This window comes from Halomonas sp. AOP27-A1-41, assembly GCF_052378605.1.
GTDB classification, from domain to species: domain Bacteria; phylum Pseudomonadota; class Gammaproteobacteria; order Pseudomonadales; family Halomonadaceae; genus Vreelandella; species Vreelandella citrativorans.
The window spans coordinates 1-56,649 of the sequence record NZ_JBQSXT010000008.1 but is presented as its reverse complement, the minus strand read 5'-3'; the positions used below and the strand labels follow the sequence as shown (position 1 = coordinate 56,649).

Sequence of the window (56,649 nt, the reverse complement as noted above, 5' to 3'; positions counted from 1 at the left end):
GTACCGCGACCCACATCCTGACCAGTAATCCGGATCGGGTGCCCTTGGTCAAGTAACGTGGCGTAGGCCAGCGTTTCAGCAAAGCCCCAGTTCATGGCCATGCCACCGGCCTGCATCTTGCGGCGGTCTTCGTAAATCTTGGCTACCTGGCGCTGCACCTCGACCCCATCCGGAATCTCGCACATTTTCGCAGCCAGTTGCTGAAGACGCTTCATGTCAAAAGACGTATCCGCATCGCCCGTCCACTCATGCCCCAGGTACGGCGCCCAGTCCACAAACAGGGATTGATTGGGCTCCTGAACCAGTGCATTGGCAACGTGGTTACCCGCGACCAGATCATCGCGATACGTTTCCATCATCGCTTTGGCATCATCTTCAGATAGAACGCCCTGGTCAACCAAACGCTTAGCGTAAACCGTACGCGTCGACGCATGATCCTTGATTTTGGCGTACATCAAAGGCTGCGTACCGGACGGCTCATCGGCTTCGTTATGCCCACGGCGACGGTAGCAGACCAGATCAATAACGACGTCTTTTTTGAACTGTTGACGGTAATCCAGCGCCACTTGGGTCGCATGGATAACGGCGTCAGGATCATCACCATTCACATGGAAGATGGGCGCCTGGACCATCTTGGCAATGTCGGTACAGTACTCGGTCGAACGAGCATCCATGGGGTTGGACGTCGTAAAGCCCACCTGGTTATTGATGACGATGTGAATCGTGCCGCCGGTCTTATAGGCCCGGGTCTGAGACATCTGGAATGTCTCCATGACGACGCCTTGACCCGCGAAGGCAGCATCACCATGAATATTGATGGGTAACACCTTGTCGCCGGCAGGATCCTTGCGGCGGTCTTGGCGCGCGCGTACGGAACCTTCAACAACCGGTGCGACAATTTCCAGGTGCGAGGGGTTGAACGACATGGCCAGGTGGACTTCGCCGCCCGGTGACATGACGTTGGAGCTAAAGCCCTGGTGATACTTCACATCACCAGAACCACGCTCAATCACCTTCTTACCATCAAACTCATCAATCAAGTCAGCCGGGTTTTTGCCCAGAATATTGACCAACAGGTTGAGGCGACCACGGTGCGCCATACCGATAACGACTTCCTTCGTACCATAACCGCCAGCACGCTGGATAAGCTCGTCCATCATGGGTACAAAGACTTCACCACCTTCAAGACCAAAGCGTTTGGTACCTGGATATTTGGATGCCAGGTAAGTTTCCAAACCTTCAGCAGCCGTCAGACGCTCGAGCACATGCTTGCGAACATCGTCACTAAACTTGGGAGCACTGCGCACTGATTCGAAGCGCCGTTGTAGCCAGCGTTTCTCTTCTGTGTCCACGATATGCATGAACTCACAGCCGATGGAGCGACAGTACGTCTTCTCCAACGCGTCCACGATCTCACGCAGTGGTGCCTTATCAATACCCAGGAAGAACGAACCGGTCTGGAACTCGGTATCAAGATCAGCCTTGGTCAACTGATGGAATGATAAATCGAGGTCAGGGACGGGGGTAGGATTACGCAGTCCAAGCGGATCGATATCAGCCTTTTGATGACCACGGAAGCGATACGCATTGATCAACTGCAGGACTTTCACCTGCTTTTTGTTCTCACCGCTATCGGCAGCGGCAACTACCCGGCCCGGGCGGCTTTCACGACCTAGCTGGTAGAATTGATCACGAGTCGGGCTTAGTGGAACATCGTGGGAGGCACTGCCCTCAGAACTCGGTAGCTGGTCAAAATAGCTACGCCATTCGTCAGAAACAGCATCTGGATCGGCGAGGTACTGCTCGTAAAGCGCTTCCACGTAGTGGACATTGCCACCACTAACGTGAGAGGAACGCCACATTAACTCCATTATGCCTTGTTGCATCTCTCGGTCACCCTACACTGATGGGGTGGTATCGGCATCGCTGCAAAAAACAACGACATCGCTATTGCCCTGCCGGCGGGGCGGAACATGTACCGGCGGCACCGACCAACGGTCGGAAGCCCTACATAATTGCTATTTCTTAATTACTATTTCTTAACTGCTATTCTTGCTCAGCTCATGCTCAAAAGCCGGTACTCGCAGCACCGGCTTTTAAACTTGACTGCTCATAAAGTGCGGCGACGCGCCGCACTTTATGACAAGCCCTATGATAACAAGCGAAGCGCCACGATTTAAGTAGTAAAACGAGACTTGTTGCGTGGCAATCGCTTTTTATTGACTCACAAGGCGTTTATGTTGCATCTGCGAGCAGCATTTCGCGAATTTTACCGATCGCGCGCGTCGGATTTAAGCCTTTCGGGCAAACCGCTACGCAGTTCATGATGCCGCGGCAGCGGAACACCGAGAACGGATCTTCCAGGCTGGTCAAACGCTCGCGGGTTGCGGTATCGCGCGAATCCGCCAGGAAGCGGTAAGACTGCAGCAAGCCAGCAGGTCCTACGAACTTGTCCGGGTTCCACCAGAACGACGGGCAAGACGTAGAGCAGCAAGCACACAAGATGCACTCGTACAGGCCATCCAACTTTTCACGGTCTTCGGGCGACTGCAGGCGTTCAATGGCGGGCGCTGGCGTTTCATTTTGCAGGTACGGCTGAATACGCTCGTACTGCTTATAGAAAATCCCCATATCCACAACCATATCGCGGATAACCGGCAGACCAGGCAGCGGGCGCAGGATCAGCTTGTTGTTTTTCACAACATCTGACAGCGGTGTAATACACGCCAGGCCGTTTTTGCCGTTCATGTTCATACCATCAGAGCCACAAACGCCTTCGCGGCAGCTACGACGGAATGCCAGACCGCTGTCCTGTTCTTTCATCATATGAAGAACATCCAGCACCATGACATCGCGCCCTTTGGTATCAACCTGGAACTCCTGCATATAGGGCGCGGAGTCGGTTTCCGGATTGTAACGGTATACGGATACCTGAAGATTGGACATTATAACTCCCTCTCGTCAATGCGGAGTTTAGTAGGTACGAACCTTGGGTTCGAACGTATCAACAGTTTTCGGCTTGAAGTTGACGTCGCGCTGCTTCAGCTCTTTGGTGAGCGGGAAGTAGAGCGAGTGTTTCAGCCAGTTGACGTCATCACGGTCTGGGTAATCGTAACGTGAATGGGCACCGCGGCTCTCTTTACGCTCAAGGGCGGCAATTGCCGTCGCTTCGGCCACTTCCATCAGGTTATCAAGTTCCAGCGCTTCTACACGGGCCGTGTTGAAAGCATTGGACTTATCAGGCAGGTGAGCATTGGCAATACGGCTGCGCAGGTTGGCAAGCTTCTCAACGCCTTCCAGCATGTTTTTCTCTTCACGGAATACACCGAAAGAGTTCTGCATGATGTCCTGAAGCTCTGCTTTCAGCGCAGGAATGCTCTCACCGCCTTCCGACTCGTTCCAACGAGTAATGCGCTTCATCGCTGATTCAATATCAGACTCGGAGGCATCCAGGTACTCAATACCTTCGTTCAGCGCGCCTTCAATAAACATACCGGCGGCACGGCCAAACACCACCAGATCCAGCAAGGAGTTTCCGCCCAGACGGTTAGCACCGTGAACAGATACGCACGCTGCTTCACCACAGGCGAACAGACCGTTGATGATCTGGTCGTTGCCGCTTTCGTCCTGCAGAATCGCCTGACCATGAATGTTGGTCGGAATACCGCCCATCATATAGTGGCAGGTCGGCACGACCGGGATCGGGTCTTTCGCTGGATCGACATGAGCAAAGGTCTTTGAAAGCTCAACGATACCTGGCAGACGCTTGCTCAGCACCTCTTCACCCAAGTGATCAAGCTTCAGGAAGACGTGATCCCCCTTCTCGCCACAACCGCGGCCTTCCAGAATTTCCATGACCATGGAACGCGCAACAACGTCACGACCCGCCAGGTCTTTCGCGTTGGGCGCGTAACGCTCCATAAAGCGCTCGCCGTCTTTATTGATCAGGTAGCCACCTTCCCCGCGGCACCCTTCGGTTACCAGCGTGCCCGCACCGTAAATACCGGTCGGGTGGAACTGCCACATTTCCATATCCTGCATCGGGAAGCCCGCACGCAACGCCATACCGATACCGTCACCCGTATTGATCAGGGCATTGGTGGTAGATGCGTAAATTCGGCCAGCACCGCCAGTCGCCAATACAGTGGCCTTGGATTTAACGTGAACAACTTCGCCAGTTTCAATGCACATGGCGATACAACCCACCACGTCACCGTTGCCATTCTTCACCAGATCAACCGCATACCACTCATTCAAGAACGTTGTATTGTTCTTAAGGTTGTTCTGGTAAAGCGTGTGCAGCAGTGCGTGACCGGTACGGTCTGCCGCCGCGCAAGTACGCGCCGCTTGGCCGCCTTCACCGAAATTCTTGGACTGGCCACCGAACGGACGCTGATAGATGCGGCCGTTATCAAAGCGCGAAAACGGCAGGCCCATGTGCTCAAGTTCAAATACAGCTTTCGGGCCTTCAGAGCACATATACTCCGACGCGTCTTGGTCAGCGATATAGTCGCCGCCTTTAACAGTGTCGTACATGTGCCAGCGCCAATCGTCATTGGGATCAGAAGACGCGATAGCGCAGGTAATACCGCCCTGGGCAGAGACAGTGTGAGAGCGTGTCGGGAAAACTTTGGAAAGGACGGCTGTTTGTTTACCGGACTTCGCCAGTTCTAAAGCAGCGCGCAGGCCAGCGCCACCGCCACCGATAATAATGGCGTCAAACGTCAGGCTACGAAGGTTAGACATTTATCAAGCTCCCCACAGAATTTGAATGCCCCAAACCAGGTACACGAAGATAGCCAGAATAATCAGCGTCTGGACACCTACGCGCAGGCCAGTGGACTTAAGGTAATCAGTGGTTACGGTCCACAAGCCAATCCAGGCATGTGCTGCAATGGATATAAAAGCCAGCAATGAGAAGATCCGCATCCACGTTTGGTTAAACAGGCCGCTCCAGGTGTAGTAGTCAAGGTCTGGATTAAACAGCAGATAGGCCACCATAAAGACCGTGTAAACGGCCAGCACCACCGCAGACACGCGCTGCATCAGCCAATCAGACAGTCCGCTTCGGCCAAAACTTGTGACGTTGGTTACCATACCCAAACTCCTGCCAGAATAATTAGAACGGCACTCACCACAACGGTGATCTGTGCTTTTTGCACACCACCTTCTAGTGTCACACCAATATCGGCATCCATTAACAGGTGTTTAATCCCTGCTACAAAATGGAACGCCAGCGCAGAAAGCAGCCCCCAAGCAATGAACTTGGCCAATAGATTATTGGCAAGTGCGCTGCTAACGGCATCAAAGCCTGCTGGAGATGAAAGTGACTTACCCAACGCCCAAAAAGCGAACACCAGGCCAACGAACAGAATAACCCCCGTAATACGGTGGGCAATCGACGTCAGTGCCGGAAGTGGGAAGTGTATCGTTGTTAGATCTAAATTTACGGGTCGTTTGCTATTCACGGCTTATACACACTCTCTTGGCCCGCTCTGCGACAGGTCGGGCATAGCCCGAGCGGGCAGTGGTTGCTGGAAGGGGCTCGGCCGTTTGCCAAGTCGGGCACGACCACCTACCTGCCGGTCGCGCGCCGTGGATTATAAGAACCTTCGCCCCTGCTGACAAACCGAACTCGGACCTAACTCAATTATGTTGCAAAAAAAGCAGCCCGCCCGAGTCGATTTTGCAATGCAGCATCGATATAGTGACAGAGTCACGATAATTTGATAAGCCTGTTAAGGATTCGTCAAATCTCTGGCACCTGGTTACTATAGCTATCATTTGCCATATACAAAAATTGTCTAAGATAATAATTTTGCATAACCATACACGCACCACCCATGCCTAGCGCTTTGCATAATTGACAAAATGTCGCGCGCTCTTATAGTGGGCAAACCTTTTCGCCGGCGCGGCATGCGAAACAATGACTTTACGTCCCAACCCGAATCCGAAAGGAGGCCAACATGGCTGACAGGAAAGCAACATTGACGGTAGACGGTCTTGATAAAACGATCGAACTACCCATGTACTCCGGCACCCTTGGCCCAGACGTTATTGATGTCCGCGGCTTAGGTGCGGAAGGCCTGTTCACCTACGACCCTGGCTTTATGGCCACCTCTTCTTGCCAATCTGCCATCACCTATATTGACGGCGGCAAAGGCGTACTGCTGCATCGCGGCTACCCTATTGACCAACTGGCTAAAGAGTCCAACTTTGTTGAACTGAGCTATACCCTGCTTTTTGGTGAACTGCCCAACGACGAGCAGTACACGGACTTCGCTGCACGCATTCGCAATCACACGATGGTGCACGACCAAATCAACAACTTCTTTAAAGGGTTTCGCCGCGACGCGCACCCCATGTCAATTATGTGCGGCGTCGTAGGCGGCCTTGCGGCGTTCTACCATGACCACATGGATATCACTAAAGAAGAAGACCGCACTATTAGTGCTATTCGCCTGATCGCCAAAATGCCGACTCTGGCGGCCATGTCGCACAAGTATAATGTTGGCCAGCCGTTTAATTACCCGCGCAACGACCTGAGCTATGCAGAGAATTTCCTCTACATGATGTTCAGCAACCCGTGCGAAGAGTACAAGATCAACCCGGTTTACGCGAAAGCGATGGACCGCATTTTCATGCTGCATGCCGACCATGAGCAGAATGCCTCCACCTCTACCGTACGCTTGGCAGGCTCGACCGGCGCCAACCCCTTTGCCTGCATTAGCGCTGGCATTGCGGCACTATGGGGCCCGGCACACGGCGGCGCGAACGAAGCCGTACTGGCGATGCTTGATGAGATTGGCGACGACTCTGAAGAGAATATCCAACGCTTCATTGACAAGGCAAAAGACAAGGAAGACCCGTTCAAGCTGATGGGCTTTGGTCACCGCGTGTATCGCAACTTTGACCCCCGCGCCAAGGTAATGAAAGAGACCTGCGACGAAGTACTCGCCGAGCTGGGCATGGCGAACGACCCGCAGCTTAAAATTGCCAAACGCCTAGAGCAAATTGCACTGGAAGACGAATACTTCATCGAGCGCAAGCTTTACCCGAACGTCGACTTCTACTCTGGCATCATTTTGAAAGCGATGGGCATCCCCACCAATATGTTCACGGTAATCTTTGCCGTATCACGCACGATTGGCTGGATCTCCCACTGGAACGAAATGTTGAGCGAAAGCTATAAAATTGGTCGTCCGCGTCAGCTTTACACTGGCCATGACCAACGCGATTACCCGTCGAAATAATTTTCGACGGTTGAATCTTCAAGAAGGCCACCCTCGGGTGGCCTTCCTTGTTTAAGCGTCTCTGCTTGTATATGACCACCCTCCAAGCCTAACAACTCCCGCAAGCCACTCCCTTCTAAACACGTTCGAATACGTGCGCTAGACGCGTACTCTGACCTCATTAGCACGACATCCAACAACGCCTCTCCAAACGCGCACGCTTCACCTCATTCAATAGACGAAAACGCCAGCCAAAAAGCGAGCAAAAGGCCGTAATAGCGCTTGACTTTTTTAAGAGCCAGGTTGGAAAAATGTTTTCCACACTATCTGTGGATAACCTTGTTCATAACCTCTCACAAATGCCCCTGAATCGCCATGAACAGTGACCTCCCCTTAAATTGGTCATTTTTTGACCGCATGTAAGTCATTGTTTTTAAACAAGATAAGTTAATTCGGATATTTTTCGCGGGTGCAGCACAGGGCTGCGCACAACCTTTAGCAAAGACCACCAAAAGTGGACAAGTCAAGCGAAAATACCACAAATAAAGTGAGGATTTAGCGGCTCAGCTAGATAACAGGCAGGAAAAAACGCAGCAAATGAAAGAGTTCATTACTACATCAATATGGGGATAGAAGAGTATAAAAGAGATGGCGTCCCATAGGGGGTTCGAACCCCTGTTACCGCCGTGAAAGGGCGGTGTCCTGGACCACTAGACGAATGGGACGTTACGACAAACAAACTAAATGGTGGAGCCTAGCGGGATCGAACCGCTGACCTCAACACTGCCAGTGTTGCGCTCTCCCAGCTGAGCTAAGGCCCCACATGTCCTGAAGACGGAGCGTATAATACTGATTACGCTCGTCTTCGTCAAGGCTATTAATACCCCAGAAAAACGCCAGACGCCTAACGTCAATGGAGAATGGCGTTTCCTGCAGCCATTAGCTGAACGACTTACAGATCGCGGTACTCTTTTTCAAAACGTTTCGCTTGTTTCTTGGAAACGCCACCCAGCACATCAATAGCGTTGCGCAGACGCGCACGAGTGATATCGGAACCCAGAATCGCCATGGCATCCATAACAGACGTGCTTGAGCTACTGCCTGTAATCGCAATAAAAATCGGCGCCAGAAATGCTTTCATTTTAAGCTCGAAATACGCTGACAAGCTCTTTACTTCGGCCAGCAGCGCTTCTTTATCCCAGGCAGGTAGCACCTCGAAGCGCCAGACCAGGAACTGCAGCAATTTCACTAACTCGTCTTTCTCCAGCTTAATACTGGCGAAGTCATCTTCTGTAAGCGTAGGCAAGCCTGAGAAGAAGTGCCCGGCTAGCGGCATGATTTGTGAAAGTGTTTCTACGCGTGGACGTACCTGGGGCAAAATTTGCCTTACATAGGCATCATTAAACGCCCATTCGCGCAGCGCAGTAAGCAGCGCATCATCATCCAGGTCCTCGCGGATATAAACACCGTTGAGCCAGGTAAGCTTCTCAAGATCAAACACCGGGCCGCCCAGCGATACACGCTGAATATCAAACTCGGCCATCATATCGGGTAAACTAAATTTCTCGCGCTCATCCGGCATGGACCAGCCCATACGGCCGAGGTAATTGGTAACCGCTTGAGGCAAAAAGCCCATCCGGCGATAGAAATTAATCGACGTGGGATTTTTACGTTTGGAAAGCTTGGATTTGTCGGGGTTACGCAAAAGCGGCATATGGCATAGCTCAGGCATTTCCCAACCAAAGTATTCATATAACAGCTGGTGTTTGGGTGCAGAGTTAATCCATTCTTCGCCACGCAGCACATGCGTGATTTCCATTAAATGGTCATCTACCACATTCGCCAAATGGTAAGTAGGCATGCCGTCCGACTTGAGCAGTATCTGCGCGTCAACTTGTGCCCACTCCACTTCAATCGTACCGCGCAGCATATCGTTTACTACACAGACACCTTCGCTGGGCACGTTCATACGCACGACATAAGGCCAGCCTTCCTGCTGCCGGCGTGCAGCTTCTGCGTCATCCAAAGCCAGGTCACCCGGCTTGAGCGCCAGATGCAAGCCTGCTGCCTTACGCGACTCACGCAGCTCATCCAGCTCTTCTGCAGTGCGGTAGCATTTAAACGCATGGCCAGCGTCCAGCAACTGTTGAGCATGCTGCGCATAAATATCGCCACGTTCGCTTTGGCGGTACGGACCGTGTGGGCCGCCAACGTCAGGCCCCTCATCCCACTCCAACCCAAGCCAGCGCAAGGAGTCCAGAATCATCTGCTCTGACTCAGGCGTTGAGCGTACGCGGTCCGTATCTTCAATGCGCAAAATAAACTGCCCGCCATGCTGACGCGCAAAGCATAAATTGAACAGCGCAATATACGCCGTGCCAACGTGGGGATCCCCCGTCGGGGAAGGTGCAATGCGAGTACGAACGGTCATCAAGACATCCTTATAGCGAGAAAGCGTAGCGATATTATACCTACCCTACGCATAACCAACAGCGCTGTAGATGGAACGACTTTCATATTAAAGCGTCTTACAAAAAGTAATACGGTTATAAGATTACAAGATGCGCGACACTGAACAATCGCTTAGTATGGCGCGGCGTCGATGATCGGCGATCATGCTTATAAAAAGTGCTTAAACGCACTAAGCGTGCTCACATCGCTGCAACTGTGGTTGAAGTAAACTTAACGAGCTTACACAGCTCAATTATAGGAAATCGAAATGGAATCGCTAGGCTCACGTATTAAGCAATTGCGTCTTAGGGCCAAGCTCAACAAAGCTGCCCTAGCACGTAACGTTGGCGTGTCGGATGTTACTATTTCCTACTGGGAATCAGGTGCAATTAAACAAATTGGTCACGAGCGTTTGGTCGCTCTAGCCGAGGCGTTGGATTGTTCACTTGCTACCTTGCTGGAAGGCGACACCGCCCCTCAACTGTTGACGTTGAAACACACTGGCCCCCTCCCCTGGGAACAGGTGCAAGCAACGACAATTACCGTTCCACACCATTTAGCGTTAAATATCGACTGGAAAGCACCCTGTGTTATGGCAACGCCAGATTCAGGCACTGACTTTTCACCCGTCGCAGCCAATGATTTACTGCTGCTGGGCCCGACGCACGTATTTCATAAAGCCGGGCATTATCTTGTCAGTCGCGATGAGCGTTTTGTACTTGAGCACTTTGCAAAAGCGCCTTCTGACGTAGAAATACATGCGGTACTGTTAGCCCATTGGCGTTCTGTCTAAAGCATCTACATCCCCGTAAATGTTAATGCACTTCCACCTGGTCACGTGTTCGTCTTGGTTCCTCCCCCACCAAGAAACGGCGTGAGTAGGTGGCCACTTGACCCAACCCATGGCGGGATTGGCTAACCAGCTCTCCCGCCAAATTCTCCCCGCGATTACCGATCACGGCTTGTACGGTTTGAGGCTGCACACTGGCTTCGGAAAGCTGCACCTGTACGATATAGCCACCATCCGGCAAACCGCTCCCTGAACCAAATGGACCGGCAATAAAGCCTCCGTCACTAACCCGCGCACGCGCCCTCCAGCGCACACGACTCACTTCGCGCTCGACAATAACCTGCACCTGCGCCTGATCAGGTAGATTGGTTTCTCCCTCCACCATCAGGCGCCGATCAGGACGCAAGGCAACCGATGTCGAAATAGCGACTTCCAAGGGTACGATGGTCGCAGGCTCTTCCGCTACAGAAGCGTCAGCCGGTTGCGTGCTGGTAGCTGTCTGTTCAGATACATTACTCGGGGGTTCATCTTCGGAACCGCTGCATCCTGCAGCCGACATCGTCACCACCATTAATAGGCCAAAGCCCGTTTGTCGCGTATACCCTGTTCGTAACTTACACATAGTGCTTCCTCAAAAACGGCGGCTTCCAGATTATCACTGCCACCTGCTGGTAGCAGTGAATTTGATCACTCATGAAGCATCAGGAAGAGGAGCGATGGCAGTCATAAGCAAGGTGCCGTTTGGGCTACTTCATTTCAAAGCCACGCTGAATCAAGAAGTCGCGCATATGGGGTCGTAGTTTGTTATCAAACAGCGGCTTCAGGTTTTGTGACCAATCGGTGTCTTTATTGCCACTGCTACGCGACTGATAATACGCCTGCATGGTGTCATCAAACGCTTGCACCTGCGCACTGTCGTCGCTGTAGTAGTCTTCTTTTAAGATCGCTTCAACCGGCAGGCGGGGCTTTACCTCCGGCTCATGAGACGGATAGCCAAGGCACATACCAAATACAGGGTAAACATGCTCAGGCAGCTTTAACAGATCGCTAACCGCTTGGGGGTTATTGCGAATACCGCCAATATAACAGATGCCCAGCCCTTCTGATTCAGCAGCTGTCGCAACATTCTGCGCCATTAAAGCAGTGTCTACCGTGGCTACCAACAGCTGTTCTGTCATCCCTCGAACAACGTTGGAACCCGCCCGCTCAGATGCCTCGGTTGGGCGCTTCATATCAGCACAGAAGACCAGAAAGTCCGCACAGCTGGCAATATAAGGCTGGCCACCCGCTAACTCAGCAATCTGCTCGCGATTAGCCGGATTTGTAACATGAATAACCGTATAGGCTTGAACATGACTGGACGTTGCCGCGCCTTGACCCGCCTGGATAAGTTCGATCAGAAGCTCTCGTGCAATCGGCTGATCCTTGAATTTTCGAACTGAACGGTGGGATTTCAAGAGTTTAATAACGTCGTTCATGGTACCTCGCCTTTATAAATCAGTATCGCTTATCAACACTAGAGTCGCACAGCCGCACGCTAATAGCCTACTGCTAAACGCTTTTATCCAATAAGCGCAAACATGGGCTTGCTTAGCGAAGCTGGCTGTCTTTACTACCTCGGCGATTATAGCTGCTAGCATTCGACTGTTTTTTGTCGTGCTCGTTCTGGCAAACAACGCATAGCCGAACCCCGGGGACTGCAAGGCGACGCGCTTCAGGAATCACCTCATCGCACTCCTCACAATACTTACGGCTTTTACCCTGCGGCAACCGACTGCGGGCAAGCTCGACAGCATCATCCAGTGTTCTTTCGATTTGCTCTTGTTCGGCACCCTCTTTTGCCCATCCGCCTGCCATTATTGAACTCCCTACTCGCTATTCTATCTATCAAGGTAGCAGCTATCGGCAGGTCACGAATATGCCACTAATGGAATCGCTTAGCGTTAAGAAATTTTCTTTACATACAAGGATGTTGTAGCGCTTCAGGCTATACTCTTTGATAATCCCCTGATGAAACATAACGATGCTAGGAAGCTGCCATGAATAACATTAAATCTGATGCCTATGGTCAAGAGTGGAATGCTGGACAATATGCGGAAAATGCCCATTTTGTTCCCAAATTAGGCAGTGACGTCGTAAAGCTGCTCTCGCCACAGCCAGGCCAGCGCATTTTGGATCTGGGCTGCGGCGACGGCGCATTAACCGAACGCTTAATGCATCTTGGTGCTGATGTATTAGGCATTGACTCATCAGAGGAAATGGTGACAGCCGCACGTCAACGCGGCGTTACTGCTCGCGTTGTTGATGCCCATGAGCTTCCGTTTGACCACGAATTTGATGCCGTTTTCAGTAACGCCTCACTGCATTGGATGCTGGACCCTCAGGCTGTTCTTTCTGGCGTTAAGCGTGCTTTAAAACCAGGCGGGCGGTTCGTGGCTGAGTTTGGCGGGCACGGTAATGTCGCGGCTATTTGTACCGCGCTCATTGCTTCGCTTCAGTTTCGGGGTATTAGCGCTCGCGGTCGGCACCCTTGGTATTTTCCGACCACGGAAGAGTACGCGCACCTGCTGCAAACGGTTGGTTTTCAGGTAGATTCAATTGAGCTGCTTCCGCGCCCTACCGCGTTACCGGCGGGGATGACAGGCTGGCTTGAAACCTTCGCCAATCCGTTTTTACATGGATTAGAAGATGATCTTCGAGACTCAATTATGGATAACACCATGATTCTTCTTGGCCACAGCTTAAAAGATGGCCAAGGAAACTGGACAGCAGATTATGTCCGCTTACGCGTCTCGGCCCACGTATAACCTGTTACAGGCCGCCTGCCAGAGCAACATGCTTTGTAGCCCTGGCAGGCTCCAACCCCCATTCTTAAAACAGCTAGAGTAGTTAAAACAGTTAAAACGCGTCCCACTCCTCAGCTGCGCTCTCTTTTATGACGGCTGTTTTCGCAGGCAGTTGGTTTGATGAGGTGGCAGGTGCTTGCTCATCTAGCCGAAACGTCGCTATCAACGTGGCTAACTGCTGCGCCTGGTCTTCAAGCGCGCTGGCTGCACTACTGGTTTGTTGCACCAGGGCAGCATTTTGCTGCGTGACCGAGTCCATTTCAGTGAGTGCGGCATTAATCTGTTCAATGCCCCCATCCTGCTCACGACTTGCCGTGGATATCTCGCTCATCAACGTGGTCACCTGCCCAATCGCCTGCACCGTTTGTTGAATCGTATGTCCACTGCGTTCAGCCTGTTCCGCGCCGCCGTTAATTTGTGATGTTGTTTGCCCAATCAAGTCACGAATTTCTTTGGCGGAGGCGGCACTGCGCGTAGCCAACGAGCGCACCTCACTGGCAACAACCGCAAACCCACGCCCCTGCTCCCCGGCTCTAGCAGCTTCAACCGATGCATTAAGTGCCAGGATATTGGTTTGAAAAGCAATCGAGTCAATAACCCCGATAATGTCGTTAACGCGGCTTGCGCTGGCTGCAATGTCACGCATCAACTGTACCGTGCGCTGCACTTCTTCGCCGCTAGCTTCCGCTGATTGAGAGGCAGCAATCGACAGCTGGTCTGCAGTGTGAGCGGTTTCTGCGTTTTTGCTCACGGTCGCTGACATTTGCTCCATGCTGGAAGCTGTTTGCTGCAGCGCAGATGCCTGCTGCTCAGTGCGCGAAGAGAGGTCCTGACTGCCCGATGAGATATCGCCCGCGCCATTAAAAACGCTCTCGCTACTACTGCGTAGAGAGTGCACCAGTGCTTTCAGCTTGGCCTGCATGTCCGCCAGGGCGCTGAACAATTGGCCCACCTCGTTACGCCCTCGCGCTTCAATGCGGTCGGTCAAGTCTCCTTCGGCAATGGTGGCAAAATGCGCTATTGCCTGGTTAAGTGGGCGCACGACGCTGTGCATCATGGCCATACGGATAATAGTGGCGGCCACTAACGACAGGATGAGCAGCGCTAACGCAATCACGCCGACCGTTTGGGTCAAACTCCCCACCTGCTCGATCACGCGCTGCCCCCGCGCTTCGGTGTAAGCGATAAAACCGTTCATGGCCTCATCCAGCCGTACACCACTCTCGCCTAATTCCTCCTGGTGACGCTGCACCTGGAACGGCGGAGCCTCCAATAGGGGCACAATGCCGTCGGTAACAAATGCCTCGTAGCTTAAAACAACAGCCTCACGGTAGCTGGCAAGCTCACTCTCTTCTGGCACCGACAGCGCACTGAATTCATCAAAATTCGCTTGGGCCATTGCTACGGCCTCAATCGCCAGTTGGAGGCTTTCCAGGCCTTTATCAGGACTGCCTTGCGTACTGAAGCTTGCAAAACGGTCCAGGAATGTTTGTGCTCTGAGTGCATTGACTTGGGTACGGTTGGCAAGATTGGTTAACCGAACATTGACATCGGCTAACTCCTCAAGCGCTCGGCCGCTGGTGTGATTGGCATAAAACCCCAATCCACTTATCAGTCCTATCATCAATACCATCAGCGCGAGCGCTGCGGTCAAAGTCCACTTAATAGAGAGATGTCTCATCCAATTGATTCCCTTGCCGTTTATGGTTGTTTATTACTATCGGCAAGAGTAAACCAAGCTGAAGTACTTTATGTGCCACTATCAACCTATGTATAACTAAAAGGCATAAAAAAACCCACCATGGCTTAGGCCACGATGGGTAAGTACCGATGCTTTTTTAAGCAGCAGTATTTTTAAGGGTTGCCATATCAATCACGAAACGATAACGCACATCGCCTTTCGCCATGCGCTCAAACCCTTCGTTGATATTATTGATATCCAACATTTCGATATCACACGTGATGTTTTGCTCGGCACACAGTGTTAAAAGTTCTTGTGTTTCAGCAATGCCACCAATTAAAGAACCTGCCACGACACGACGCTTGAATACCAGATTGAAGGCTTCAACAGGAGGCTCGATAGGCTCCAGCAAACCAACAAGAATATGCGTACCGTCGTATTTAAGCGCCTTTAGGTAAGGGTTTAGGTCGTGCTGAACAGGTACGGTATCCATCATGAAGTCAAAGCTCTCAGCCACGGCTTCCATCTGTGCTGGGTCGCTTGAAACCACCACATGGTCGGCGCCATTACGCCTGGCTTCTTCTACTTTGGCATCGGAACGGGTAAAGACGGTCACTTCTACGCCAAGTGCTTTGGCCAGTTTCACAGCCATATGGCCCAAACCGCCCATACCGATAACGCCCAGCTTATGTCCTTTGCCGATACCAAAGTGCTTAAGCGGCGAATAAGTAGTGATACCTGCGCATAGAATAGGGGCTGCAGAGGCAAGGTCGATGCCATCAGGCATGCTCAACACGAAATGTTCGCTCACCACGATGCTATCGGAATAACCACCCTGGGTAATCGTGTCGTCCTGGCGATCTTCGCTACCGTAGGTCATGGTGGACCCTTCCAGGCAGTACTGTTCAACGCCATCGTTACAGGCACTACAGGTGCGGCAAGAATCAACCATGCAGCCAACGCCCACTAAATCGCCTGCTTTAAAACGGCTCACCTGACTGCCTACCGAGGTGACTCGGCCTACAATTTCATGCCCCGGCACGACCGGGTATTGGCTCATGCCCCAATCGTTCTGAGCAAAGTGCAGGTCGCTATGACAAACACCGCAGTAAAGAATTTCTATGGCGACATCATCGGCACGCGGTTGACGACGTTCGAATGAAAAAGGCGCTAACGGTTTATCCGCCGCAAAAGCAGCGTAGGATTTAGCTTGGCTCATCAGATAAAACTCCTTAAATCGGTGATCCTCGTAACCGTGAGGACGCCTGACCATTATTCGCCGATTAAACCGCAATAACGATGAGCGAAGCTCCGTATTTTTTGCCTATTTCTCCAAATCAATGTGATGAAATAACAAAAACAAACCGATATTATGGCACTATTATCCGAATCCACCCATTTTTGCACGTTTCTGGCAGGTCTCCATGAGTTCGTTGCTTCCTACCTACCCGCCCTTGGCGCGCACTATTGCAGCGCTAACCCAGGCAGACGGCATCACTCAGACGCACCTACCGGGCGTCTCGCTGCTGTGCTTGGGGCGCCATCAAGCTCGCACTCCGTTACTGTACGAGCCCAGCTTGACCGTTATCGCTCTGGGCCGGAAAGTGGGCTATCTGGGAGATCGTGAAATTCACTACAACCCCGGCCACTACCTGGTACAGACCCTGCCGCTGCCGTTTGAGTGTGAAACTCATGGCTCACCCGAAGCACCACTACTGGGTATTTCAGTAAAGCTGGATCCGCCCCTGTTAAGCGAGATGGTCATGGCTATGGGCGATGCCGGCGCACCCGCCCTTTCTCCCAAGCCCATGGCATCCGTTGCCATGACAGAAGGTATGCAGCATGCTGTTGCCCGCTTGGCAAACACGCTGAAATGCGAAACAGAGTGCGCGGTCATGGGGGTGTCGCGCATCCGCGAGGTGGTTTTCGAGGCGCTGAAAGGAGAACAGGGGCCCGCACTCAGGGCGCTGGTGAACGGCCAAGGGCACTATTCACGCATTGTGCAGGTGCTATCGAAGCTTCACGTAAACTTCGCCGATGAGTTTACGGTTGAACAGCTGGCTCAGCGAGCCAGTATGAGCGTTTCGACGTTCCATCACTATTTCAAGCAGATTACTCGCGCCTCGCCTGCCCAGTACCTAAAGCGGCTGCGGTTGATAAAAGCCCAGCAGCTTCTGTCGCAGCAGGGCCATAATGTCAACCAGGCGGCATTGGCGGTCGGCTATCGCAGCGTGCCGCAATTCAGCCGAGACTATAAACGCTACTTTGGCGAATCTCCCCTGCAACATCGCCGCCAAGAGCAGATGCTGCAAGGGTAGTTATCGCTTACTTGGCAAGCTCACTTTGCAAATATTTGGCTCTTGTCCTTAAACGCCTTGAACTCTAGCGCGTTGCCACAGGGGTCGAGCAGGAACATGGTGGCTTGCTCGCCCACTTCACCTTTAAAGCGTACGTAAGGCTCAATCACAAAGACGGTGTTGCGTGACGTCAAGCGCTCGGCAAGTGCTTCCCACTCATCCCACTCTAAAATTACGCCGAAATGCGGCACCGGTACGTCGTGGCCATCTACCGGGTTGGTATGGGCATTCTCTTGGCTGGGCGTTTTAGGGTGGCCGTGAATTACTAGTTGGTGACCAAAAAAGTTGAAGTCGACCCAGTTGTCACTGGAGCGCCCTTCTTCCAGACCAAAAACGTCGTTGTAAAAAGCCCGGGCTAGCGCTACATCGTAAACCGGGATGGCCAAATGAAAGGGGGAAAGGCTCATAGTGGTCTCCTGCTCGCTCTCGTTATGTAATGAGTGACACGAAGTGCCAACCCGCGATGGTCATCCTAGGCCGAGCTTTATAAAAATAAAATCAATATCTTTTTCTTCAACTCACAAATATTATTTATCAATGATACGAGAGCTTAAAACCCTAACAGCCGTCGCTCAAGAAGGTACCTTTGCCTCGGCAGGCCAGAAAATCGGCTTAACGCAAGCGGCTGTTAGCGCACAGATGAAGCGGCTGGAAGCACAGCTGGGCGTTACCCTGTTTGTCCGAAAAGGGCGTGCGGCGGTATTAACGGCGCAAGGCCAGGACGTTCTTCAACAGGCGTATACCCTACTCGCCCTTTACCGGACACTTGGCGAAGCCAATACCGATACGCCTGCCAGCACGCCGGTGAACATAGGCGCTATTGCCTCCATTCAGCGCTCGCTACTGCCCAGTGCCTTGGCCCGTTTTCACCGAGCCTATCCCGACTGCCGGAGCCGCGTGGTGCCGGGGCTCTCCATGGCGCTGGTCAATCAGGTGGATGCAGGCGAGCTTGATATGGCGGCCATTATTCGCCCGCCTTTCTCACTGCACAGCGATTTACGCTGGACACCACTAGCCCATGAACCTTACCGCCTAATCGTCCCGGCCTTAACGGAAGGCGATGATTGGCGCAAGCTGCTCAGCCGCGAGCCTTTTGTGCGTTACGACCGCACCTCGTTTGGCGGCCGCCAAGTCGACCGCTTTTTACGCGCCCAGCACTGTCATGTGCATGAGCTGTGTGAGGTGGACGAGCTGGATACCATTATCCAATTGGTGGCCAACGGCGTGGGCATTGCCCTGGTGCCAGAGGTAGCCGCCCTGCAGCCCTGGCCACCAGCGGTGCGCGCCATCCCGCTGGGTGAACATACGTTTCATCGGGATGTAGGATTGATTCATCGCGCAAGCAGCCAGTTAAGTGCCCCAGCCCGCGCGCTTGCCCAGCTGATTTGTGAAGCTGCCAATCCCCACTATTGAATCCAAAAAAAAACGCTAGCCCCTTAAAAAGGGGTTAGCGTTATCGACCACACCTGACATGGCACACTAGTGCATTCAGGGCTTAAGCAGGCAAAACCTTACAGAGCAACTTCTTCTGTTTCGGCGTCCTGCTCTTCGCTTTGTGCATCAGCGTTTTCGTCAGCGCTGCTCTCATCACCGGCATCAGAGGCTTCTGATTCAGGCTGCGCGTTTTCAACTTCCGCTTGAACGTCTGTATCTGTTTCAGCAGCATTCATCGGCTCATTCAGCTTAAGCGCTTCTGCCGTGTATACCCGCATTTCACGCAGCAGCTCCGGATTTTCAGAAAGACGCTGGCCGTAAGACGGTACGATTTCGGTCAGCTTTTCCTGCCACGCATCGCTTTGCACTTGCTCAGCAAACACGTTTTCCAGCAAATGCAGCATAATGGGCGGCGCGGTTGAGGCACCGGGTGAAGCCCCCAGAAGTGCAGCGATTGAGCCGTCTTCAGCACTTACCACTTCGGTACCAAACTGCAGCAGGCCGCCATGTTCAGGGTCGTTCTTGATGATTTGAACCCGCTGACCGGCGGTCCAAAGCTTCCAGTCATCGCTGTTCGCTTCAGGGAAAAAGTCCTGCAGCGCTTCAAAGCGGTCGTCATCGGACATCATTACCTGACCCACTAGGTAGCTCACCAGATTGAAGTTATGCAACCCCACCTGGGTTGTCGGCCAGATATTGTTAAATGTTATGGAGCCAAACAGGTCGGTCCAGGAGCCTTCTTTCAAGAACTTGCTTGAGAACGTGGCAAATGGGCCAAAAAATAGCGCAGGCTCGCCATCCAGGTTGCGGAAGTCCAGGTGCGGAACCGACATCGGCGGAGAACCTTCACCGGCTTTGCCATACACTTTGATCTGGTGCTGGGCGACAATCTCAGGGTTAGTGGTGTAAAGGAACTGGCCACCCACCGGGAAGCCGGCGTAAGCGTCCGCTTCCGGAATACCGGATTCCTGAAGTAGCGGCAGCGCAGCACCGCCCGCACCAATGAACACAAACCGGGAATCGATGGTGGTTTCATCACCGCTTTCCAGGTTTTTGATCGTCACGTGCCAGGTATCGTCGTCGTTACGCTCAAGACCGCGCACTTCACTGTTAAGCGAAAGCGTGAAGTTATCGCTATCGCCCAGGCCTTCGACCATCTGGCGAGTCTGCGCGCCGTAGTTAACTTCCGTACCCATCTGCATACGAGTCGCGGCAACCGGCGTGTTCTCATCACGGCCAGCCATCACTAACGGCATCCACTCAGCGATTTCCTGGCGATCTTCCGAGTATTCCATGCCTTCATAAAGCGGGTTTTCGGTCATGCGTGCGTAGCGTTCGCGCAGGAAAGCGACATCGTCTTCCCCCCACACCAACGCATGATGCGGCACCGAATTAATAAAGGCTTTTGGGTCGCTCAGGATGCCCTGATCGACCTGGTGGGCCCAGAACTGGCGGGAAATTTCAAACTGCTCGGTAACGTTAACCGCACGCTCAATTTCAACGTGGTCGCCATCACCCGGCGTATAGTTCATTTCCATGAAGGCAGAGTGGCCGCTGCCTGCGTTGTTCCAGGCATTGGAACTCTCTTCAGCGACCTGGCCCAAGCGCTCGTAAAGATGGATATCCCAGTCGGGTTCTAATTCTTGAAGATAGGTACCTAGTGTGGCGCTCATGATACCGCCACCAATTAATACAACATCAACAGGCTCATCCGCCGCAACGGGCATCGCTGCAAACGCTAAAAGCGGTGTGCAGAGTAAAAAACGTAAATGTTTATGCATGTCATATCCTGACGATACAGAAATAACTTGCCGAAGCTATAATTGCCCGGCATCGAGGGGGGTATTGACTTCGACTAAAGTCTAGCAAAATTAGATCTTTTCGGAAACCAATGCGATAGACACGCACAAAGGAAAGTAAGACATGAGACCTGAAGACCTTGAAAAACTGGTAACTCGCACCATGCCGTTTGGCAAACACCAGGGCTGGCTCATTGCCGACTTGCCGGGACCCTACCTTAACTGGTTTGCGCGGGAAGGTTTTCCATCGGGAGAGATTGGCCAACTGCTGCAACTAATGCAGGAAATTGACCATAATGGGTTAAGCGACTTGCTGGAGCCGTTACGAAAGCCGTCCAAGTAAGGTTACGCGTTTGAGCGCGACGCCAATACCTGCTGATATTCATGACGATACGCCTTGGCATGTTGCGTGGCGTCATCGGGGAAGCGCCCCAGCGCTACGGCCAGCTCAAAAAAACCAGCGGCGGGCATATTATCGCCCCGGCGGCTTACCACCAGCGCGGCGATAAACGGCTGATGGGCAGCAGCATCATCGCGCATAAGCTGCTCTAGCGCCTGAGCCACCCGCTGAATAGTACGTGGAGGTGTCAGACCCAACGCCGCAGCCACTTGCTGATAGGTGATCGGTAATGTTTTTTCGGGTGCCGTGGTGAGTAATTGGCGCACGGCAGTCGCAACATCTGTCATAAAAACCCTGTTAATGTCTGTCTCACGTACTGTCTCACGTACTGGCTTTATCGCTACTCACTATCACGCTGAGACGGTCAGTGATTAGTGAACCTGGCGGCGCCTGGAGCGGCCTTCACGCACGAGGATCTCCTCAGCATCCAGCGTCGCAATCGGTATCTCATGCTGAGTGGGAATATCTCCCGTTAGTTGAAGCGCCTGATAGCGTAGCGCACACACGCGTAAAAACGAGGTAAAGTTGCCCAAGTCGTGTCCGGCATCGATAGATTCATGATACAGGCGAGTAATCAGTTGAGCCGTATTCATACCATCACGCGTGGCGATCTCTTCCAAAATGAGCCAGAAGTAGTGCTCCATTCGCACGCTCGTCACCATGCCATCAATACGCAGTGAATGCGTCGCACTGGACCATAATTCAGGATTGGCGTGAATAAAGAGTTTGCACATGGGTGTGATCTCTAAACATTCAGGTAAGCCGTTAGCATAGCGGGAAAATACACTACGCGCCTAATGTCTGCTAGGTGCATGTCTGTTAGGTATGCGCGTAAGCTTTGCTTTGTATGATGATGCTAACGGCCCAGCGCTCACTGGTTTAGCAGTGCCATAAATTGAGCAAGCCAAGCTGGGTGGGCAGGCCAAGCGGGCGCCGTCACCAGATTGCCATCGGTTACCGCCTCACTTACCTCAATGCTGGCGAAATGCCCGCCTGCCAACTCAACTTCTGGCTGGCAAGCCGGGTATGCCGAACACTGCCTGCCTTTGAGCACGTTTGCAGCGGCTAGTAATTGCGCGCCGTGGCAAATCGCAGCAACAGGCTTGTTGGCTTCAAAAAAGTGCCGAACCATCGCCAACACATCCTGATTCAAGCGCAGGTATTCCGGAGCACGCCCGCCGGGCACCACCAGCGCATCATAATCAGCGGGATCAATACGCTCAAAATCGGCATTGAGCGCAAAGCGGTGGCCAGGTTTTTCAGAATAGGTTTGATCACCTTCGAAATCATGAATCGCCGTCGCCACGGTGTCGCCCGATGCCTTGCCAGGGCAAACGGCATCAACCTGATGACCAACAGCCATCAATGCCTGGAAAGGCACCATGGTCTCGTAATCTTCAGTAAAGTCACCGGTAATCATCAGAATGCGCTTGCTGGTCATCTCCGTACTCCTTCTTGTTTTGTCGTTGTGCACACGTTGCATGTGCCCAACAAGCCTAGCAAGCGCGTTTTCGATAGCGGTAGTACGCCATTACTACACTGATTTTTTTATAGCGAAAATACGCGGTCAAACCGGTAAATGCATAATGGCACGCTTCATGTGGCGCTCTTCAAGCCATAATTTGCCAAGGGTAAGGGGAAGCTTAGATCGTTACTATGTGATGCTCAGGCTCAACGCACCAAGTCACTAATACGCTCCTTACCGTTCAAGAGCGTGAACTCCTTGCCTTTCAACGTAGGTGTTTTCACAACGTGCAGCAAGGCATGGGCAACATCTGCCCGGGTAATGGATTGTTCAGGAGATGCCTCCATTGTCCCGGCAAACCCGTGCGTTGCCTTCTCGTTAGTCAAGGGGCCTGGTTTAAGGATGACATGGGGAACCTTGGCAAAACGTAGATGGCTATCCGCTGCAAACTTGGCGGCCATGTAAGGGCGCATCTTTTCGGGTGCTTCAAGCGGATGTTCTGCGCGAATAGCACTCACCATAATATAGCGATCAAGCCCTTTTTCACTGGCGATATCAGCGGCTCTGATAGCACCATAAAGGTCAATTATGAGCGTTTTATCCGGTCCAGTATGCGGGCCTGAGCCAGCAGTAAAAATCACCTGATCGCAATCCTCGAAGGCGTGTTCAAACTCACCCTCAAGATCAGCCACAATGATAGGGATCTGACGCTCGCTGAACCACTCTGCCTGGCTTTCATCCCGGATCATTGCCTTAATCGGCTCCCCAGCCTGTTGGGCGAGTTCACAAAACTGTTTACCAATCTGCCCATTGGCACCTATTACTAATGTGGTCATGTTGCCTCTCTGGTTTACGTATATTCACGGGCTATTCATTAGTTAGTGTAGCCACAACTTGGAGAAATCAAGCCTTGAGCGTAAAACAGCGAACGTGCTTAGAGCACGCTCGCTGAAAGAAAACACTGCAACAGCATTAAGCTAAACGTGTAGGTGTCTTGTGTTGTGGCAACGACAGTGCAGGCCTCATGCACACTCATAAGGTACTGGGCTCGGACCAAACCTGGTAGGCCAAGGCAAAAGCAGCTCCCTAAGCCGGGCGCTCAATAGCAAAGCGATCAGTGGCGCGAGCGTAGTCACTGCCCGCTAGTCGACCAATCGGCTTGAGTAAATCGATATCCACGTGACGGCCATCCCATAAGGTGTCGTCAATATGAATAGAGACTATCTGCGCCAGCACGAGCGTACCTGCCAAAGGCTGGTCACCAAAGCGAATCAGATCATAAAGCTTGCAACCAAAGGCAACTGGGGAGGCAGCAATGCTAGGCACTCTGACACCTGGCATTAGAGTTTTTTCAAGCCCTGCAAGCGTAAACTCATCTTCCTCTCTGGGCAGGCTGGCACTGGTTGTATTCAATGCTTCAATCAGCGCTTCACTGCCAACATGCACTACGCACTCCGGCAACTCCTCTAGATTGCGCAGGGTATCTTTAGGCTGCCCACTGCCATCCAGAAGTGGCGAAAAGGCCAAAACAGGCGGGGTTACACTTGCCACATTGAAAAACGAAAAGGGGGCAAGGTTGTCTTTCCCGCTGACATCCTGCGTGGCCACCCATGCAATCGGGCGAGGGCAGATACTTCCCGAGAGTAGACGGTAAATCATGCCAGCACTTAACGGGGAATCCTCTAATAAATAGTCGCTCATTCGTTGATCCTTGATTGCCTAGCGCGAGAGTAGTATCACCTTATAACAGCACGCTATCGGCGCTGCTTTTTTCGATGATCTTACACTGACCAAGGACCTGCCAATGAATATCGTGATACCTGATGATTACCAGGACTGTGTACGCCATTTGGATGCCTATGCAATGCTCAACGGGCACAACGTAACTATTTATCACGATACGCTGACCGATTTTGAGGCGTTGGTGGCACGGTTTTATCACGCGGATGCGCTTGTGTTAATTCGTGAACGTACCCCTATCACTGCAGCGCTGCTTGAACGCTTACCCAATTTAAAAGTGATTAGCCAAACCGGGGGCGGTGCGGCCCATGTCGACCTAAAAGCGTGTCAGCGCCACGGCGTTACCGTTATGACAGGTAAAGGCTCGCCGCACGCGGCGGCCGAATTAACCTGGGGGCTGGTACTTTGTGGCATGCGCCACCTGCCTGAAGAAGTAGAAAACCTTAAAGCTGGCCGCTGGCAGCGAACCCTGGGCACCGGGCTAAAAGGCCGCACAATGGGGATTTTTGGCTTGGGCAAAATTGGTAGCCTGGTGGCCCGTTACGCACAGGCATTTGAAATGAACGTGCTGGTATGGGGGCGCGAAGGCACCAGAACTCGAGCCATGGACGCCGGGTTAACGGTTGCCGGGAGCCAGCAGGATCTCTTTAAACGTGCCGATGTGCTTAGCCTGCATCTGCGCCTAAACGATGAAACGCGGGGTATTGTGACCGCTGACCATTTGGCCTGCATGAAACCCACAGCGCTTCTGGTAAACACCAGTCGCGCACCGTTAATTGCATCAGGTGCATTAGTCAGCGCCCTCGAAGCAGGCAGGCCTGGACGCGCGGCGGTTGATGTTTTCGATAGCGAGCCGACCTGCGACGATCCTCTGATTACCCTGCCCAACTGCGTGGCGACGCCTCACTTGGGTTATGTCGAAAAAGATAGCTACGAGCTCTACTTTGGTGACGCGTTTGCGAATATCATCGCGTTTAGCAACGATGAGCCGGTCACTAATCTCGCCTCTTAAATCCCGTCGCTGCGACCACCTCTGTGTCAAGTGTGCTAGCCTTATTACTCACCTGTGACACAGAGGACTTGATGCTCACTATTTCCAACCATGTTGCCTTGGCCGACTGGGAAATTGATATTAGCCAAATTCGCGCTCAGGGTGCAGGCGGTCAGAACGTCAACAAAGTAGCGTCAGCGGTACATCTGCGCTTTGATATTTCACGCTCTACCCTACCGCCGTTTTATAAAGAACGTTTGATAGCACTCAATGATCAACGCATCAGTAAAGAGGGTGTGGTGATTATCAAGGCGCAAAGTTATCGCACGCTGGAGCTTAATAAAGAAGATGCCCTTGCTCGCCTGAAAGAATTGATTATCAGCGCGACTCGGCAGCAAAAGGCACGCCGCCCGACAAAACCCACCAAAGGCTCCCAGCGACGTCGCGTTGACCACAAGACCCGCAAAGGAAAAATAAAATCGCTACGTGGTAAAGTTTCCTCTGCGTAAGCGCTATTGAGTCAAGTAAATTGCGCATGACCACCGTTTCCCGACCGCTCTCTCCTTGCATCCAGCACTGCCAGCTAGACACGACAAATACGTGCCAAGGCTGTGGCCGTACGCTGGATGAAATTGCCTATTGGGGCCAAATGACCGAGGCCGAAAAAGCCCCGGTCTGGGAGCGCCTGGAAGCGCAAGGCTATATCGCTATCGCGTTAACCGAGATTAGCCACCCGACGTAACAGAGCAGTGATTAACAGGGTATTGATTAACAGATTAGTGGTTAACAGAGTGGCGGTCGCTCAAAATATGGTGCAGCTCACCGCAAGAAACCAGAGGGTCATCACAGTTGATCACGATATCCGACTGAGCCAGCACATAGCTGCGCCCGGTAATCGTATTTTCAACCACCTGATAGGCGCCTTCCTGATGAGTCCCTGTAAACGTGCCAATAAACCCGGTTTCACGTAGCGAGACCGTTTCCAGTTTACCCCCTATGTTGAGTCGACCTTCGTAGTTCATTAACGCGAGCCTGGCGGAGGTGCCGGTGCCGGTAGTACTGCGACAAATCACACCTGGATGAACGTAGGTTGTTGAACGAGAGCGTACATACCCTTCACCCACTTGCTCTTCGGGGCCCATAAAATGCAGGAAAGGCAGCGGACCTACATCACCCAGCGTGTAGTGGGAAAAGCCACGCTGGGCTTGCAAGGCCTCAACAATTTTATGCGCACAGGCCGAAAGCGCCCGCTCTTCCTCACGAATAAGCTTAAAACCAAGCTCGGCAGCATCCACTAGCGCGTAAAAGCCGCCGCTATAGGCGACAGAGTACGTCACGGTGCCGATACCAGGCACCTGGATGGTATCGCGGTAGGTATCAATGTAGCTGGGTAAGCCTTCACAGGTAACCGACTCGACCACGCCGTTATGCACACGCGCCTCGATATGTACCAGGCCTGCCGGGGCCTCCAACGAAAAATGCTGAATGCCTTCCTGCTTAGGTACAATCCCACACTCAAGCACCGCGGTTGCCGTACACAAGGTATTAGAGCCTGAATAGATCGGGTAGCCCATCACTTCCATAATGATATAACCTGCGGCGGCCTCAGGGTGCGTCGCTGGCACCAGTAAGTCCACCGACATCTCCGGAATACCGTAGGGCTCTTCCAGCAGCAAGCGACGCAAGCCATCGGCATCATCGCGCAGGTACTCCATTTGCTCCCGCACCGTGGCGCCCGGCAGAGCATCAATCCCGCCCGTTACGATTCGGCTGACATCGCCACCCGCATGAGTATCCATTAATTGAAGCGTATGGATCTTTTTCAAAGGCGTTGCTCCTGAGCGTTTGTTAGTGCAAAAGGTGCGCCGTGGGTATCCCACTGCGCATCCGGAACAATGACAATTTTGCCGAGATAATTGCTGCCCCGATTAACAAAATAGCGCTCGGCGTCATGCAGTTCAGAAAGCTTGAACGCCGCATGGAGAACAGGCTTGAGTTCACCACTACGAATCCAGGCGATTAGCTGCTCGGCTTCTTCACGAGTACCGTGAGAAACGCCAAATATCTGCACCTGGTAAAGGTAAATACGCGTCCACATGATCTCACTGAGATTACCGCCGCTGGCCCCTGCTATGGAAAGGCGCGGATAGGATTGGCGGTGCTGCATATCAACAATCATGGTGTCGATAAACAGATCGGTCATCTCGCCGCCGACCAAGTCCATCACCGCATCAATTGGCTTTCCGCCAGTGGCTTCTAAGACGCGGTTAACAAAGGTCGGCAGGTCGCCACGGTCAATGACGGCTTCGGCGCCTAACGCTTGCAGCGCAGCGGCTTTATCAGGCTGGCTGACCGCATAAGGAACGGCACCGATAATACGGCATAGCTGAATGAGCGCGGTGCCTACGCCGCCACTGGCACCGCTTACCAACACGCGCTCGCCAGCCTTGATGTGTGCCGAGGTCATCATATGGTACGCCGTTTGATAGGAGCACATGCCCATCGCGGCTAGCTCAGCATCGCTGAGTTCGGGATTATCAATGGAGTGGAACTGGTCTGCGGGTACCGCAATATACTCAGCGTAGCCGCCATCGGCCCCATGGCCGTAGTAGTCGGGAGTGAGATTGATATCCCGGCGCTCATCCGCATAAATATTGAAATCAAGCAGGCCACGCTGGCCAACCCGCTTAGCATCCACGCCTTCGCCTACCGCTACGATACGCCCGGCTACATCTGCCCCCTGAATACGCGGAAACGTTAAGGTGGGCGTGCCACCCATGGCAAAGGACGTCACGTCGCCTTTCTCCTTGGTGGGATACAGGCCTTCACGCGCTTTACGGTCAGTATTGTTTTTCGCGGTCGCCGTCACTTGGACCAGAACATCACCTGGGCCGGGCAACGGCGTTTTGACGTCTTCACGATAATGCAGTTGTTCGACGCCACCATGCCCGACCAAGAGCATGGCAGCCATCGTAGAAGAAACGGCGGTAGATTCAGGCATTGTCAGGCTCCTTGATACAAAGGAATAAGACTAGCCGACCATAGCAAACTCTTGCTACCCCTTAAAAGCCTGCTGAATTAGAACCAGCCCTTTCGCCTGAACACCCAAATCAGCACGCCACCGATTCCTGCCATCATGCCTAAAATGAAGAAGTAGCCATAGCGATAGTGCAGCTCCGGCATGTAGTCAAAGTTCATCCCGTAGATACCCGCAACAAACGTTAACGGAACAAAAATCGCCGTAATGACCGTTAGAACGCGCATTGTAATGTTCAGTTGATGCGACGAGATTGATATGTAACCGTCTACTAAATCACCGCAAATGTCGTAATACATCTGAGTAAGCGTGTAAAGCCGCTCAAAACGTTCGGCAACATCGTTAATGGCATGCAGCGTTTCACTTTCCTCACGCGGGACGTGCTCATAGTCGTAGACAGTTAACTCTTGGGTAATCCCTTTATGATAATTAAACACGCGCCGCATCTTAACCAGCCGGGAGCGGTACATGGTAATTTTGCGCATTAATACATCGTTGCCATTTTCATGTAGCTCATCTTCTAAATCGCTTAATTCCGCTTCAAATTCAAGCAGGCTATCAATGTAATACCCAGCAGAGATATACATCACCTTGAGCGCCACCTGCTCCGGTGATTTCGCTAATAACGTCTTACCGTGCTCCTTAAAGAGCCGCTCAATGCTCATGGCAACGCCTGGATGTAGCGTCACTAGAAAGCACTCACCAATAAAAAAGCAGACCTGCTGAGGAACAAAGTTTAGCTGGGCGTCAAAAGATGAAATACCGCGGTAAATAATCAGTGCGTGGTTATCAAACTCTTCTATTTTGGGTGGTAAGCGCTCTTTATGGGCATCCTGAATAGCCATGGGGTGACACTCAAATTTACCCAGTAGCCGCTCAGCAGATTCTGCTGATTCCCCCTGCATATCGATCCATATATGACTGCCGGGGGTATTCTGCCATGTGACAAAAAGCTCTTCGTTCCCTTCATGGGTTTCTCCATCAGGAGTAGTCAAAATACTGCGAATCATAACTGTCCTTGGTTCCAGGGGGGTCTTAAATACGCTAACAACACGCTTACCACCGTGGAAGCTAACAACGCACCTAGAAACGGCGCTAGTGTGGGTACACTGTTCGGAAAGCTTGCCGCCATTATCCCTTCGCTTATGCTGGCGTGACTCATCCACCCAGGCAAGGTCGCACCCAATAGACCCGCCATGCCGCCACCGATAGCCGCAAGAGGCGTCATGCGCCGCCACAAGCCCAGCAGCACGGGCACCACGGTTGCAGCGCAGACTAAATCAGCGATTAAAAAAAGACGTAAAACAGACACACCCTGAAGTGCGACAACCACGACAGGCACCATAAGCAAAACGGTCATCCAGCGTGTGAGCGCGATAGAAACGCTTGGCTGTTCACTGCGCGACACGATCAGTGAGGCAATACCGCTTTGTAGCGTATCTACGCTGGACGCCACCAATGTAACGGCAAGCACTAGTGCCGTTATAGCTAGCCAGGGTGGCGCGTTATTGAGCAGTGCAAAAAAAGGCATGGGCGGTTCGCCCAGCGGAACACCGTTCATGGCAGCAAGCATACCCAAACCGCCAATCACCATAACGATCATGACCGTGGCGCCCCCTCCTACCCAAGCCCCGCGGGCCAAACTGTGGTCATCACGTGCCGCCCATACCCGCTGCCAGTAGCCCTGGTGAAACAAGTTCGCTGCGGTAACCGCGATGACAAGCGTTAGTGCCACACTAAGCGCATCAGAAGTGGCGATAGAGGGCCATGCCGCACTGCTCGGCATGGCAGGCAAGTGCCAAAGGGTGACGCTGGAAACCACCACTAACAGTGCAAGCAGCAGCCATGCCTGCCAACGGTCAGTGGCCAGGCTTGCGCGTAGCCCTCCGCTTACCGTGTAAAGCAACGTAGTGAGCGTTACTCCAATAATCACCCAGCTCGACGGAACATCAGAAAGCAGCGAGGTGATCGCTCCAATAGCGGTTAATTCAGCGGCTAAAAAACAGGCCATATACACCACGGAAACCAGCGTTACCCAGTGGCGCACTCCGCGCCCATAGCACGCCTCAGCAAACTCAGCGATGCTCCGCCCCTCAGGGAGAGCCCGGCGTATAGACGGACCATAAAAGCCAAGGACGATAAAAGGCAGTGAGGAGCCAAGGGCATAGCCTGCCAAGGCCAATGGGCCAATAAAAGCGCCAATTTCTGGCGGCGCAAACAAAATCCAGGCGCCCATACCAGATGCAACAAAAGAGAGCCCTAGCGTGGTGCTGGTTTGTGAATTACGAGCGGTTACAAAGTCATCCAATGAGCCTTTACGCCCACGGGCTTTAAGGCCTAAAAATGCAAAGCAACAGAGCGCCGCGCCTAGCACGGCTGACGTTAGGTATGGCATGTCGCACTTCCTCCGCCGGTACTAACCGGTTCAGGTTCCAGGGTCTGCGTCATAGCATTCTCAGCCACGCAACGTGGCTCCCCTGGCGACAGTGAATTGAGAGCGTATCCTGATGTAAAGCGAGCTAACCGTCAAAATGAGCAGCTACTCGCGCCGTATCCTAGCCGCTAAATAGCTAACAGGAAAACGGTTTACTTCTGCTATTCATTCGCTACAACGTTGTCTAGACTAACAAAAGCTGCTGTACACTGAGTCAAAGCATTACAAAATAAAAGTAGCTTACCGCCATTAGTGTTATAAAACATTAGTGTTACAAGCGTCGCACAGGAGAATAAGCGACGCGCTTACAGGAAACCACTATGTCATACACCGAAGTCAAGGAGCATACGCAAGGGCGGCTCAATGTTCTGCTGCGAGCCCAGCGATCTACAGCATGCTGACTACGTTTTAAATACGCCAGATGATGTAAAGCGCGCGGTAAAAGACTTCGACCAGGCCACGAAGCAAAACGCTCCGCTACCCTCTGAAGGCCCTGCCATTTTGGCGATGCCTTTAGCAAATATGATCGCCATGCCAAAGCCGAAGGGCAAGAGGTCACCGACGAAAGAGGCGCCGTCTCTACTCGTATTGCATGAAAGCCAACTTAAGCCGATTGAAAAGCTACTGGAAGAAAGTTTGAGCCTGCTGAATGATTTTTAAGCCTTGAGTACAACAACGTCACTGGCCCCCCGCAAGAGCCAGTGACTGCTTAGTAAGTAAGCGTTAGCTTAATGCAATAGTACTATTGATACCGCTTGAAACGTTTTCAGGCTCAAACCAGCGGGCTGTTACCGTTTTGGTTTGCGTCCAGAAAGCGATCGCCTGTTTGCCATTTGGCCCTAAATCGCCGAGCTTTGAAGCGCGTGAGCCAGTGAAGCTGAAATAGGCAACCGGCACCGGGATTGGAACGTTGATACCCACCTGCCCCACGTCTATATCAGTTTCAAAGCGCCGCGCCACCCAGCCAGAATTCGTGAAGATAGACGTGCCGTTGCCGTTAGGATTAGCATTAATAAACGCAATCGCTTCGTCGAGTGTTTCCACGTTGACAACGCAGAGTACCGGCCCAAATATCTCTTCACGGTAAATGGTCATCTCCGCAGTCACATCGGTAAATAACGTCGGTCCCACAAAATTGCCCTTCGGATAACCGTGTACCTGGCAGTTACGCCCGTCAAGCAATAGCGTTGCGCCCTCCTTTTCACCGGTCTCGATAAGACCTAACACCCGCTCCTTGGCGGCAGGCGATACCAGCGGCCCTAAATCGGCATCCTGTTGAGTGCCAGGCCCCACTTTCATCTGGCCTGCAGCATCCACAATATCATCAATCCATTGTCGCGCCTCACCGACCAGCACCACGACCGAATTAGCCATACAGCGCTGGCCTGCGGCGCCAAATGCTGAGCCCAGCAGATTGTTGATGGCTTGGCTGCGATTTGCGTCGGGCATAACCACACAGTGGTTCTTCGCCCCCATCATCGCCTGCATACGCTTACCCGCATCTGCCGCCCGCTTGTAAAGCAATGAGCCGACGTGGGTTGAGCCAATAAACGATAGCGCTTTAATCGTTGGGTGATCGACAATCTGGTTGGCAACCTCAGGACCGCCGTGCACCACGTTCAACACCCCAGCTGGCACACCGGCTTCATGGGCGAGCTCCACCAAGCGCATGGTCGAGCTGGGATCCTGCTCAGAAGGCTTCAACACAAAGGTGTTGCCTGTCGCGATGGCCAGCGGAAACATGAAACAGGGCAGCATGATCGGGAAGTTAAAGGCCGTAATACCGGCCCCTACGCCTAGCGGCTGATGTAGCGTATAAACATCGACGTCGCTTGCCGCGTTCTCGGCCACCTCTCCTAGCTGGAGCGAGGTAATCGAGCAGGCGTGTTCGACCACCTCCAGACCTCGCCCTACTTCACCTTTGGCATCTGGCAACGTTTTGCCATGCTCTTCGGTGATTAAGGCGGCTAGTTCATCGGTGTTGTCACGAATCAGTGCCTGCAACGCCAGCATAATACGCATGCGCTTTCCAAGCGGTACCTTGCGCCACTCTCTAAACGCATGATGGGCGCTTGCAATCGCATGCTCTACTTCTTCTGCCGTGCAAAAAGGCACCCGGGCAACCACCTTTTGGGTCGCTGGATTAACCACATCACGCCACTCCTGGCTTTGAGATAGGACGGCTTGACCATCAATGATCATGGGAATTTCGCGAACGGCCATTACGCTTGCTCCTGATTATGATTGTGTTTGTAACAGAGGCAGTCTCTATAGCTGCCCCAGGGCCAAGAATAGGGTATATCAGCAAGTTAACGTAAACGTCAACTAACGGTTAGTGACAATCCCGATTAGCGATACAAGACGCCAAAGACAGTGCAAACGCATGTTTAACCGCTTGACCTCCCCTCCCAATAAGGGATGATAATACGGCGCACCCAGGAGATGTCTCTTTGCCTCAGCAATACATGCCCACCGCTATGACGTCTCTCCGGCTCGGCCAAGTGGGCCTCTGGAGCTTGGCGCTATTGCTGTGGTGCGCCGCTCCTCACGAGGCGATGCCGCGGGCTGCTGAGCCAGTTCATCACTCAACCCTGGAAGACCACGCCAAGCCGCTGATCGTGCTGGCTAACCCACTTAATCGCCTTAGCCTGGACCATGACAAGCGACGCCAAAACCCGGTAGTAATTCAAAATGATACCGGGGTGGCTCTGCCCGCCCATGAAAGATGGCCTGGTATTGCGCCTGCCGTTTATCACTGCGTATTGAATACCCTTGGCTCATCGACCCCAGGCTTACCAGGCGGCCTTCCTCCCTGCAGAGCACCACCCTACGCTTAACAAATAACGACGGTTAACAGAGGCGCGTAACGCCTCTTTGCCACGGACATGACACCAGGCATTTATTATTAAAAGGTCTGGCCATATCAAGTTATTTCAGGAATCGTGCGTATGTTTCTGGTGGACCAACTTATTTTACTAGCAGCCATCCTGCTACTGGTCGGCATTATTTCAAGCAAGCTGTCTGCTCGCTTGGGTATGCCGGTACTCGTACTGTTTTTAGGAACCGGTATGCTTGCGGGGGAAGCAGGCATTGGCGGTATCGACTTTAATAATCCTGGTTTGGCACACGCGCTGGGCACGTTGGCACTGGCAATGATTCTGTTCGATGGCGGCTTACAAACGCCCCTCGCCTCAATCCGCCTGGTGTGGAAGCCAGCCTCGCTATTGGCCACGCTCGGCGTTTTGATCACCTCAATGATTACCGGGGTTGCTGCTGCTTATATTCTAAAGCTCCCCCTGTTGGATGGTTTATTACTCGGCGCCATCGTCGGCTCCACCGACGCCGCTGCGGTTTTCTCATTACTGCGTAATGCTGGCATCCATATTAATCAACGACTCAAGTCTACGCTTGAAATTGAAAGCGCATCCAACGACCCGATGGCGATTTTCTTAACCATTGGATTACTTGAAGTACTGGTTAACGATATGCCCCTTGGAGTGGGCCTGTTAAAACTCTTTATCCTGCAAATCGGGGTAGGTGGCGCCGTCGGCTTGCTGGTCGGCTGGGCAGCCGTTCAACTTATTAACCGTATTCATCTGGTCACATCGGGCCTTTATCCCGTTCTGGTTGCGGCATGTGGGCTCTTCGCCTTTGGCGTTGCTGCGAACCTTGGAGGCAGTGGCTTCCTGGCGATTTTTATTGCAGGCGTCATGATCGGCAATCGCCCGATTGCCTTTCAGCGCAGCACGTTTTTGTTTCATGACGGATTAGCGTGGATGAGTCAGATCGTCATGTTCGTGGTGCTTGGGCTGCTGATTAATCCTGTTTCCCTACTGGATGTATGGCTGGAAGGCCTGATGATTGCGGCTATATTAACCTTGGTGGCTCGCCCACTCGCCGTCACTCCCATTCTAAAAATGTTCGGTTTTACGAACCGCGAAACCGGGCTGGTTGCCTGGGTAGGCCTGCGTGGATCAGTGCCCATTATTTTGGCTATTTTCCCACTGATTTTCGGCCTGGAAGGCGCTGAACTTATCTTCAACGTGGTGTTCTTCGTGGTATTAATTTCTGCCACTATTCAAGGCACTACGCTGCCTTACTTGGCGCGTAAACTGAAACTTACCGAACCACCGCCTGTTGTGCCTGCCGCCAGCCTGGAGATTACTTCATTGGAGGATGTTGACGCCGACATTGTGGAGTATCGGCTAGGCGATTTTACTCGTGCAGCCAACCGTCGTTTATCGCAACTCGCACTGCCTGACGGCACAGTGGTGGCCATGATCACCCGTGGCAAAGACGTTATCCCACCGCGAGGATCCACTCAATTACAGCCAGGCGATCACTTGTTTGTCGTGCTGCGTTCACAGGTTCTGCCGTTTGTTGACTGTATTTTTGCGGAGGGAGCCACGGTCGACAACTACCAACTCCCCAATCAAATATTGCATCTGAAAGGCAACACCAACGTTGACGAAGTATTTAACTCCTATGGCATTACGCTAGACCGTGATATGCACTGCACATTAGACGCGCTTCTGCGTGAGCGATTGACGGACGAACCGCGCATAGGTGACTCAATAACGTTGGAAAACGTGACCCTCTCCGTTCAAGGCGTACTTGATGGGCGCATTACCACGGTAGGTTTGGCCATCAGTCAGCCAGAACTCACTGTAGAGCAACACCCCGCCTGACACCCATACGTAAAGGCCACCCGCTATTAACGGGTGGCCTTTAGAAATACCTCAACGTGCTGCAAAAATGTCCTGCAAGAATCGCATTTCAGTCTTGCTGGACTAGCCCTGCAGAAACAACTCAGGCAGCTTCGTAGGCGGCTTTAAGCCGGTAAAACTCATCAACAATGGCGGCCATTTCAGCGGCGTCATAATGACAAAGGCCACTGACCACCAGCTTTTTAGAGCCGACACCGATTGCAGCGCCCTTCGATTCAATGGAAAATTCAAGCAATGCGTCTGCTCGCTTCCCCTGCACATCCAGCGATGAGCGCGTTAAGGCGAGGCCTGGTGTAAACCCATCCAAACGCTCTAATGAAAAACCCATGCTATCGTAGATAACCAAAGGGCGTTTAGGGTTAAACATTACCCCATGCTTTTCCATTAGCGGCTTTAAATAATGCGGGAAATTTTTGCCTGAGAACGCCACATAGCAGCGAGCAAAGGCTTCAATAGCAGCGCTATCGTGGGTCGTCTCGCCATCACGAACCACCTGTAAATAACATTTTCCACTCTCATCACTTACGTGAAGCTCGCCATTTTCTGCTTCACTAAAGAGCAGTGGCGTATCAGCACTTACCATATTGGTGAAGCGAAATTCCATTTGCCGCGACAGCCCGAACTTTACCAGTATTAGCGTAAACAACAGGTCACCAGGCACGCAGAAACGTCGCGCACCCGGATTATGGATCGGGTTGTAATCACCTGCCACGCCTTTAGCGAAACGGCTGGCCTGCTCGGCGGAGACCACTACATACTCTCCGTGTTGCGCGTAAAAATCCTTGAACATGGCGTTTGCTGCCTGCCTAGCGTTGAAATCGAAAACCCATAACTATCCAGCGTCGCGCATAATGCCATAAAACGCGCGCCAACAGGAGTCACCTGCCAGGAAGCGAGTATGTCAAACACGAACATTACTAAAAAGCGCTTATCCCGCGTTGTATTGGCTACCTTGATCAGTAGCCTGTTTATCATAACGGTTTGGCTGGTGGGCAGCTACTGGTTGCTGAATAGTCAGTGGTTACCGGAAAGAATTTCTCAGTTTGAAGGTATTGAGGTTCGCTGGAGCCAAGGAACTAGCCGCCACCCTGGACGCTGGGAAGTAGACAACCTTTATCTTGCCCGTGAAGACGATGCGCTACCGATGGCAATTGAGGCCGAGCATGCCACGCTCACACTCTCGTTATGGTCGCTACTGCGTGGCGAGTTACATATCAAGGCATTAGAGGCCGAAGGAATTCGCCGCTTAACGGTGGGTGATATCGCCCTTGAAGCGCAGGGCACGCTAGAAGTGGCTGATACAACCCTTAGCCGTGAAAACCTGGCCATACCCCATGTGAACCTGGCAATCACAGAAGGCCGCCTGATACGCCCAAGTGACCACGCCACACTGGTTAACGCCATAACCCTTGAAGCCACTGCAACGCTTGATGAGATCACGCCCACGGACCCGGCCACGGGTGCACTTAACCCTGAACTGCTAGCGGCACTTTCCGCAACACTTGATATTAAGGCGCAGGCAGATGCCTGGAATGTATTCATGCCCTACCTGGAGGCCATTCCGTGGCTTTTCCTGGACGGCCGCGGCGTACTGGAGGGCCATATTGAACTTGCCTCAGGCACACTTAAACCAGGTAGTCTGCTTACTTTGAAGGCACCTGAATTACGTTTAACGCTGGATGAGCGAACGCTTTTAGAGCACGATCAACCAACGACCTGGAGAGAGGCAGATGCACCACCCCCGCGCCACACAGCAACCGGTAGAGGAAGCGTCCAGCTACGCGTAGCCGATCACCACATTGATTTTGAGACTCGCCTGCAGGATGTCACGCTGGCAGATACACAGCCCTATGCGGTAAATACCGCCTTAAGCCTTAAAAGCGATATGGCCAACCAGCGCCTGGACCAACTAACTCCACCCACGGATGCTGAGCTGGCGCTTGAAGGCACCATTACCCGGCTGGACATGATGGACCGCTACCTCGCCAATACGCTGGAGGGTCAGGGCATTCGCTTATCCGGCAATGGCCGTTTAGAGGCTAGGGTTAGCGTTCGCGACACTCACGCCCATAGCGCCCATTTGCGGGTCGAGGCAGACGCAATCGCGGTCAACGCACTGGATATGACCGCTCAAGGGCAAGGAATACTTAACGCTGAGCTAAAGGACGCCTCGATGGTGGACGCGACACTTGGTTTCTCCCAGGCAACACTCTCCCACGCTGACCAAACACTGCTTAACGACGCGACACTTGACCTGGTAGCACAAAGTCCTATCGAACCCGTATTAGCCCGCAGCCACGCCACCGCGACACTTCACTGGCAGGATGCCCGCATGGCCAGTATTAGCGCCCTGCAACCGTATATTGCCACCTACCTGCCGGATCCGGCTCCGTTTAGCCTGGTCAGCGGCCAAGCGCAAAGTAACGGAACGCTCCATATTACCCCTGAACAGCTTAGCGGAGCGCTTACCTTAACCGGCGATTCGCTCACTACTCGCTGGCAGCGTGATGAGCAAAGCACCCTGCTCACCAGCGATATGCAGCTTTCACTGCAACTACGCGAGGCCGCTACCGATGGCACAAGCGTTGATATCAGTGGTAGCCGTTTACGCTGGCAGGTCGCTGATGACACACAGCCCGAAGAGCGCCTGGAAAGTATCTTAGTGATTCGCGAAGGCCGCTTTCAGCGGCGTGTCGAGATTCCCAGTGGGCAGTTTCAGCTAGAGGGCAGCGTGCAGCGCTTGAGTTTTCTGAACGCCTTTTTACCCACAGATCACGGCGTTTCGTTGTCTGGCAACGGGCAACTGCTCGCCCAAGGCTCTTTTAGCGGTAAGCGCCTGTTGGCACCTACTCGGCTGCGTATCGATGCCAACCAGCTTGAAGTCACATTTTTAGACTACCAGGCCAGCGGGCGCGGCGAGCTAACCGCGCAAATCGACAGCCCCGAACAGGCACAACTTTCGCTGGGTATTCCGCGCTTTTCGCTACAGCGTAACGGTGATGACCAACCTCATGTAGAGGGGCGTCACTTTGCCTTAACCACCCAGACAGACCAGCTCAGCAAAGTATTCATATCGCCAGAAGCAGAATACTTTGTTACCCGAATAGACTTGCCGATTACCGAAGTGCCGGACTTTACTCGCTATAACCGCTACTTGCCTGAAGATGCAGGCCTTCGCCTGCTTGGCGGTCAGGCAAGCCTCGGCAGCGAGTGGCTGCTGGAGGGGATGAGCGCCCAAGGCAACATGACCCTGCGTGCGTTTGGCGCCGACCTCGCCCTTCTTGATCAGCGGCTACGTGGCGATATCGAACTCTACTTACAGCTTACTGAAGGTGATTTACAGGCACGGCGTTTTACGGCTAATGACTCATTTCTGCGCTTGGAAAATGTGTTCCGCATAAGCGAGCAAGGCGCTCAGGACGCAGGCTGGTGGGTGCAGCTCTCCATGGATGACGCACAGCTTACCTGGGATGACCCCATTCGCCTGACCACACAGCTGCGTCTGGCCATGCGCGACACCGGCTTGGTCGCCAGATTGTTTTTAGCCCGTGCCCGAGAAAGCGACTGGCTCGGCAGGCTACTCAACGTGCGCAATGTTAATGGCACCGCTGAACTTGCACTTAATGGCGAACGTATCCAGCTGAGCAACCTGGTACTCACCGGCGGCCCTCTACTGCTGCTTTCCGATGTCACGCTTGAAGAGCAGAGCGCCAATGGAGCGCTCTATGCCCGCCTTGGCGCACTTGGCATAGGCGTGGAGCTTGTTAACAGCGAACCCAGGTTACACGTACTGCAACCCAAGCGGTGGTTTGACCGCTGGCGGCAAGCGGTTCGTTACCCTCGTCCTGATTAGCGCTGTTTGCGCTGGCGCCGAATCATCCTGACCCGCTCTCTGGCTTTAGCCGGCGTCGAAAGCGGCGCTGCTGAACCCGTCTCTTTGGGCGGCAAAGTGACCCAAGCAAACACCGGCAACGCCAAGTGCCAGCGAATCGCGGCTAACCGCAGCCCCAGCGTAATCGCCAAGGCCATGGCGATACTAACGCTCAGCGGCGTATTCAAGGTGCTCAGCGCGACATATACAGTGCCGCCAGCCATGGCAGCGGTAGCGTAGATCTCTTCGCGCAACACCATCGGTACGCGCTGAGCCAGCATGTCGCGGATCATTCCGCCGGCGACACCGGTCATCATGCCCATCAATACCGCCACTACACCGGAGGTTCCCAGCAACAGCGCTTTATGGGTGCCGATGACCGTAAACAAGGCAAGGCCAAAGGCATCCGCAATCGGCAAAAACCTTCGCGACAAGCGATGAATATAGTGGAACCCCACCAGCGAAATGCCCACCGTTGCCAGGATAACCCATAAGTAAGTGGGATCAGCGACCCAAAAGACCGGCCGCAAGCCCAGCACTAAATCACGCAGTGTACCGCCACCAATACCGGTCACAGCGGCCAACACCAGCATGCCAAACGGGTCCATTTTTGACCGACACGCAAGGATAACGCCCGATAGCGCAAAAACAATCACACCCATCATGTCCAACCAATACACCACACCCGTCACGTGATTCCCCTTTGTGCGCTATGTTTTTTAAAGCGGTTTCTTAAAGCAGGCAGAATATCACTAATGCGTTTTTCGCCTATCGCTTACTCATTCGCTAATTAACCCGACTTAACGCCGTGGCTTAGGGTACGCTTGTGAGAACTTTTTAAAAGGAGGTGCTATGGATTGGAACCCTGCTTATACATGGTTAGTACTGGCGCTACTTCTCAGTTTAGGGGAGTTAACCTCTGGTGCAATGGTACTACTGGCACTGGGTATTGCTGCCGCGCTTACCGCGGCGGTCACTGCCCTTGGGCTCTCTCTACCTTGGCAATTGCTGAGCATGGGCATTTTTTCTGGCCTATTAGTTCCCTTGGGTGTGATGGTGATTCGTCCGCGCTTTTCTCCTCGCGGCGTTGCCTACGGCACCACCGGCACTGGGGTCGAAAAAGGCAATCATTACCATACGTTGCGCCGTGATTATGACGATGCGCCCGGTATCAAAATTAACGGCGACTTTTACCGCTTGCGCGTTATGGACACAGGTGCCACAGAACTTCCACCCGATACGTCCGTTATCTTTCAGCGCTTTGAAGGCACCACAGCGCTGGTTGCCCTCCCCTCGTCAGCCCCTAACCCTTTGCAAGACGATACCACCCTACGCAAGGAGCCTTAATAATGGATTTACCTATTAGCCCCGGTTTATTAATAAGCCTGATTATTGTCGTTATCGGCATTGTGATTATTTCCAAAGGGCTGGTGATTGTACGTCAGTCGGAAGTAATGGTAGTTGAGCGCCTCGGCTCATTTAATCGTGTGCTCGAAAGTGGCATCAATATCATCGTTCCCTTTATTGAGCAGCCCCGCGCGATCACCATGCTGCGCTATCGCAAAATGGGCGAAGAGTACCAGGCAATTACCACGGATGAGATCCGCATCGACCGCCGTGAAACGGTGATGGATTTCCCCGGCCAGCCGGTCGTGACCACCGATAACGTAACGGTTCGTATCAATGGCGCGCTTTATTATCAAATTATTGATCCTAAGCGCGCGGTTTACGAAGTCGTCAACATGAGCCAGGCCGTCGAGGTTCTGGCGAAAACCACGCTACGCTCGGTGGTCGGCAAAATGGAACTGGATAAACTATTTGAATCCCGCGCGGAAGTGAACAATGAGATTCAGGCTGCCATGGAGGAGCCTGCATCCAAATGGGGGGTCAAAATATCTCGCGTCGAGGTACAGGACATTGCCATGCCTGAAGAAGTAGAAACGGCCATGCGCCTACAAATGGCTGCCGAGCGTAAACGCCGCGCCACCGTTACCGAAGCCGAAGGTGAAAAATCGGCCGCTATCGCCATGGCTCAGGGCCAGCGTGAATCGTCCATTCTTAACGCCCAGGGTGATAAGGAATCGGCCATTCTGCGCGCCCAGGGCGAGCAGGAGTCCATCAAACTGGTATTGAATGCCATTGGCGACAGCGAGGAAAACAAACGCACCGTGGTGGGTTATTTACTCGGCCAGAGCTATATCAAGGGTTTGCCCAACATGGCAAAAGACGGCGAGCGCGTTTTTGTGCCTTATGAATCTTCTGCTCTGCTGGGTTCCATGGGCATGTTCCGCGAACTGGCAGGCTCACCTGAGGATGCGGTAGGAGAACATCTACAACACCGCACCGGCAGTACTAACCCATCCAACAGCTTTCGCAGCGGCGTGGTAGGCGGAGGTATTAGCGGAAGCTGACACGCTCGCTCAAGAAAACCGGGTAACGCTATTACCCGGTTTTCCAACTGTTACAAACACTTATGATAAATCGGCCCTAACGACTCACGCTCCCAAGACGGGTTAAACCACGCGGCGCCGCAATGCGAAAAAAACGCTCCACGACATCCGCTTGTGTGGCCGGAGTCACTAACGACACCCCCACAAATATCGGCAAGTTGATGATTAGCCCCCAGAACCCCGCGTGGATGCCCAACGGGTGTGGCCATGGCGTAGTAAACGCCACGGTAACCAAAAATCCTGCCACAATACCCGCCATAACGCCCAAACGTGACGCGCGCGGCCAGAAGAACATGCCAACAAAAGCAGGCAACACTTGCGAGGCAAACCCCAGCCCTACCAGCAAAATCATCACCAGACTGCCCGGTTCAGCAATCGCGAGCGGTGCAATCACCAAGGCCATGATGGGTAAGATCATAAGCCTGGCAAGTCGGCCAGTAGTAGCATTTGAAAGCTTTAACAGCGGTTGCAGTACATCCTTACTTAATGACAGCGACACCGAATGAATAAACGGCTCACTTGATGACATGGAAGCCGCCAGGGTACCCGCCCCCAGTAGCCCGACCAGCACAACGGGCAAATGCTGCATGGCATATTCAAGGGCCACCGTGTCTGCTCGGGCCAGGTCAGGTAGCGAGTAAATACCGATAAAGCCCACAATCACCATGGGTAAAATCACCACATAGTACGTTGGCAGCCAGGTAGCGCTGCGCCGGATAGTGCGTGCGGAAGACGCACTCATCCACTGGGTCCATACCGGGGGCATAAACGAGAACATCGAGACAATAATCGAGGTGGTCCAGAAGCTAAAACTCATATCCCCGCCAGCCCCTGGTAGGGTTAAAAACGCTACATGCTCAGCCTGAATACGCTCAAATACCGCTGCAAAACTTAAACCGCCGGTGGCGCTATGCACTGCCCACAAGCCTACAGCCCAGGCAACGACCAACATTAATACGCCCTGAAAGGCGTTGGTACGCCCAATCGCCCGCTGACCGCTGGCGTACAAATAGACAGCAATAGAGGCAAGTACCAACACAACGCCTAACCAGACAGGAATGATCCCGCCGCTCATCACAAACAGAATATAGGCCGAACCAACCGTTTGAAGCACCGCATAAGCAATTGAACCAACCGCCATTACCAGCGATGCCAGCGCACCCAAAGCGGGGCTTTGATAGCGGTCCGCAATCGCGCTTGCCTGAGTAACGTGGCCAAACTCAGCGCCAAACTGCCATACCTTGGGGCCAAAGTACCAGGCGATCAGGGCCAGATATGCCAAATAGATAGCGACGTAAAAGACCGCGACCCCTTTCGAATAAGCCCAGCCCGGTGCGCCCATAAAGGTATAAGCACTGACACTCCCTGCGGCAATCAGCAGATACAGCGTGACCGGCCCCATGCTACGCCCAGCAACCCCCCACTCTTCCAGGCTGTTCATATTGGCACGGGTGGCCTGCCCACCGCGGGCGCGTAAGCCAATCATCATGGCAATGGCCACATAGATAAGCGTAATCAGCAGAGGCCAGAGGCTATTCATGGTTATCTCGCTCTACGATACGGTTGCCTATCAGCATGACCACCACGCAAGAAAAAATAACCAGATAGCTCCATACCACCATCAGGGGCAGGCCTAGCACTAATATTGCCCGGTTTACCCAACCAATCATCGGCCACGTTCCCATAGCGATGAGTGTTAAAAACGCAATTAATAAACCCCAACCCGCACGCGAGGTGGGCAGTACCAGTAAACGCCGCATGGTGATTCCCTAAGATTTTGTTAGCCGTCGTACCACTGGCCTACCTATTTTCATGTTGTGTGATCGGCAAATCGTCGGCCGATCAACGGCTTGACTCCGTTAAGAGGCGTCGCATGATCGTCACGGTTTCGCCTCGGTACTCAAGCGTTTCTATCGCTTGCCAACCTAGCCGCTGATAAAGCGACTGCTGGTCAGGGGTATAGAGATAACATTGGTGAATACCGCTATTGCGCACTTCTGCTTCCATGCGTTGCACCAGCGCGGAAGCAACACCCTGCCCGCGCCACTCAGGCGCTACGAAAACAGAGGCCAGCCACGGCGTTAATTCGCGCCGAATGCTCATATCATCATCAATTAAGCAGGCAGTGCCGACAGGTACGTCGTCTTGCAAAGCAATAAATACGGAGGGTACACCCGAGATACCGCACTCAGACATCGTGTCATCAATGGCTTCTTCTAGCGTTAGCCCTGGGTATAAGCTCCCCCACGCTGCAAACGTCCAGCGCACTACGGTGGGAAGATGAGGACTATCTGCGCTAAGTCGCTGGATAGTGGTGTCCCGCATCACTATTTACCTTATTTTGCTGAAATTAACACCGTCACGGCAATCCTGTAGCCCACCTCGCACCATCATGCAAAAGCGCGCACCTGCGGCGATTAGCGTGACGAATCGCGCAGCAGCGCATCAAGAGGACCATTCTCAAGCGGCTGCCCCCAACTGTCGCCGTGTACCAACTCACTTAACGGTAGCCTGGAGCGCCAGCCTTTGGCTTCAAGTTCCGGCTGATCCAGAAACTCGCTGACATAGCCAAGGCATAGATAGGCCACGGGATATACGTGATCAGGCAGGTTCAAGGCGTCACTTAACTGAGCCTGATCAATAATACTTACCCAGCCAACGCCAACCCCTTCGGCCCGCGCAGCCAACCACAGGTTTTGTACCGCCAGGCACGTGCTGAACAAGTCAGTTTCGACAATACTGTTGCGGCCTAGCACGTGTGGTCCACCCCGGCTGCGGTCGCAGGTGATGCATAGATTCAGCGGGCTTTCGACAATCCCTTGAAGCTTGAGGCTACGGTAAAGATCATTACGCTCACCCTCAAAACGCTCAGCGGCTTTCTGGTTTTCCTGCTCAAATAACGCAAGGATAGATGCTCTGACCTCGTCACCTTCAATGACCATAAAATCCCAAGGCTGCATGAACCCTACCGAAGGCGCATGGTGGGCAGCCTGCAATAGACGCGCCAGCACGTCAGCGGGAATCGGGTCAGGAAGAAACTGTGAACGCACATCACGGCGCTCATAAATGGCACGATAAAGCCCGTGGCGTTCACTCTCTGAAAAGCAGGCATCTGAAGCGGTCACGGGATTGAACTCCTGTTCCAGGATCGTTTATGCGTGGGAGGCGGGTTTGACCATATCAATATGCGGTATGCCGTCTTCATCGTAGGGCTCACTGATGCGCTCGAACCCAAACGACTCGTAGAAAGCGTTTAAATAGACTTGTGCGCCGATCTTAATGCCCAGGCCCGGATAGGTTTGCTCGGTAAAACGAATCGCCTCGCTCATAAGCGCACGGCCATACTGATGGCCCCGGAAAGCCTTGAGTGTCATCACTCGGCCAATCGAGGGCTCGGCGAATTTATTACCCGGCCCCACTACTCGGATATACGCCGCGAGCTGACCATCAACGGTGGCGGAAAGATGCCAGGCAAGCGGGTCCAGCTCATCAATTTCCTGATAGGCACACTGCTGTTCCACCACAAACACCGCTATGCGTGCCTTTACGATTTCATAGAATTCGCGCGTGCTTAATTCGTCCAGTCGCGACCAGCTAAAACGTAAAGACATCGCGGTGTAATCTCCATCGGGCATTAAGAATTCAAACAGTATAAAACGCCGATTATACATGGTCCGACATACGGCCATCTCGCCAAATAGTCACTAAACCTCTGCAGCCAACACAGCCTGCGACAAAGATATCTCACAGAGTGCCCACGTTCAGCGCCTCACGGCTTCTCAACACTGTTCAAAAACTGCTTAAGTAGCTCGTCAAGCTGCGCCCGCTGGTCATCACTCAAACCACTGACCAGCTCTTCCTGTGTCGCCACATGAGTGGCAACGGCTTCATCAATTAACGCAAACCCTTTCTCAGATAGCGAAATCAGAAAGCCTCGTCCGTCGGCGGGGTTTTTGACACGCTCAATCAACTCCGCTTTTTCCAACTGCTGAAGCCGATGTGTCATGGTGCCGGACGTCACCATGGTGGAGGCCATTAAGTCGCTGGGAGAAAGCGCGTAAGGTGGACCTTCACGGCGCAGCGTGGCCAGTACGTCAAAGCTTGAGTCGTTAAGGCCGTACGCCGCCCACGTCTGCTCCATGCGCCGCATCACGCTCTGATTCAGTCGTTTGAGTCGGCCCAGCGTGCCCATTGGGGCCACGTTCAGGTCGGGCCGCTGTTGCTGCCACTGTGTGAGTATTTTATCGACATGATCCATGGCGTTCATGCTTACCGCTTTTTAGCTTGACGTCAAGATAAAAAATCACATACCTTGATATCAAGGTATTTTAAAAATCATGTTAAAGAGCAACCACAAGAGCCACACTATGCAACCATCCAAGGCAAGATCAGGGGCACTTCCCAAACAGAAGCGACTTGCCGCATTTATCTATCTTGTGGCAGGTGGCGCGCTACTGGGGCTTTCGACCAACGTGGCCAAACTGGCCGGTGATGCGCAGCTGTCGCCTCTCGCCTTTCTATTTTGGTCGATTACTGGCGCGGCTTTAATTCTGATGGTCGTAGCCGCACTACGCAGCAATTTGCCGCCTGTCACGGGTCGTACGCTTGAGTATTACCTGGTTTCGGCCTTTGTCGGCGTGGCGGGTTCTAACCTGATTTTCTTCTCGGCCATTCCGCATATTGGTGCAGGTTTTGTCGCCCTTGTGATTACATTGCCGCCGTTGCTTACCTACGTTGGTGCGCTGATAGTAAAGCTGGAACGCTTTCAGATGATGCGGGCGATGGGCGTTATGTCAGCGCTCGCGGGCGCCGTCACTTTGGCAGCTCACAAGCTTTCCACGCCTGATGCCGACTATGTGTGGATTTTGCTGGTGTTGGCGGGGCCGGTACTGTTGGCCACCGGCAATCTTTACCGAACGTTGCGCTGGCCAGCGGGTGTCTCAGGCGACGCGCTTGCGCCCGGTATGCTAGTCGCTGCGGCGGCTCTTCTGTTCAGCGTCGGCCTGCTGCCTGAATTTTCGCTTGGTATTCCAAGCGGGCAACGCCTACCACTTCTCCTAATTGCCCTTCAATCAATGGTATTTGCAGGCCAGTTTTTACTGCTATTTCTGCTTCAGAAAACCGGCGGGCCAGTACTTCTCAGCCTGCTGGGTTCCGTCGGCGCCGTGGTTGGCGTTCCGGTGGCGATAATGCTCCAAGGAGAAGCCGCACCGGAGGGCTTACTACCCGGTGCCCTGCTGATAGGCACAGGTATCGCTCTGCTTAACATTGGCAAAGCCAAACAAATTTCCTAAATAAACAAAGGCATATCTGGCAGGCATCACTTAAACAATACGCCGTTCCATGTAGTGAGTATTGCCTTCCGTTTTACGAATGTGAAAGCCCATGCGTTCGTAGAGCGCGACGGCAGGATTAATGCAGAACACCCGAAGGCGCAGCGTATCGATATTCGATTGCCGCGTCCTGTTTACCATATGGTGGATGGCTGCCGTACCAAAACCCTGACGCTGCCACTGCGGCGCGATTTGCAGCTCGCGAATATAGCAAGCCTCGGTAGCCTGGTTGATACACAGTAGGCCCACCGGGTGCGTGTTGATGACCAACTGATAGCTTTCCAGGGTGCGCCACTCACTTTCAAACAAAGCGCTGTCCCAGTGCATATCCAACTGATCATAGTAGCTGGACATATTCTGGCGGATCAGTTGCTCTGCAAAATCCCTATCGCTGGTCGGCTGAAAGAGCGGCGTCATATTTACTCCCGGCGCTCCTGTCGGCACCTGTTGCGAATGTTGTTCCTGGAGAAGCTGACATCATAAATCATTACGTTGCCAGCGGTTTACAATATGACTCCGCTGTTAAGGTGAGAACCGCCCCCTTAATCCGCTATACTAGGCAGTAGCGTAGATAAATAACGAAGGAGGGAGTATGAACAACGTCTCTTTGGAAGCAAAGCGCCGCTATTATGCACAGGTCAGGCGTTCAAATTACCAGGCGAGCATGGCACTGGAAGGGATTATCGTTGATTCTCAGGCGTCTAAAACCAATAAAACCGATGTATTAGTTAAATATACAAAATATAAAAATTGCTAATGGATAAGTACGGCGTCGGCCAAGACCCTTATTGCTATCCCGGCACTGATATCTTGCGTAATAAGCTGGACATTTCCGACACGGCTGAGCTTGAAGAAGCGGAGCGCGATCTATCGCTTATTAACGCGGATAGCATTGAGCTTTTGCAGCCACCCTATAATTTTGCGTACCTGAAACACCTTCATCATCAGCTATTCCATGACCTCTATGATTGGGCAGGTAGTGTGCGCACTATTGATATAGCCAAAGGCGATACGCGATTTTTCCACGTTAATCGCATCATTCCCGAAGCTGAAAAGCTGTTTACCAAACTTGCAGAACACGATTATTTTATTCAGCTTGAGAAAGCAGAACTCATACCGGCGTGCGCTGAATTGTATGGTGATTTAAATGTTGTTCATCCCTTTAGAGAAGGTAACGGTCGCGCACAGCGATTACTCTTTGAACATCTCATCATCAACTGTGGCTATCACCTGTCATGGCACCCACTCGAGCAGAATGAATGGATAGCGGCCAATATCGCCAGCTACTATTGCGACTCTCAACCGTTAGCATCCATTTTTGAGCGCTGCATCGGCTCACCTCTGACAGACTAACGTCAGGGCAATGCCTGACGCTCTACTTTATTTCTGCCTTACCCCCTACCCCAACTGAAACGGGTAAACCGACCCTATTTGCAGAAGCTGCGTTAGCTCATCCAGTGCGCTGAGCGACTCTTCTGCCAACTGCGGATCGGCGAGGTCGTCAGGTGCCAAGCGATCCCGGTAGTGGCGGTTGACCCAAGCAGTAAGGTCTTCGTAAAGATCATTAGTGAGCAATACGCGGCCGGTCAGTGCTGCGCGCTCGGCTTCTGAAAGAGCAACGCGCAGGCGCAGGCAGGCGGGGCCGCCGCCGTTGCGCATACTTTGCTTGACGTCTTTCACCACCACGTCACTGATGGGGTTATTGCCTGCCAGCAGGTAGTCTTGAACGGTGCGCCAGACGGCTTCACGCTCCTGACATTCGCTGGGCACGACCAGCGTCATGGTGCCATCAGGGTTGGAAAGCAGCTGCGAGTTAAACAGGTACGACGCCACTGCATCTTCCAGGCTCACTGCTTCAATGGGTACGCGGACAGGAATCAAGGGCGTCGTCATCTTGCGGCGCAACTCGTCGAGCGTGCCCTCTTCGTCCAGGAAAGCCATTTCGTGATACAGCAGCACGGGGCCATTGCCCACGGCGATGACGTCGTTATGAAATACGCCCGCATCAATAGCGTCCGGATGCTGCTGAGCAAATACCGTTTGCGACTCAACAAGCCCATGCTGGCGGGCTACCGCTTGGCTGGCTTCCAACGTTTGGCGGGCGGGATAGCGTGCTGGCTCGCGCTCGCCGCTACGCACGTCACCAAACGCTTGGCGGCCATACACAAACAGATGAATGCCCGGCTCACCGTACTCACCACACAGGCGAGTATGATTGGCAGCACCTTCATCGGAAAACGCCGGCGTGGCGGGCAGCACTGGGTGGTGGGCGAAGTGCTGTTCGCTATGAAAAATGGCTTGCAGCACGCGGCCCGTGGTCTGCGGCTCAAGAAAGCGATGAAAGCTTGATTGCAGATTGGCCGGAGTGAAGTGCACCCGGCGGTCCGGCGCGTCGATGCTGGGGGTAACGGTGCCGGCGTTAGCCGTCCACATGCTCGAAGCGGAGCATACAGCCCGCAGCAACTGCGGTGCATCGGCGGCAGCACGGGCCAGCACTTCGTGGTTGCTGCCGCTAAAACCTAAATCGCGCAGCGCGCCGATATCCGGGCGCTGTTGAGGCGGCAGAACGCCTTGGGTGTAGCCTGCCTCCATCAAGGATTTCATTTTTAAAAGCCCTTGTAGCGCCCCCTCTTTAGGATTGGACTCAAGGCCGCCGTGGCTCATGGAAGCCACATTGCCTACGGCGAGCCCTGAGTAGTTATGCGTCGGGCCTACCAGGCCATCGAAATTGACTTCCCTAACGTTACTGATCGCAGAGGTGCTCACAGACTAACTCCCGGCGGCAGAGTATCGGGCATCTCCAACGCCTCGGCTTCCATGGAGGCCACCGGATAGGCGCAGTAGTCCGCCGCATAGTACGCGCTGGGGCGATGGTTGCCGCTGTCGCCGACGCCGCCGAACGGCGCATCACCCGAAGCCCCGGTAGTCTGGCGATTCCAGTTCACAATACCCGCACGGATGCGCAGCAGAAAATCGTCCCAGTCGGCCTTTTCACCGCCAATCAAACCCGCCGAGAGGCCATAGCGCGTGTTATTGGCAAGCGTTAACGCCTCGTCCCAATCGTGGTAACGGTGCACCTTCAATAACGGGCCAAAGTACTCCTCGTCAGGCACTTCCAAGCCCGTCACATCGATTAACGCAGGCGTGAGCAGACTGGTATTGTCTTTAACACGCTGCATACGGTTAATCACCGTGCCACCCAGTGTTTCCAGCTCATCCTGTGCTTTTAGCAGGCCATCAGCCGCCGCCACACTGACCAGGCCGCCGTAAAACGGTGTGGGCGACTCATCAAACTGCCCGGCCACATGAAGCCTGGCAATCGCTTCGGAAAGCGCGTCAATTAGCCGGTCGCCAACCTCGCCCTGGGGTACGATTAAACGGCGTGCACACGTGCAGCGCTGGCCGCCGGACAGAAAGGCGGATTGCAAAATGGCCAGCACGGCGGCGCGCTCATCATCCACGTCCTTAACCACCAGCGGATTGTTGCCCCCAAGCTCCAGCGCGAGGATTTTATCCAACTGCCCGGCAAACTGCTGTTGCAGCATGCCGCCAACCTTTGCACTGCCGGTAAACAGCAGGCCATCGATCCCAGGGTGTGCAGAGAGCGCCTGCCCCACCGGTACACCGCCTTGAACAAGACTGATGACGCCAGCAGGCAGCCCGGCTTCTTGCCAGCACTGCAGCGCCAAGTCCGCGGTTAGCGGTGTTTGATCGCTCGGTTTGAAGACCACCGTGTTGCCTGCCAGGAGAGCCGGCACCATATGACCGTTAGGCAAGTGGCCCGGGAAATTATAGGGGCCAAACACTGCCATCACGCCATGCGGACGGTGGCGCAGCACCGCTTTGGCACTGCCTACAGCTTTTTCGCGTTCGCCGGTGCGCTCCTTGTACGCCTTGAGTGAGAGCGCTATTTTCCCCACCATAGCGCCCGCTTCTGTACGCGCTTCCCAAAGCGGCTTGCCGGTTTCAGAGGCAATGGCGACAGCCAGCGCTTCACTGCGCGATTTAAGTACCTCAGCAAAACGTTCGACCAACGCCTGGCGTTCGCTAAAGGGCGTTTTTGCCCATTCGGGAAACGCCTTACGCGCAGCGGCTACCGCTTCTTCAACCTGCGTATCACTGGCTGATGCCCCTTGCCAGAGCAGCCCGCCTGAGACGGGGTCAAACTTACTAAACGATGCTGCAGCGCCATTCACCCAGGCGCCGTTGATAAGCTGCTGTTGTTGGGCGTGCATCATGCTCTCCTACCTGTTCAGGTTTCCAGAAGCCGCACGGCATCACCTGTGGTAACCCCTAGGCGCTCGGCTTCTGAGTGGCTTAAAACAATCGTATCGCGGGTGGGTGCACGGCCTATCCACGCGGCGGTAAAGGCCTGCATGGTGGTGGTCGCGGCCAACCAGCGGCTAACGCTCTCATCAGGCGCCTTGGTCGATACTTCAACGTGATATAGCTGCGAATTGCGCACAGCCCGCACATCGTCGATATAGGCTTCAACCGTCGGGCCACCGTCAAAAATATCGATATAGCCTTCCCAGCGCAGCCCCTCTTTTTTGAGCATTTCAAGGGCGGGCCGGGTATGGCGATGCACTTGGCCAATACACGCGCGCGCCTCCTCGGCCATAAACGTGGTGTAAATGGGAAAGCGCGGCATTAATTCACCGATAAAGCTTTTCTGCCCAAGACCGGTCAAGCGGTCGGCTTCGCTGAAGTCCATGGGAAAAAAGTGTTTTCCCAGGCTCTCCCAGAAGGGACTGCGGTTCTGCTCATCGAACACGCCGCGCATTTCAGCGAGCACTTTCTCAGGAAAACGATCACGAAACTGTGCAATAAACAGCCAGCGCGCCTTGGAGAGCAGCGCACCGTTACGCAGGTGCTTATTGGCCTCGCCGCGGTATTCCGGGCGCAAAAACAGTGAGCATACTTCGGCATCGCCGGTATGGTCAGAGCTTAAAAACAGCGTATCGATGGTGCGGTGTAAACCCAGCTGTACCGACGAGTGCGCCAGCGTGCCCAACCGATAGTTATAAAAAGGCACTTCGTGCCCTACCTGGCCTTCAATGGCACAGCAGCCAGCCAGCTCGCCATTGGCCTCATCTTCCAGCACAAAGAAGTAGAGCCGATTGTTAACCGGGGTACGCTCTTCAAACGCGCGGACAGACGTTTCAATTTTTTCTGCCAGAAATTCCCGGTTATTGGGCAGCGAGGTAAAGCCCACGCCCGCCTGCTGCGCAAGCGCCAGCAACCCATCAACATCTGCACGGGCGATAGGACGAATGCGCATCATATTTCTCCTTCATCAAAGGCATCCACCGCGCTGGGCAGAGTAAGTGGTGCGGCAAATACAGCTCGCCCCTCCTCTACTCCCAAGCGTTTGGCATCCACCTCTGAAAGCATCAGTTGCCCAGTGGCTGAAAGCGCGTAACGGGCGACAATGCAGCGAAAATCACCCAGCGCTTGGTTAGCGATCAAGGCAGGTTCGGCATCGGGAAGCGTTTCGTCCGGACGAAGGCGTACCGGATGCCAAGCGGCACGGTTGAATGTTGCCAAACGCTCGCGTTCGGCTTTCACAAGCGGCCCGGCGTCAAATATGTCCACATGGCGCGAGCGCACGAAGCCTTCGGCAAGCATCTCCTGCAAAGCTTCTTCATGCGCAGGATGCTCCCGGCCAATCGCCGCCCGAGCCGGTGGCGTCAACAGCGGCAAATAGAGCGGGAACTGAGGCATCACCTCAGCAATAAAGCTTTTAGAGCGCACACCTGCGATGTGGTTGATATCGTGAAAACTGCGCGCAAAAAAGTGATGGCCCACACTTTCCCAAAAGGGCGATTCGTTCTGCGCATCCAGGTAACCGGGAAACGCCACGGCCAATATGCGCGAAAAGCGCTCGGGGTACTGGGCAATAAACATCAGCCGAGCACGCCGCAACAGGCTTTCGGCGCTGGTCCCCTTGTAACGCGGATTTAGTGAATACGCGCACAGCAGCGTAGCGTCAGAAACTTCATGAGAGAGCGCCAGGGTTTGTACTTCGCGACGTACGTTGAGCTGTTGAGACGCATGAATCAACGTTTCCTGGCGGTAGGTGTAGTAGGCCTCATTGGCGCCCGCCTGGGCACGAATAGTGGCCGTTCCCAGTATTTCACCATGCCCCGCCTCATCCACCAGCGCGCTATTTTCAAGCACAAAGGTGTAGTGCTCGTTACCCGGAAACTCGATCTCATCATTAAACGCCGCCAGGGAGCGCTCAATGCGCTCCTCTAAACGTTCGCGGTTAGCGGGCAGGTTGGTAAGCTTGGGCGTCGCATGCTCTGCCAACACGACCAGCGCTTCGAGATCCGCCATTTTTACCGGACGAATGACCAGCATGCTTGACGCCCCCTCTCTCAATGTCGCCGTGGTCGAATTCATGCGTTGGCAACAAGGCGCTCAATCGCACGCTCCAAACGGGCCATACCTTCAGCAATGTCTGCCTCCGGCACTACCAGTGAAGGCGCCAAGCGAAGCACGTTAGGACCTGCAATCAGTGCCATTACGCCTTCTTCGATGGCCAGCGGCAGAATATCCTTGGCGCGGCCTTCATAGGCGTCCGACATCTGGGCACCTATCAACAGTCCCATGCCACGAATTTCTTTAAACACGCCATGTTTGCGATTAATGGTTTCCAACTGCTCACGGAACAGGTCGTGGCGCTTTTGAATGCCTTCCAGTACGTCTGGCGTATCGATAAATTCCAGCGCAGCCAACGCAATCGCGGAGCCCAAGGCATTACCGCCGTAGGTAGAACCATGGGTTCCAAACGCGAGGGATTTGGCGACGCTGTCGGTTGCCAGCATCGCGCCAACCGGGAAGCCGCCACCCAGCGACTTGGCACTGGTGAGAATATCGGGCGTTACGCCATAACGCTCATAGGCATACAACGTACCGCAACGGCCAACCCCGGTTTGCACTTCATCAAATACCAGCAGCGCATTGTGCTGATCGCACAGCTCGCGCAGGCCTTCTAGAAACTCGGGGGTGGCGGGCAAAATGCCACCTTCACCCTGCATGGGTTCGACCATCACCGCACACGTGTCATCGCCCATTAGAGCGCGCACACTGTCAAGATCATTAAACTCAGCGTGCAAAATACCGCCAGGCACTGGACCAAACCCCTGGGAGTACTTGGGCTGACCACCCACGCTCACAGTAAACAGCGTGCGACCATGAAAGGATTGGCTGAAGGAGATGATCTTGTCTTTCTTTTCGCCGTAATGGTCTACCGCGTAACGGCGCGCCAGCTTCAGTGCGGCCTCGTTGGCTTCACCGCCGGAAGAGCACAAGTACACCTTGTCAGCGAAGGTGCGTTCAACCAGCTTTTTAGCCAACTTAAGCGCGGGTTCATTGGTATAGATATTGGAGAGATGCCAAAGTTTTTCACCCTGCTCTTTTAAGGCATTCACCAACACGGGATGGCAATGACCCAGCGAGTTCACCGCGATACCGCCCGCAAAATCAATATATTCACGCCCCTGCTGATCCCACAAGCGGCTGCCTTCTCCGCGCACCGGAATAATCTGCTGCGGCGCATAGTTGGGAGTCATGTAGTGATCAAAATCCTGCCGGGTTGGGGTCGTGCTCATGGGTCAGTCCCTCTCGTTGAGTCAATCAGTTATATCAGTATACGGGGCGAGCAAGCTCACCCGCTTTCAGTAATGTGACGGTAAATTATGTAATGCTGCCCATATTTCAGATTATTTCTGAAGGAAGGTCTCTGGTGCTAATGCGTTACTGCAGATGTTGCGACGTGGACGAGCATCAGCTCAAACGCTCTTCCCGGGGGGTTAATCCAAAATGATTGCGGTAAGCCGTTGAAAAATGAGCCGCCGAGGAAAACCCCGTCGCAAACGCGATATCGCCTACCGAGCGATCACTTTCACGCAACTGTTTACGGGCATCCTGCAAACGCAAATTGAGGTAATAGCGGCTAGGCACCGCCTGAAGATATTTTTTAAACAGGCGCTCCAACTGGCGGCGGGAAATGCCTAAATGCTCAGCAAGCTCCAGGGTCGAAAGCGGCTCTTCTATGTTGGCTTCCATCAGCGTCACAGCGTCTACCAAGCTCTGCGGGGCGTGGCCCAAGCGGTGGCGCAGCGGCACATGTTGGCGCTCATCGGCCATGCGAATTCGCTCACACATAAAGTGCTCTGACACCTGTTCAACCAGATGACTGCTCTGCTGTTGGCGCACCAGCGTCAGCATCATGTCCATGGCCGCCGTACCGCTGGCACAAGTGATCCGGTTGCGGTCGATCTCAAAAAGCTGTTGCGACAGCGCCACCTGAGGATACGCTTGGGAAAAGGCCGCAAAACGTTGCCAGGGTAAGGTCGCCCGATAGCCTTCCAGCAATCCCGTGCGGGCCAATACTTCAGCCCCTCCCGCTAATCCGCCCAGCATCGTACGGCTTGGCTGGTGGCGCAGCCACTCCATTAGTTTGGCCGGTAACGCATAGGGCAGAGGCGAAGGCGCGCAGATAAGCACCATGTCCAGATGAGGCGGCGCCCCTTCCAGGGTGTAGTCAGCATGACAGGATAATTGAGCGCTGCTTCGCACCGGCTGCTCATCGGTACTGAGTGTAAACACCTGATAGAGCACCTGGCCGCTAAGTTGATTGGCCATCAGCAGCGGCTCGACGGCACTGGCATGTGAGAGCATGGAAAAGCCAGGCAGCAGTAATACCCCAATGCGCTGGCGCGCAAGTGTTAACGGGGGAGACAAAGAGCTGAGCTGCATGCCAAAACGCCATCAGTAAATGAAACGTCATCTTACCCAATTGTGACGTTTTGGGCAGTGCCTGATAGCCCCCAATAGAAAAAGGGCGAGGCGCGAACGCCCTGCCCTTCCTGTCAGCATCTAAGCCACTTATCGATCAAATCGCTTATTGGTTTTGATTCTGCTTCGCTTCGGATAGCGTCATATCGCTATCGACCTGCGTATAGTTATCCTCGACATAATCCTCTGAGGACGCTTCAATCTCGTCACTGCCATACGTGGTATTCATGATGAGCTGTTCATCCTGGAACTCCACTTCGTCCATCGGCAAAGCGATTTCTGTCGCGCCGAAGCCCCAGATACCACCGACTGAGATAATGGCAAACAGGTCACCAGAGTCGTTGTGCTGAGCGATATGTTGAATATCACCGATCTCTTCGCCATCCTGGTTAATGACGGCCATACCTTCCAGCTCGCTAACCGGGTGAGACATCAATGAATTATTGTCATCCTGGTCGTTACGATTATCCTGGGCAGCCTGCTGGCGTTCTTGATCGTCATCGCTATTAACGTCGACCTGTGCATCATCGGCTTGTTCGACGTTAACGTCAGGCTCGCCACCCTGCTCAACAGTAACGTTAGGCTCAGCGTCTTCAACGGTAACGTTGGGCTCGGGCTGTTCAATCGTCACGTTGGGTTCAGGCTGCTCGACCGTCACGTTCGGCTCTGACTGCTCTACTCGAATATTGGGAGAGTCTTGTTCAACTTTTACTTCAGCAGGCTCTTGGTCGACTTCAACGTCCATCGTTTCGTCGCCATTAGGCTGAGACTGAGCACGGCTGTCAGTTTCTGTGCCTTGTGGCTGC

At 53.5% G+C, this 56,649-nt stretch carries 56 protein-coding genes, 2 tRNA genes and 1 riboswitch (1 of these 59 only partly in view); of the genes, 17 read left to right on the top strand and 41 right to left on the bottom strand.

What is annotated here, in order from left to right:
- From ACT3TC_RS07395 to sdhC, 5 genes are all read right to left on the bottom strand, one after another.
- Positions 1-1,886: the 5' portion of a 2-oxoglutarate dehydrogenase E1 component gene (locus ACT3TC_RS07395; RefSeq protein ID WP_172117208.1), read on the bottom strand. It extends 949 nt beyond the left edge of the window; the window shows 1,886 of its 2,835 coding nt (coding positions 1-1,886); it begins with the start codon at positions 1,884-1,886; the stop codon falls past the left edge of the window.
- A gap of 349 nt (positions 1,887-2,235) precedes the next feature.
- The gene (locus ACT3TC_RS07390; protein ID WP_087106268.1) at positions 2,236-2,946 is read right to left on the bottom strand and encodes a succinate dehydrogenase iron-sulfur subunit; all 711 of its coding nucleotides are present in this window, start codon (positions 2,944-2,946) and stop codon (positions 2,236-2,238) included.
- 27 nt (positions 2,947-2,973) lie between these two features.
- Positions 2,974-4,746 carry a succinate dehydrogenase flavoprotein subunit gene (gene sdhA, locus ACT3TC_RS07385; RefSeq protein WP_172117209.1) on the bottom strand — a complete coding sequence of 591 codons (1,773 nt, stop codon included), beginning with the start codon at positions 4,744-4,746 and terminating at the stop codon, positions 2,974-2,976.
- A 3-nt stretch (positions 4,747-4,749) separates the two neighbouring features.
- Positions 4,750-5,097 carry a succinate dehydrogenase, hydrophobic membrane anchor protein gene (gene sdhD, locus ACT3TC_RS07380; RefSeq protein ID WP_087106273.1) on the bottom strand — a complete coding sequence of 116 codons (348 nt, stop codon included), beginning with the start codon at positions 5,095-5,097 and terminating at the stop codon, positions 4,750-4,752.
- Entirely contained in the window at positions 5,091-5,468 is a 378-nt protein-coding gene (gene sdhC, locus ACT3TC_RS07375; protein ID WP_087106275.1) for a succinate dehydrogenase, cytochrome b556 subunit, read from the bottom strand. Before sdhC ends, sdhD begins: the two co-directional genes overlap by 7 nt.
- Before the next feature lie 498 nt (positions 5,469-5,966).
- On the opposite strand from sdhC, the gene gltA reads away from it, so the two are divergent.
- Positions 5,967-7,253, top strand: a complete 1,287-nt coding sequence (gene gltA, locus ACT3TC_RS07370) for a citrate synthase (RefSeq protein ID WP_172117211.1) — start codon at positions 5,967-5,969, stop codon at positions 7,251-7,253.
- Positions 7,254-7,881: 628 nt separating this feature from the next.
- On the opposite strand, the gene ACT3TC_RS07365 is transcribed toward gltA, so the two are convergent.
- From ACT3TC_RS07365 to gltX, 3 genes are all read right to left on the bottom strand, one after another.
- A tRNA-Glu gene (locus tag ACT3TC_RS07365) sits at positions 7,882-7,957 on the bottom strand.
- 20 nt (positions 7,958-7,977) lie between these two features.
- Positions 7,978-8,053 (bottom strand) — tRNA-Ala (locus tag ACT3TC_RS07360).
- A gap of 131 nt (positions 8,054-8,184) precedes the next feature.
- Positions 8,185-9,663, bottom strand: coding sequence for a glutamate--tRNA ligase (gene gltX / locus ACT3TC_RS07355; RefSeq protein ID WP_193054819.1), 1,479 nt, complete (start codon positions 9,661-9,663; stop codon positions 8,185-8,187).
- Positions 9,664-9,951: 288 nt separating this feature from the next.
- On the opposite strand from gltX, the gene ACT3TC_RS07350 reads away from it, so the two are divergent.
- The gene (locus ACT3TC_RS07350) at positions 9,952-10,476 is read left to right on the top strand and encodes a helix-turn-helix domain-containing protein (protein ID WP_087106281.1); all 525 of its coding nucleotides are present in this window, start codon (positions 9,952-9,954) and stop codon (positions 10,474-10,476) included.
- Between the two features lie 22 nt (positions 10,477-10,498).
- On the opposite strand, the gene ACT3TC_RS07345 is transcribed toward ACT3TC_RS07350, so the two are convergent.
- The 3 genes from ACT3TC_RS07345 to ACT3TC_RS07335 form a co-directional block, all read right to left on the bottom strand.
- Entirely contained in the window at positions 10,499-11,095 is a 597-nt protein-coding gene (locus tag ACT3TC_RS07345) for a hypothetical protein (RefSeq protein ID WP_226912096.1), read from the bottom strand.
- Positions 11,096-11,219: 124 nt separating this feature from the next.
- Positions 11,220-11,951 carry an oxygen-insensitive NADPH nitroreductase gene (nfsA, locus tag ACT3TC_RS07340; protein WP_172117213.1) on the bottom strand — a complete coding sequence of 244 codons (732 nt, stop codon included), beginning with the start codon at positions 11,949-11,951 and terminating at the stop codon, positions 11,220-11,222.
- Positions 11,952-12,063: 112 nt separating this feature from the next.
- Positions 12,064-12,330 carry a DksA/TraR family C4-type zinc finger protein gene (locus ACT3TC_RS07335; RefSeq protein WP_172117214.1) on the bottom strand — a complete coding sequence of 89 codons (267 nt, stop codon included), beginning with the start codon at positions 12,328-12,330 and terminating at the stop codon, positions 12,064-12,066.
- Positions 12,331-12,512: 182 nt separating this feature from the next.
- Between ACT3TC_RS07335 and ACT3TC_RS07330 the strand changes: the two genes are divergently transcribed.
- Positions 12,513-13,280 (top strand): class I SAM-dependent methyltransferase, encoded by a 768-nt coding sequence (locus ACT3TC_RS07330; protein ID WP_172117215.1) that lies wholly within the window; start codon positions 12,513-12,515, stop codon positions 13,278-13,280.
- A gap of 91 nt (positions 13,281-13,371) precedes the next feature.
- Here the strand turns inward: ACT3TC_RS07330 and ACT3TC_RS07325 are convergent, their stop codons facing one another.
- The gene (locus ACT3TC_RS07325) at positions 13,372-15,000 is read right to left on the bottom strand and encodes a methyl-accepting chemotaxis protein (RefSeq protein WP_444639623.1); all 1,629 of its coding nucleotides are present in this window, start codon (positions 14,998-15,000) and stop codon (positions 13,372-13,374) included.
- Between the two features lie 157 nt (positions 15,001-15,157).
- Positions 15,158-16,219, bottom strand: a complete 1,062-nt coding sequence (locus ACT3TC_RS07320) for an NAD(P)-dependent alcohol dehydrogenase (protein ID WP_193056757.1) — start codon at positions 16,217-16,219, stop codon at positions 15,158-15,160.
- 205 nt (positions 16,220-16,424) lie between these two features.
- On the opposite strand from ACT3TC_RS07320, the gene ACT3TC_RS07315 reads away from it, so the two are divergent.
- Positions 16,425-17,318 (top strand): AraC family transcriptional regulator, encoded by an 894-nt coding sequence (locus ACT3TC_RS07315; protein ID WP_444639622.1) that lies wholly within the window; start codon positions 16,425-16,427, stop codon positions 17,316-17,318.
- Positions 17,319-17,338: 20 nt separating this feature from the next.
- Here the strand turns inward: ACT3TC_RS07315 and ACT3TC_RS07310 are convergent, their stop codons facing one another.
- Positions 17,339-17,764 carry a VOC family protein gene (locus ACT3TC_RS07310; RefSeq protein WP_087106298.1) on the bottom strand — a complete coding sequence of 142 codons (426 nt, stop codon included), beginning with the start codon at positions 17,762-17,764 and terminating at the stop codon, positions 17,339-17,341.
- 130 nt (positions 17,765-17,894) lie between these two features.
- Here ACT3TC_RS07310 and ACT3TC_RS07305 point away from each other — a divergent pair, with 130 nt between their 5' ends.
- A complete protein-coding gene (locus ACT3TC_RS07305; RefSeq protein ID WP_444639621.1) occupies positions 17,895-18,770 on the top strand; it encodes a LysR substrate-binding domain-containing protein in 876 nt (291 codons plus the stop codon).
- 98 nt (positions 18,771-18,868) lie between these two features.
- Here the strand turns inward: ACT3TC_RS07305 and mqo are convergent, their stop codons facing one another.
- Positions 18,869-20,572 carry a malate dehydrogenase (quinone) gene (gene mqo / locus ACT3TC_RS07300; protein ID WP_444628906.1) on the bottom strand — a complete coding sequence of 568 codons (1,704 nt, stop codon included), beginning with the start codon at positions 20,570-20,572 and terminating at the stop codon, positions 18,869-18,871.
- Between the two features lie 142 nt (positions 20,573-20,714).
- Between mqo and ACT3TC_RS07295 the strand changes: the two genes are divergently transcribed.
- Complete coding sequence (locus ACT3TC_RS07295; RefSeq protein WP_172117222.1) at positions 20,715-20,933, top strand: DUF3820 family protein; 219 nt, start codon at positions 20,715-20,717, stop codon at positions 20,931-20,933.
- 2 nt (positions 20,934-20,935) lie between these two features.
- Here the strand turns inward: ACT3TC_RS07295 and ACT3TC_RS07290 are convergent, their stop codons facing one another.
- The 5 genes from ACT3TC_RS07290 to ACT3TC_RS07270 form a co-directional block, all read right to left on the bottom strand.
- Positions 20,936-21,277, bottom strand: a complete 342-nt coding sequence (locus ACT3TC_RS07290; RefSeq protein ID WP_172117223.1) for a hypothetical protein — start codon at positions 21,275-21,277, stop codon at positions 20,936-20,938.
- Positions 21,278-21,361: 84 nt separating this feature from the next.
- Positions 21,362-21,724 (bottom strand): ribbon-helix-helix domain-containing protein, encoded by a 363-nt coding sequence (locus ACT3TC_RS07285; RefSeq protein WP_193056763.1) that lies wholly within the window; start codon positions 21,722-21,724, stop codon positions 21,362-21,364.
- A gap of 137 nt (positions 21,725-21,861) precedes the next feature.
- Complete coding sequence (locus tag ACT3TC_RS07280; protein WP_192527830.1) at positions 21,862-22,431, bottom strand: DJ-1/PfpI family protein; 570 nt, start codon at positions 22,429-22,431, stop codon at positions 21,862-21,864.
- A gap of 230 nt (positions 22,432-22,661) precedes the next feature.
- Complete coding sequence (locus ACT3TC_RS07275; RefSeq protein ID WP_444639620.1) at positions 22,662-23,291, bottom strand: NAD(P)H-binding protein; 630 nt, start codon at positions 23,289-23,291, stop codon at positions 22,662-22,664.
- A 250-nt stretch (positions 23,292-23,541) separates the two neighbouring features.
- Entirely contained in the window at positions 23,542-24,156 is a 615-nt protein-coding gene (locus ACT3TC_RS07270) for a flavin reductase family protein (RefSeq protein ID WP_444639619.1), read from the bottom strand.
- 103 nt (positions 24,157-24,259) lie between these two features.
- On the opposite strand from ACT3TC_RS07270, the gene ACT3TC_RS07265 reads away from it, so the two are divergent.
- The 3 genes from ACT3TC_RS07265 (at position 24,260) to ACT3TC_RS07255 (ending at position 25,928) form a co-directional block, all read left to right on the top strand.
- On the top strand, positions 24,260-25,207 hold the full coding sequence (locus ACT3TC_RS07265) for a D-2-hydroxyacid dehydrogenase family protein (RefSeq protein WP_444639618.1): 948 nt from the start codon (positions 24,260-24,262) through the stop codon (positions 25,205-25,207).
- A 71-nt stretch (positions 25,208-25,278) separates the two neighbouring features.
- Positions 25,279-25,695 (top strand): alternative ribosome rescue aminoacyl-tRNA hydrolase ArfB, encoded by a 417-nt coding sequence (arfB, locus tag ACT3TC_RS07260; protein WP_444628132.1) that lies wholly within the window; start codon positions 25,279-25,281, stop codon positions 25,693-25,695.
- 26 nt (positions 25,696-25,721) lie between these two features.
- Positions 25,722-25,928, top strand: coding sequence for a DUF1289 domain-containing protein (locus ACT3TC_RS07255; protein ID WP_444628133.1), 207 nt, complete (start codon positions 25,722-25,724; stop codon positions 25,926-25,928).
- A 34-nt stretch (positions 25,929-25,962) separates the two neighbouring features.
- Here the strand turns inward: ACT3TC_RS07255 and ACT3TC_RS07250 are convergent, their stop codons facing one another.
- From ACT3TC_RS07250 to ACT3TC_RS07230, 5 genes are all read right to left on the bottom strand, one after another.
- The gene (locus tag ACT3TC_RS07250) at positions 25,963-26,985 is read right to left on the bottom strand and encodes a proline racemase family protein (protein WP_444639651.1); all 1,023 of its coding nucleotides are present in this window, start codon (positions 26,983-26,985) and stop codon (positions 25,963-25,965) included.
- A gap of 23 nt (positions 26,986-27,008) precedes the next feature.
- Positions 27,009-28,187 (bottom strand): zinc-binding dehydrogenase, encoded by a 1,179-nt coding sequence (locus tag ACT3TC_RS07245; protein WP_444639617.1) that lies wholly within the window; start codon positions 28,185-28,187, stop codon positions 27,009-27,011.
- 77 nt (positions 28,188-28,264) lie between these two features.
- Positions 28,265-29,233, bottom strand: coding sequence for a magnesium/cobalt transporter CorA (corA, locus tag ACT3TC_RS07240; protein ID WP_444639616.1), 969 nt, complete (start codon positions 29,231-29,233; stop codon positions 28,265-28,267).
- Positions 29,230-30,618, bottom strand: a complete 1,389-nt coding sequence (locus ACT3TC_RS07235; protein WP_444639615.1) for a sodium:solute symporter — start codon at positions 30,616-30,618, stop codon at positions 29,230-29,232. Before ACT3TC_RS07235 ends, corA begins: the two co-directional genes overlap by 4 nt.
- Positions 30,608-30,712: riboswitch (TPP riboswitch) on the bottom strand. Its footprint overlaps the gene before it by 11 nt.
- Positions 30,713-31,380: 668 nt before the next feature.
- Positions 31,381-32,880, bottom strand: a complete 1,500-nt coding sequence (locus tag ACT3TC_RS07230; RefSeq protein ID WP_444639614.1) for a CoA-acylating methylmalonate-semialdehyde dehydrogenase — start codon at positions 32,878-32,880, stop codon at positions 31,381-31,383.
- Between the two features lie 227 nt (positions 32,881-33,107).
- Between ACT3TC_RS07230 and ACT3TC_RS07225 the strand changes: the two genes are divergently transcribed.
- Positions 33,108-33,494, top strand: coding sequence for a hypothetical protein (locus ACT3TC_RS07225; protein WP_444639613.1), 387 nt, complete (start codon positions 33,108-33,110; stop codon positions 33,492-33,494).
- A gap of 111 nt (positions 33,495-33,605) precedes the next feature.
- Positions 33,606-35,345: a potassium/proton antiporter gene (locus ACT3TC_RS07220; RefSeq protein ID WP_444639612.1), complete on the top strand. Its 1,740-nt coding sequence runs from the start codon at positions 33,606-33,608 to the stop codon at positions 35,343-35,345.
- 121 nt (positions 35,346-35,466) lie between these two features.
- Here ACT3TC_RS07220 and ACT3TC_RS07215 read toward each other — a convergent pair whose 3' ends face one another.
- Positions 35,467-36,174 (bottom strand): DUF3581 family protein, encoded by a 708-nt coding sequence (locus ACT3TC_RS07215; RefSeq protein WP_172117239.1) that lies wholly within the window; start codon positions 36,172-36,174, stop codon positions 35,467-35,469.
- Between the two features lie 108 nt (positions 36,175-36,282).
- Here ACT3TC_RS07215 and ACT3TC_RS07210 point away from each other — a divergent pair, with 108 nt between their 5' ends.
- Positions 36,283-39,237 (top strand): hypothetical protein, encoded by a 2,955-nt coding sequence (locus ACT3TC_RS07210; RefSeq protein WP_444639611.1) that lies wholly within the window; start codon positions 36,283-36,285, stop codon positions 39,235-39,237.
- Here the strand turns inward: ACT3TC_RS07210 and ACT3TC_RS07205 are convergent.
- Complete coding sequence (locus ACT3TC_RS07205) at positions 39,234-39,947, bottom strand: trimeric intracellular cation channel family protein (RefSeq protein ID WP_444639610.1); 714 nt, start codon at positions 39,945-39,947, stop codon at positions 39,234-39,236. The genes ACT3TC_RS07210 and ACT3TC_RS07205 overlap by 4 nt on opposite strands.
- Positions 39,948-40,107: 160 nt before the next feature.
- Between ACT3TC_RS07205 and ACT3TC_RS07200 the strand changes: the two genes are divergently transcribed.
- Positions 40,108-40,602 carry a nodulation efficiency, NfeD-like protein gene (locus tag ACT3TC_RS07200; RefSeq protein ID WP_444639609.1) on the top strand — a complete coding sequence of 165 codons (495 nt, stop codon included), beginning with the start codon at positions 40,108-40,110 and terminating at the stop codon, positions 40,600-40,602.
- A 2-nt stretch (positions 40,603-40,604) separates the two neighbouring features.
- Positions 40,605-41,666 carry an SPFH domain-containing protein gene (locus ACT3TC_RS07195; RefSeq protein ID WP_441678918.1) on the top strand — a complete coding sequence of 354 codons (1,062 nt, stop codon included), beginning with the start codon at positions 40,605-40,607 and terminating at the stop codon, positions 41,664-41,666.
- A 76-nt stretch (positions 41,667-41,742) separates the two neighbouring features.
- On the opposite strand, the gene ACT3TC_RS07190 is transcribed toward ACT3TC_RS07195, so the two are convergent.
- From ACT3TC_RS07190 to ACT3TC_RS07165, 6 genes are all read right to left on the bottom strand, one after another.
- Positions 41,743-43,245, bottom strand: a complete 1,503-nt coding sequence (locus ACT3TC_RS07190) for a sodium:solute symporter family protein (protein WP_444639608.1) — start codon at positions 43,243-43,245, stop codon at positions 41,743-41,745.
- Positions 43,238-43,465, bottom strand: coding sequence for a hypothetical protein (locus ACT3TC_RS07185; RefSeq protein WP_444639607.1), 228 nt, complete (start codon positions 43,463-43,465; stop codon positions 43,238-43,240). Before ACT3TC_RS07185 ends, ACT3TC_RS07190 begins: the two co-directional genes overlap by 8 nt.
- 82 nt (positions 43,466-43,547) lie before the next feature.
- Positions 43,548-44,030 (bottom strand): GNAT family N-acetyltransferase, encoded by a 483-nt coding sequence (locus ACT3TC_RS07180; protein WP_444639606.1) that lies wholly within the window; start codon positions 44,028-44,030, stop codon positions 43,548-43,550.
- A gap of 92 nt (positions 44,031-44,122) precedes the next feature.
- On the bottom strand, positions 44,123-44,830 hold the full coding sequence (gene bluB / locus ACT3TC_RS07175; RefSeq protein WP_444639605.1) for a 5,6-dimethylbenzimidazole synthase: 708 nt from the start codon (positions 44,828-44,830) through the stop codon (positions 44,123-44,125).
- Positions 44,831-44,857: 27 nt separating this feature from the next.
- Entirely contained in the window at positions 44,858-45,316 is a 459-nt protein-coding gene (locus tag ACT3TC_RS07170; protein ID WP_444639604.1) for a GNAT family N-acetyltransferase, read from the bottom strand.
- Between the two features lie 158 nt (positions 45,317-45,474).
- On the bottom strand, positions 45,475-45,972 hold the full coding sequence (locus tag ACT3TC_RS07165) for a MarR family winged helix-turn-helix transcriptional regulator (RefSeq protein WP_444639603.1): 498 nt from the start codon (positions 45,970-45,972) through the stop codon (positions 45,475-45,477).
- Between the two features lie 100 nt (positions 45,973-46,072).
- On the opposite strand from ACT3TC_RS07165, the gene ACT3TC_RS07160 reads away from it, so the two are divergent.
- Entirely contained in the window at positions 46,073-46,999 is a 927-nt protein-coding gene (locus tag ACT3TC_RS07160; RefSeq protein ID WP_444639602.1) for a DMT family transporter, read from the top strand.
- A 30-nt stretch (positions 47,000-47,029) separates the two neighbouring features.
- Here ACT3TC_RS07160 and ACT3TC_RS07155 read toward each other — a convergent pair whose 3' ends face one another.
- On the bottom strand, positions 47,030-47,455 hold the full coding sequence (locus ACT3TC_RS07155; RefSeq protein WP_444639601.1) for a GNAT family N-acetyltransferase: 426 nt from the start codon (positions 47,453-47,455) through the stop codon (positions 47,030-47,032).
- A gap of 175 nt (positions 47,456-47,630) precedes the next feature.
- On the opposite strand from ACT3TC_RS07155, the gene ACT3TC_RS07150 reads away from it, so the two are divergent.
- Together ACT3TC_RS07150 and ACT3TC_RS07145 are read left to right on the top strand one after the other, a co-directional pair.
- Positions 47,631-47,795, top strand: a complete 165-nt coding sequence (locus ACT3TC_RS07150; protein WP_193054784.1) for a YhfG family protein — start codon at positions 47,631-47,633, stop codon at positions 47,793-47,795.
- The gene (locus ACT3TC_RS07145) at positions 47,795-48,391 is read left to right on the top strand and encodes a putative adenosine monophosphate-protein transferase Fic (protein WP_444639600.1); all 597 of its coding nucleotides are present in this window, start codon (positions 47,795-47,797) and stop codon (positions 48,389-48,391) included. Before ACT3TC_RS07150 ends, ACT3TC_RS07145 begins: the two co-directional genes overlap by 1 nt.
- A 45-nt stretch (positions 48,392-48,436) precedes the next feature.
- Here ACT3TC_RS07145 and astB read toward each other — a convergent pair whose 3' ends face one another.
- From astB to ACT3TC_RS07110, 7 genes are all read right to left on the bottom strand, one after another.
- Positions 48,437-49,804 (bottom strand): N-succinylarginine dihydrolase, encoded by a 1,368-nt coding sequence (astB, locus tag ACT3TC_RS07140; protein WP_444639599.1) that lies wholly within the window; start codon positions 49,802-49,804, stop codon positions 48,437-48,439.
- The gene (gene astD, locus ACT3TC_RS07135) at positions 49,801-51,273 is read right to left on the bottom strand and encodes a succinylglutamate-semialdehyde dehydrogenase (RefSeq protein WP_444639598.1); all 1,473 of its coding nucleotides are present in this window, start codon (positions 51,271-51,273) and stop codon (positions 49,801-49,803) included. The genes astB and astD overlap by 4 nt, the downstream gene beginning before the upstream one ends.
- Positions 51,274-51,290: 17 nt before the next feature.
- The gene (gene astA, locus ACT3TC_RS07130; protein WP_444639597.1) at positions 51,291-52,319 is read right to left on the bottom strand and encodes an arginine N-succinyltransferase; all 1,029 of its coding nucleotides are present in this window, start codon (positions 52,317-52,319) and stop codon (positions 51,291-51,293) included.
- Positions 52,319-53,401: an arginine N-succinyltransferase gene (locus ACT3TC_RS07125; RefSeq protein WP_444639596.1), complete on the bottom strand. Its 1,083-nt coding sequence runs from the start codon at positions 53,399-53,401 to the stop codon at positions 52,319-52,321. The genes astA and ACT3TC_RS07125 overlap by 1 nt, the downstream gene beginning before the upstream one ends.
- Before the next feature lie 38 nt (positions 53,402-53,439).
- Positions 53,440-54,654 (bottom strand): aspartate aminotransferase family protein, encoded by a 1,215-nt coding sequence (locus ACT3TC_RS07120; protein ID WP_444628159.1) that lies wholly within the window; start codon positions 54,652-54,654, stop codon positions 53,440-53,442.
- 175 nt (positions 54,655-54,829) lie between these two features.
- On the bottom strand, positions 54,830-55,804 hold the full coding sequence (locus tag ACT3TC_RS07115; protein ID WP_172117252.1) for a GlxA family transcriptional regulator: 975 nt from the start codon (positions 55,802-55,804) through the stop codon (positions 54,830-54,832).
- 145 nt (positions 55,805-55,949) lie between these two features.
- Positions 55,950-56,649, bottom strand: a 700-nt coding sequence (locus tag ACT3TC_RS07110; protein ID WP_444639595.1) for a PRC-barrel domain-containing protein, incomplete at its 5' end; no start/stop codon positions are given.

Bases quoted from the DNA above. Each gene is read 5' to 3' on its own strand.
- ACT3TC_RS07280 (WP_192527830.1), bottom strand. From the start codon at position 22,431: ATGACCAGCAAGCGCATTCTGATGATTACCGGTGACTTTACTGAAGAT.
- ACT3TC_RS07235 (WP_444639615.1), bottom strand. From the start codon at position 30,618: ATGCCATACCTAACGTCAGCCGTGCTAGGCGCGGCGCTCTGTTGCTTT.
- corA (WP_444639616.1), bottom strand. From the start codon at position 29,233: ATGATTCGCAGTATTTTGACTACTCCTGATGGAGAAACCCATGAAGGG.
- ACT3TC_RS07320 (WP_193056757.1), bottom strand. From the start codon at position 16,219: ATGAGCCAAGCTAAATCCTACGCTGCTTTTGCGGCGGATAAACCGTTA.
- ACT3TC_RS07255 (WP_444628133.1), top strand. From the start codon at position 25,722: ATGACCACCGTTTCCCGACCGCTCTCTCCTTGCATCCAGCACTGCCAG.
- ACT3TC_RS07220 (WP_444639612.1), top strand. From the start codon at position 33,606: ATGTTTCTGGTGGACCAACTTATTTTACTAGCAGCCATCCTGCTACTG.
- gltX (WP_193054819.1), bottom strand. From the start codon at position 9,663: ATGACCGTTCGTACTCGCATTGCACCTTCCCCGACGGGGGATCCCCAC.
- ACT3TC_RS07145 (WP_444639600.1), top strand. From the start codon at position 47,795: ATGGATAAGTACGGCGTCGGCCAAGACCCTTATTGCTATCCCGGCACT.
- ACT3TC_RS07350 (WP_087106281.1), top strand. From the start codon at position 9,952: ATGGAATCGCTAGGCTCACGTATTAAGCAATTGCGTCTTAGGGCCAAG.
- ACT3TC_RS07230 (WP_444639614.1), bottom strand. From the start codon at position 32,880: ATGGCCGTTCGCGAAATTCCCATGATCATTGATGGTCAAGCCGTCCTA.
- ACT3TC_RS07150 (WP_193054784.1), top strand. From the start codon at position 47,631: ATGAACAACGTCTCTTTGGAAGCAAAGCGCCGCTATTATGCACAGGTC.
- ACT3TC_RS07120 (WP_444628159.1), bottom strand. From the start codon at position 54,654: ATGAGCACGACCCCAACCCGGCAGGATTTTGATCACTACATGACTCCC.
- ACT3TC_RS07270 (WP_444639619.1), bottom strand. From the start codon at position 24,156: ATGAGCGACTATTTATTAGAGGATTCCCCGTTAAGTGCTGGCATGATT.
- ACT3TC_RS07190 (WP_444639608.1), bottom strand. From the start codon at position 43,245: ATGAATAGCCTCTGGCCTCTGCTGATTACGCTTATCTATGTGGCCATT.
- ACT3TC_RS07155 (WP_444639601.1), bottom strand. From the start codon at position 47,455: ATGACGCCGCTCTTTCAGCCGACCAGCGATAGGGATTTTGCAGAGCAA.
- ACT3TC_RS07245 (WP_444639617.1), bottom strand. From the start codon at position 28,187: ATGCCTGAATCTACCGCCGTTTCTTCTACGATGGCTGCCATGCTCTTG.
- ACT3TC_RS07200 (WP_444639609.1), top strand. From the start codon at position 40,108: ATGGATTGGAACCCTGCTTATACATGGTTAGTACTGGCGCTACTTCTC.
- ACT3TC_RS07125 (WP_444639596.1), bottom strand. From the start codon at position 53,401: ATGCTGGTCATTCGTCCGGTAAAAATGGCGGATCTCGAAGCGCTGGTC.
- ACT3TC_RS07185 (WP_444639607.1), bottom strand. From the start codon at position 43,465: ATGCGGCGTTTACTGGTACTGCCCACCTCGCGTGCGGGTTGGGGTTTA.
- sdhD (WP_087106273.1), bottom strand. From the start codon at position 5,097: ATGGTAACCAACGTCACAAGTTTTGGCCGAAGCGGACTGTCTGATTGG.
- astA (WP_444639597.1), bottom strand. From the start codon at position 52,319: ATGCGCATTCGTCCTATCGCCCGTGCAGATGTTGATGGGTTGCTGGCG.
- nfsA (WP_172117213.1), bottom strand. From the start codon at position 11,951: ATGAACGACGTTATTAAACTCTTGAAATCCCACCGTTCAGTTCGAAAA.
- ACT3TC_RS07295 (WP_172117222.1), top strand. From the start codon at position 20,715: ATGAGACCTGAAGACCTTGAAAAACTGGTAACTCGCACCATGCCGTTT.
- gltA (WP_172117211.1), top strand. From the start codon at position 5,967: ATGGCTGACAGGAAAGCAACATTGACGGTAGACGGTCTTGATAAAACG.
- ACT3TC_RS07325 (WP_444639623.1), bottom strand. From the start codon at position 15,000: ATGAGACATCTCTCTATTAAGTGGACTTTGACCGCAGCGCTCGCGCTG.
- ACT3TC_RS07310 (WP_087106298.1), bottom strand. From the start codon at position 17,764: ATGAGCCTTTCCCCCTTTCATTTGGCCATCCCGGTTTACGATGTAGCG.
- ACT3TC_RS07330 (WP_172117215.1), top strand. From the start codon at position 12,513: ATGAATAACATTAAATCTGATGCCTATGGTCAAGAGTGGAATGCTGGA.
- mqo (WP_444628906.1), bottom strand. From the start codon at position 20,572: ATGCATAAACATTTACGTTTTTTACTCTGCACACCGCTTTTAGCGTTT.
- ACT3TC_RS07290 (WP_172117223.1), bottom strand. From the start codon at position 21,277: ATGACAGATGTTGCGACTGCCGTGCGCCAATTACTCACCACGGCACCC.
- ACT3TC_RS07195 (WP_441678918.1), top strand. From the start codon at position 40,605: ATGGATTTACCTATTAGCCCCGGTTTATTAATAAGCCTGATTATTGTC.
- ACT3TC_RS07345 (WP_226912096.1), bottom strand. From the start codon at position 11,095: ATGTGTAAGTTACGAACAGGGTATACGCGACAAACGGGCTTTGGCCTA.
- ACT3TC_RS07390 (WP_087106268.1), bottom strand. From the start codon at position 2,946: ATGTCCAATCTTCAGGTATCCGTATACCGTTACAATCCGGAAACCGAC.
- astD (WP_444639598.1), bottom strand. From the start codon at position 51,273: ATGCACGCCCAACAACAGCAGCTTATCAACGGCGCCTGGGTGAATGGC.
- ACT3TC_RS07265 (WP_444639618.1), top strand. From the start codon at position 24,260: ATGAATATCGTGATACCTGATGATTACCAGGACTGTGTACGCCATTTG.
- ACT3TC_RS07165 (WP_444639603.1), bottom strand. From the start codon at position 45,972: ATGAACGCCATGGATCATGTCGATAAAATACTCACACAGTGGCAGCAA.
- ACT3TC_RS07250 (WP_444639651.1), bottom strand. From the start codon at position 26,985: ATGGATACTCATGCGGGTGGCGATGTCAGCCGAATCGTAACGGGCGGG.
- ACT3TC_RS07170 (WP_444639604.1), bottom strand. From the start codon at position 45,316: ATGTCTTTACGTTTTAGCTGGTCGCGACTGGACGAATTAAGCACGCGC.
- sdhA (WP_172117209.1), bottom strand. From the start codon at position 4,746: ATGTCTAACCTTCGTAGCCTGACGTTTGACGCCATTATTATCGGTGGC.
- arfB (WP_444628132.1), top strand. From the start codon at position 25,279: ATGCTCACTATTTCCAACCATGTTGCCTTGGCCGACTGGGAAATTGAT.
- ACT3TC_RS07275 (WP_444639620.1), bottom strand. From the start codon at position 23,291: ATGACCACATTAGTAATAGGTGCCAATGGGCAGATTGGTAAACAGTTT.
- ACT3TC_RS07210 (WP_444639611.1), top strand. From the start codon at position 36,283: ATGTCAAACACGAACATTACTAAAAAGCGCTTATCCCGCGTTGTATTG.
- ACT3TC_RS07315 (WP_444639622.1), top strand. From the start codon at position 16,425: ATGAGTTCGTTGCTTCCTACCTACCCGCCCTTGGCGCGCACTATTGCA.
- ACT3TC_RS07160 (WP_444639602.1), top strand. From the start codon at position 46,073: ATGCAACCATCCAAGGCAAGATCAGGGGCACTTCCCAAACAGAAGCGA.
- ACT3TC_RS07115 (WP_172117252.1), bottom strand. From the start codon at position 55,804: ATGCAGCTCAGCTCTTTGTCTCCCCCGTTAACACTTGCGCGCCAGCGC.
- ACT3TC_RS07305 (WP_444639621.1), top strand. From the start codon at position 17,895: ATGATACGAGAGCTTAAAACCCTAACAGCCGTCGCTCAAGAAGGTACC.
- ACT3TC_RS07285 (WP_193056763.1), bottom strand. From the start codon at position 21,724: ATGTGCAAACTCTTTATTCACGCCAATCCTGAATTATGGTCCAGTGCG.
- ACT3TC_RS07215 (WP_172117239.1), bottom strand. From the start codon at position 36,174: ATGTTCAAGGATTTTTACGCGCAACACGGAGAGTATGTAGTGGTCTCC.
- ACT3TC_RS07180 (WP_444639606.1), bottom strand. From the start codon at position 44,030: ATGCGGGACACCACTATCCAGCGACTTAGCGCAGATAGTCCTCATCTT.
- ACT3TC_RS07335 (WP_172117214.1), bottom strand. From the start codon at position 12,330: ATGGCAGGCGGATGGGCAAAAGAGGGTGCCGAACAAGAGCAAATCGAA.